Here is a 57,671-nt window from a genome sequence, read left to right on the forward strand (position 1 = left end):
GCGCCCGAACCCCCCCCCCCCCCAGATTCTGAGGGGAACTTATGTTCGCAACGGTGTAGGCGGTACCAGCAGAGGTCACGGCAGCCGGAATCTCAAGCGCGCCTTCGGGAACAACGCTGAATCCAACAAGGGTCGCGGTAGGTGTGCCCTCGTCCGTGCTCAGCTGGAAGCTCATGTTGTTGTAGGTGATGACGGTGACCGCATTGTTGGCCACGTTCACTTCTGCGCGGATGCGCTCGGGAACCTGGGTGGCCTCGGTCTCAGCCGCAGCAGTTGAGCCCGCGGTGAGGTCGTGCTCTTCGTTGACCACAGCGGGAGCAGATGCCGCCGCAGAGGTCTCAGCGGATGTCGACGCGTCACTTGAGTTTGCAGCGCTTTCCTCCGACGCCGCGCTTGCCGCTTCGTCGGTTTGCACCACCTGCGCGTCTTCGGCAGCAGCGGTATCAGCGTTCGCCGCAAATGCCGCAGATGGCACGAGCGTAAACGCAAGCATGCTTGATAAAGCGATAGATAGAGCCCGTGCGGGCAAAGAGTTCTTATTCATATCTGTCCCTTTTCACGCTGCCCATTGACCCGCGTTTCCCGATGCTGGTCTTCCCAAATGGGCTGGCGCTTCGTCCTACGTACCCCGATACACATTCCCTTAGCAAAGCCAAGGTGTTTCATGTTATACATGGGCGATTCTGCTGACCGCAAGGGGCGCGGGCCAGACTTCACATTTTCAACAAAGTGATACAAATGGGAACAGGTGTTCTTTTTTTAGGGGCGCCGCACGGGGCTTCGCACGCAAAAACGGCACGGGCCGCCTGGTGCTCCCGTGCCGTTCGTTCGTTGCTAAAACAGGGTCTCTTACTGGGCGTTGTCCTTCGTGGGCTCGCCAAACTCGTCCGCGTTCTTGCGCTCCGCTTCTTCGCCGCGGTCGATAGTGTCGATCTGTTGGCCATCCTTCTCGTCGATCATGATGCGCTCCTTACCTTGATGTTGATCCTATATGCTGTCGTCAAGATATTTCACATCTATCTCGGCGTCGGCGTACTCGGTGGCGTTGCGCAGGCGGCTCATGAAGTTCGGCGCCTCCCCAATGTAGCTTGGGTTGGTGTCGAATACCGGCGGCTGGCCGTCGGCCTGCGTGTACAAAAATCCGATCGCATACCCCTGCGAAGCGCCCGGCACTCCGCCCTCTGCGATCAGCGCGTCCTTCACGCCGCTATCCGTTTCGATGTAGCCGTCGTAGCAGAGCGCGTATGCGTTGGCGCCGCGTGCGCCCTCAACCGTATGCTGCGCCAAGTTGAAGCATTCCTGCGCGCTTTCGCCCGGATGCGTTTCCAAAAACACGTTGTCGCGCACCACCAGCGTGGTGAACGGGATGATCTCTTCGTTAGCGGCCATGCGCTGCTTGCCTTCGTCAAGCGCGTATAGCAGCACGCGCTCCAGGATTTCCGGCATCTGCGGCACTTCCTGCGCCGAGCTCTTCACCTCGCGATCGCTCATGCGGTCTCCTTTCGTGGTAGCTCCGTGGTGGCGCGGGTGCGCCGTTTCGTAGTGGCGCGGGCGCGCGGCCACGACCTGCGGCCACGCTAACGCTGCGCGCCAGTGCGTTTGCAGATAGTTTAGTGGAAGAGACGCCCGAGCAGGGCTTCCGCCATTGATTTGTTTTTAAATGGCGAAGGTGCGGCAGCGTGGGCGGCCGTCGCGCGGGGTTCTTTTCCCGTCTTGGGCGAACACCTCTCCTCCCAGCTCCACGCCCATTTGAGAACCTGACAACCTCAGATCCTGGCAAGATCCATTGAGTAGTACATCCGATGGCCCTGCCTTCTTTTTGTCAGAAGACCCTGCTTCTCGTAAAACGCCAACCGTTTATGCACCGTAGGAGACGACATTCGCACGGCCCCCGTGAGTTCATCCATAGGTATTCCCAGATCGGCGAAAAGCGCTGCCTGGATCAACACGTTCCCGATGGCCAATCTGCCCTTTTCTTCGTTCACGCCCGGTATGGCAGAAAGCTTTGCGTTGGCCTGTTCGAGCAAGAGCGCCCGTTCAGAAAGAGAGTCCAACATGCTTTTCATGGCATCCACAACGATCTGTGAGAACCTGATGACAAACGGCGTCAAATCACCCCGATTCAGCTGATGCTCGCAAACGGAGTACGCCTTATAGTATTTCTGGATGTCCTGTTTTACAGCATGCGACAACCTAAGCCCCACAATCGGACAGAAATCGTGAGCCATAAGATAGCTGCTGATGAACCGATTTGTCCTCCCGTTCCCGTCGTAGAACGGATGGATATACCCGAACAAGAAATGGAATACCGATATCCTAACGAGAAGCTCAGTACTCTGATCGTTCAGCACAGCAAGCGCATGATCCAAATACTCTATGATGCGCGCTTCGGGCATGATTCCCTGATGGATGGGTTGCCCAGAAGCATCCAATACGCTTACTTCGTTGGCGCGAAATATCTCCCCATCTGGCGCATTGCTCGGCTTTTGAGATGCTACCTCGTCTAGAACAAGGTCGTCGCATATGGATCTGATGTCTCCGCAGCTGTTCAGCGGAATGTCTTTCCTCTTGGATAAAGCAACGTACTTCTCAACGATGCCCTGGAACCGGCCTCTTTTGTCCCGCTTTTTAAGCCCTTCTAGCACCTCTCCTATCTCGCGCCGCGACGAATTGACCCCTTCTATCTCGTTGGTCAGAACGATTTCGTCGATCAGGCTTGATTTCATATACTGCTCAACCGCGATAGGAGGGAGAACGCCCATCAACGCTCTGATCTCCTTGTCTAGCCGCTCAGTTTGCAAGATCAGCTTGTATACCTCGGCATTCATGCAATAAAACGCAGGATGATCTCCTATGTTTATATCCAACACAACCGTATCTTGCGAAGCCAAGCGATCCTTATAGAGAGCATCAGACCGAGCTGCGGATATATGGAATTCTTTGCGAAGTTCCTTATCAGCATTCATGCGATCACCTAAATAATGGATATTTTTTAATCGGAAATGCACATTATCATATTTTTCAGTTAAAAAATGCTTACTTTTTAACTGAAAATAGGCAAGTTTCTCATTTTGCTCAAAGATTTAAGCGTAGCATCACCCGCAATAAATCAATGCTATTCAATAAACCCGTCAGTTCATTGATGGGTTTTGTAAAAAACTGCAAAACCCGTCAGTTCATTGAACGGTTTTTGCATCCTTTCTCTTAAAAAATGGGCGTTATTTAAGAGAAACAGCGCGAAATGCCTCTTTTCTCGAAAGTTTTTAAGAGAAATGCTGCGTGAGAGCCCGGCTGGCCCCACCACCGCCATACCGCGGAACCATGGTTATTTGCAGCCGCGAAAACCATCTCTTGTGCTGCGAAATCAACGCTTGGGTCGGAAATTGCCCAGTAAGTCGTAGATCTTCCAGAAGACGGTAGAACGGGTAACGCTCGTGGTGTCGGGCTGCACGGTGGCACGCTGCGCAGGTTCCGCATAGTGCGGGTTATGCTTCTTGAACACGGCCGCACAAATGCGCGTGATGACGAGCCCCACCAATCCCACACCGGCGAAACTGGCAGCCAGCTCAAGCACCGCTTGGTTGCCGTCGATGACCGCGTACAGCGATACCAGCGCAAATGCAACTGCGATCACGCTGCATAGCACTGTGAACACACGAATGAGCACTTCCTTCGCGCGGGCTGGCGTGCGCAGGTACGCCACCACGAAATAGATGATGACCGCCAGCACCGCCAACGCAATGATCAGCGGCACACTGCGCGAGAGGCGTGCGATCAGGCCGATCATACGAGGGTCGCTTTCAGGCGGCTGAGCGTGGTGGGGCGCGACCACCACCCTTGGGCGCACGCGGCAGCCGAGATGCCGCTGGCCTGCGCGAAGCTGTCTGCAATGGCGAAGGTGCACGAACCGCTTCCGCAGAGCAGCACCCGAGCGGCTGGGTCGGCAACGCCCGCAGCCGCTAGCTGGTCGGCCAACCAGGCGCGCACGACCGCCAACTGCGGCACGAGGCTCTCGGCGGCGGGTGTCAGATTATTGAACAGCGGCACCTGTGCGGCATCTGCAGCATCCTCCGCTTGTGCGAGCAGATCGGCAGGCACCGAAGTCGGGTTCTCATCGAAGCGCGCGTATGCCTGCGCCGTGGACACGCCCTCGGGCGTGCGCACCAGCACCACCGGCAGTTTGGCGGGATCAAGGTGCGTTTTCAGGCGTTCGCCCGTGCCCTCCATCAGCGTACAACCGCCTTCGAGGAAGAACGCCACGTCCGCGCCTAGTCCAGCCGCCACCTCGCGAAGCGTAGGGCAATCGGGCGCCACGCCCCAGAACCGCGCCATGGCAAGCAGCGTTGCGGCCGCATCTGCAGAGCCGCCGCCCAAGCCCGCCTGCGTTGGAATGTTCTTCTCTATGTGTATCACGATGTGCTCGTCTGCGTGATAGCCGACGCAGTGCGCAAGCGCATCGATCGCGCGCACAACGAGGTTTTGCGCTGCCGGAACATCAAGCGACCGCACCGTGGCCTGCGTTTTATCCGCCGAAAACACGGTAACGAGCAGATTCTTCGCTGGCCCAACAAGCGCAGTCTGCGGGGGAAGCGAGCACGCCGCATGCGCGGGCGCGTCTGCTTTTGCTGCATCCGTCTTACTGACTTTCGCTTTACTGACTTTCGCCTCACCGACTTCTGCTTCATCAGCTTCTGCTGCTAGCGCATCCGCTTCCGCTGCATCTACCCCACTGGCATCCACTTCCGCATCTGCTTCCGCTGCGCACGCCTCAACTGCTTGCACCTTTTCACGCACCTGAGCCACCTGCGCATCAGCTGCTTGCCGCTTGAAATGCAGAGTATCGTGTAGCGCCAGAGCGTGGAACACGCTTACCAGCGTGTGGTACCCATCCGGGCGCTTCGTACCAACGCCCAAAAATAAGTTCACCTTCGCCGGTGCCACCGCTTTGAGCGCACCGGGCCCTAGCAACTCGTCTGCCGAAAGCTGCGCATTGCGCGCCTCGGCCATCATATCTACGTTCAGCATATCCATGGCTTCATTGTACTTTCAACATGCCGTGCTTGATGCGGGTTTTGCTCAGATTCAAGACAATGTCAGATAGCCTGCCGCCCAGCTGCGGAACATTCTTTCGGCGTACGATCGGCAGGCACCTTGCCCCATAGCCAAATCGCCAGCTAGCAGGATCCCAGCTGGCAAAACATGCTGCACCATACATCCCTGTCATCACGGCGCCCACCAAATGCCGCTCCGGCGCCCGTACGCCACGGCTCAGCGGCGGCTGCGGAAAAACGCCTGCAAGAGCGCGGTGCTTTCGTCGGCCAGCACGCCAGAGGTCACCTCGAAACGATGGTTGAGTCGCTCGTCTGCATGCACCTGGTAAAGCGTGCCCAGCGCGCCAGCCTTTTGATCGGGCGCTCCGTATACGCAACGGCTAATGCGCGCCTGGTGCATCAGTCCAGCACACATGATGCACGGTTCCAGCGTCACATACACGGTGCAATCCGTCAGACGCCACGCGTCCAGCTCGCGCGCAGCAGCCTCCATCGCCAGATGCTCGGCATGCGCTGCCGGGTTGCGCAGCGTCTCGCGCAGATTGTGAGCGCGCGCGACCACCCGCGGCTCCGCCAGCGAGCGCCGAGTGCCCCGGTCGATCGGCTCATGCACCACCACCGCACCGATAGGCACCTCACCTGCGGCCGCGGCCACCTGCGCCTCTGCCAGTGCCATGCGCATGAAGGATTCATCGTGTTCGTGCTGTTGCGCGTGCACCATCGCAGGTTCGCACTGTTGCGTATGTGCCGTCACGGATTCGCACTGTTGAGCGTGCGTCGTCACAGATTTTCGCTGGTGCGCGTGAGCTGTCGTAGGTTCACACCGTTGCGTATGCGCCGTCACAGGTTCGCACGCAGCCATTCGACGATATCGCCGCTCTCATACATCGGCTTGCCGTCAATAAAAAGGCACGGCACTTGATTCGTGCCTCCCACCTCAATCAGCGTTTGCAGCGCCGTCGGATCGGCACTTACATCGTGCATGGTTATCTGATCGCCCACGCCCATCTCCGTGATGACATCCATCACCCGATGACAAAAGGGGCACGTTGGCTTCATGTAAAGGTCTAGCTTCATCTCGATTCCTTTCTTTCTGCGTCGTCTTCGTCACTATAGTGCATCATGCTGGGCGCTGCCCGAAAAAGGGAATGGCGGTTGGAGGACGCGCGTCGCCGAACACGAAACTGAGGGCGGCGACCGGATAATGTGGGCGCATCCTAATGTGAGCGCATCCGGCACTTGCGCGAGATCACAGCACCTATCGCAATAGCTGACCCCATTTTTGCCTGAGCGTTTCTTTTAAGAAGGGTCATTCTTTTTGGCCTGAACCGGGGGGCCGGACCTCCACCCCAATAGTGGGACTGAAGACAAACGTTTCCGATCTCTTTTTTGGAATTTTGATTTTTACCCCGTTTTTGCTCCTTTTTGGGAATTTCAGCCGCTAATGCGAGTCAAACGACCTGCTCTCGACATGGTGGAGGGTATACCGGAAAAGTCTCAAACGCCTGAACAGGGAAAATGCAACAGCGCTGAAAAGCGCGCAACAAAAATGGCGTATCGCGGCTCGCATTAGCGGCTGAAATTCCCAAAAAGAGGGCAAAACATCCAAAAAAGAGTCAGCCACACCCAAATTGCCTACAAAGAATCGATGCGCATCCAGATAGTCTACGAAAGATCAATACATGAGCAGAGATCTAAAGGATCAACGCGCATGTAAATAGTCAAAAAAGATCAGTGCCCGAGCGAATAGTCCAGAGGGGATCATCGCACGCACAGATAGTTCAAGAAGAGCCAGCATGCACGCAGACATAAACGGCAGCAACAGGAGGGCAACAGGAAAGGTGATTAGATGATAGAGAAGTAGGGATTCGATACGTGTTTGCCTTGCCAATCCGCGGAGACCTCGCGCGCTATGCGCGGCCCTGAAGTGCCCGCTGAACATTTCAGCTTTCGCAGGGTTTAAATCCCTACTTCTCATAGGAAAACACTTGAATTGGAAACCGTGTGAAATACAGAAGATCGTAAGTGGCGGAGGAGTAGGGACTGCTATTTTGAAAAGGCTAGAGCATGCATCTCCAACCTTTTCATCTTCGGTTCATTGCTGGCGTATTTTGAGTTATTGGTAACAGTATTGACAACGCGCGGAGGTTGTAATGGAGGGCAATTAGCTATGGCGGTTTATCTTACTGGCGATATTCACGGTATGCTTGACGATCGTTTTGAGGTTTGGAGTTTTCCTGAGGGTGAGGAACTCACTCATGACGACTATCTGATAATCCTTGGGGATTTCAGCATGCCCTACGATATGCTGGAAGGTGACTCTGATTTGCGGGAGCTGAATGCGAAGCCGTGGACTACCCTATTCATAGACGGTAATCACGAGCAGCACGATTATCTGGCCTCGTTGTCTGAATCGGAGTGGCATGGCGGCATTGTACATCGCTATCCTGGATATAGGAACATTATTCACTTGATGCGTGGTGAGGTTTACGAGATTGACGGTCATTCCTTCTTCTGTTTAGGTGGCGATCAAAGCATAGACAAGGTCATCCAGCAAGAGTGGGAAACATGGTATCCCGAAGAAACGCCCGATGAATCTGAATTCGCCAATGCGGAGCAAAACCTCGCACGGTGTGGTTGGGATGTCGATTTTGTTCTTACGCATACGTGCGCTAACCGTATGCTTGGAGTTGCTATAGGAGGCAATGGCTTTGCGAATACCGAGATCATCACCGATGAACTAACCAACTTTTTGGATGATTTGGAAGACAGATTGCAATACAGGCATTGGTTTTTTGGGCATCTACATAGTGATTGCGATTTGGATGACTGCCATACACTTCTCTTCCAAAGCATCGTTGATTTGAGTGACTATGTTTAATTTTGACTCAGGATTAGTTTTATTGGATGGCATTGGCGGCAGTTAACAAATCGTATACCATTAGATATACGAAAGAGGTGATACGATGTCTAAGCAGAAGAAAGAAAGTAGACCTTCCGTGCGCTTGTCTGAGTCTTGTGAGGAGTTATTGAGTATGGCTATTGCCAAAAGCGATGACAATTTGACTCGTCCAGCAGCAATATATGAAGCGTCTCGAACAGTAAACCGTTTTGAAAAAGAGCGTGGGAGAATAGATTGGTTTGAAGTTAATGGGATGCTGAAGGAGGGTATTGATTTCGATGGTGTCAAGGTGAGCGATGTTGGAAAGGGGAGAACTCGTCCACGACCTTTGCGCTTAGGTCCGAAATCTAAGGCAATGATCGAGAAGATTCAGCATCAGACTGCTGTAGATACACGCTTTAACTGGTCACCCAATCGCAAGTCGCGCGGAGTGACTACTAGTCGTGCTATTACGCTTGCTATGGTGATATACAATCTTGATGTTGATGGGAATTCGCATAAGGTTCCGTTTGTTCTCGACTAAATTTTTTTTTGCTCAAAAAATGTATACCGTAAGATATACGTTAGATCATCTTCAGCAATTGCTGTATGAATTTTTTGAAGACGAACTATTTCGAAGGAAGGGATCGTAATGAAATTAGAGAACAGAAATTATCTTGAACTTGTCTTTCCCTCATATTCATCCCCGAATTTTTCTATTGATGAACGACAAGATCCTGATGCAATCTGCAAACAACTCTATGACGATATGTGGGAAGTCTTTTTTCAAGACAGGACACTGCCTAATGGCTCAAAGCCAATCAGGCGAAGCTTAAGATTCAGAGAGGGGGTTTCCAAAGACGAACAACCTTGGGAGCAGTGGGAACTTCAGATATCGTGCGATGGGATGCTCTACGGTTTGGGGGTTGACTTCATTGGTCCCTCTACGTACTGGGCGCAAAAAGCGGGGGTTAGCGATCAGGATATCAAAGATTCTTTGAGTGTCACAAGAAGGCTAGCGGGACATCTGATCTGGCCGAGATGGATCAGAAAAGAGGATGGAACCTTCAATCAAGATGATCGTTGCGGAAAGCATATCTCTATTTACCGATCAATAAATAAGGCGCGCGGTGGCGAAAAAGGTCTTTACGACCGAATCGATTATACGCTTCATTCGGTTCAAAACTGGTACCACAACAGAGAATCAAAGCTTTCGAAGACGTTAGACAAAAACAAAGAGTGGCTGATTCTATTTGAAGATTTTGATGGCTTTTGCGACTTTTTCTTTCTCCGATCATTTCTCGACAGCAATGCTTCCCAGAGAAATTTCATTCGAGATTTCTCAAAGCAGAATGCACAATTACTCCCGGATAACGTTTTAGCGAGCGAAGATATAGGGATTCCATCCAATGCAGATGATTACCTACGGTTCATGAAGCGACATGAAGAGGCAATTGTAGCGCGCGGTAAAATGATGTTTGCTGTCTAGAGTAATCTTGAAAGATGGCGGAGGAGTAGGGATTCGAACCCTAGATGCCCTTTTGGGGCATACTCACTTAGCAGGCGAGCACCTTCGGCCTCTCGGTCACTCCTCCGCGTGCAAGTTTGAATCTTACCCGAGTGCCGCCCACGGGTCAATGAACCCAGCGGCACGTTTATAATGGACCAACAATAAATCCGCAGATAGGACGTTTGTTGGCGAAGCGCCTGCACATACGCTTTCTTACCAGATCCGCCGCCGCGATGATTCTCGCGTGTCTCACCGCCGCTGCCTTGGCAATCACTGCACTAGCTGCCGCCATGCCCGCAGTGCTCCCGACAACAGCTGCCGCGGCGATGTTCGATGCCCCCTTCGCCAGTCCCAGTCTGAACGAACGTGCGCAAGTGCAAACAACCGGCGCACTTCACGTTGTGGAGCAGCGCACTTTTGTTTTCGAGCAGCCCACCGACGTGCTCCGCTGGTCTTTCACCGGCCTTCCTGGCAACAGCGAAATCGAGGTATCTAGCGTGCGTCTCGCACCGGTGGATGAAAACGGCGCCGTGGTTGGCGACTGGCAGACGCTGCAACGCGCATCGCTGAACACCGAGTGGCGCGATTCTCTGGAAGGCTCGGGCGGTGCTAGCAAAGACCTGTTCTCCTCCATGGCCAACGACGACGCCCTGGCCATCCCGAAGCAGGGCACGTGGTCACTGGATGCTTGGCGGCGCACGCTCTATGCGTTCTTTGACGCGCCAGCCGACCGCGTCATGTTTGAAGTGGACTGGTCGGCCACCGATGCAGTAGCGGCCTACGACGATGTGGCCGAGCTGTACTGGGACTATGTGCCAGCGCGCAGCGACATGGCTACCTACGACGTCACCGCCTCGGTGCAGCTGCCCGTGCCCGAAGGCGCCCTCGTCGTACCCGACGAAACGGTGCTGGCATGGGGTCACGGCGCGCCTGGCCAGGCGGATGTGACTGCAGATGGCACGGTGACCTATCAGGTGCCCGAAGTGCGCGCGGGCCAATATGCGCAAGCGCACATCCTCTTTCCTACGACCTGGCTGACCAATCTCTCAAAAGAGGCGCGCACCACATACAGCGGCGTACGCACGGACAACGCGAAAGCCGAAGAGGAAGCCTGGACCGACACCTACAGCAATCAGCTGGTAAACCGCTTCATGGTTGACGCGGTGGTAGCGCTACTGTGCGCGGTGCTCCTGGCTGTTGCGGTGATCCTTTACGTGACGCACGGGCGCGAACGGCGCGACGATCTGCTGCTCCTCACACCGAACGAGCGGCGCCAACTGCTGGAAGACCCGCAGTTGATCGCACGATTCAAAGCGTGGAACCACGTGGCGAAGGACGAACCTGACCCTCAAGCGCTGACGCGGCGAACGAACGACGCTGGGCTCTTCGACCCGGTCAGTTTCCGGCTGCAAAAGGCGCTCTTCATTGCGGCGGTGGTGCTCGTGGGCGCCGCTGTGCTGGCGCTGGTTGCCCTCGGCAGCGCTCTGGCAGCGGGCATGCTCCTTGTTACCGGCATCTGCATCGCCGTCATCGCGAACTACATGCCGCGCCGCAGCGCCAAAGGTCTTGCGCTGGCGGTCGTGTTGGCCGAGCAGCCGCACACGGCCGAGACCGGCCACGCCGCCGCCTCTCCCCGCTCGTAAGGTCGCCGATCCATGTCGCGCCTGCATCCTCTGCCGCCTGCCGTCTACAAGCTGATGTGCGCCGCAGCCGCGCTCATCTGGGGCAGCTCGTTCGTGGTCATGAAGGACACTATGGACGCCTTCGAGCCATCGTGGCTGATCGGCCTGCGCTTTCTTGCCACCGCGCTCATTCTCACCGTCGTGTTCGCGAAACGCGTGCGGCGCGCCCTTGACCCGGGCACTCTGCGTGCCGGGGCCATCCTCGGCGTGCTCATCTTCGCCGCCTATTGGACGCAAACCGTAGGACTGAATTTCACCACCCCAGGCAAAAACGCCTTTCTCACCGATATCTATTGCGTGCTCGTGCCGTTCATGTTCTGGTTCGCCACGCGACGGCGCCCCACCCGTTACAACCTGATCGCCGCGGTGCTCTGCATCACTGGCGTGGGATTCGTCTCGCTTTCGGGTGACCAGTTCGCCGTCGGCTTCGGCGACCTCATGACCATTGTGGGCGGCTTCTTCTTCGGCGCGCACATCGTGGCCACCGCAGTGCTGGCGCGCGAACGCGACGCAGTGGTGCTGACCGTGTACCAGTTCTGGGTCAGCGGAGCGCTCGGCGTGCTGGTGGGCGCCTTCACCGAACCAGCGCCTGAACTGGCCGCCATCCCGTTGCCCTACTACGCGAACATGGCTTACCTCGTGATCATGTGCACCTGCGTTGCCATGGTGTGTCAAAACGTTGCCTTGAAGTATGTGCATCCCGCGCAAGCCGCACTGCTGCTCTCGCTGGAATCCATCTTTGGCGTGGCGTTCAGCGTCGTGCTGTATGGCGAAGCCCTCACCGTGCCGCTCGTAGCGGGATTCGTGCTCATTTTCGCCGCCATCGTGCTCTCCGAGGCGTTCCCGCTGCGAAAACCCCCTGAGAAAATCGACGCTTCGATTGCAGATGACCTCTCTGTTCAGGAATAACGGGTAGAATTGACGGCGACACAGACGCGCAGCGCGCGCAAAACAACGCAAGGAGACCGGATGGCGCACACGGGAGACCAAACCGAACGCAACAACATCGTGCTGATCGGCATGCCCGGCGTGGGCAAATCAACCATCGGCGTGGTGCTGGCGAAGATGATGAACTACGACTTCGTCGACGTTGACCTGCTCATTCAGCAGCGCATGGACAAGACGCTGCAGCGGCTGATCGACACGCTGGGGCCGGATGGGTTCATCGAGGTGGAGGGCAACGTGCTGTCTGACCTGGCTTTCGACCACACCATCATCTCCACCGGCGGCTCAGCCATCTATTCACACGAGGGCATGGAGCACCTGGGCAGAATCGGGCACGTGGTGTACCTCAAAATCGGCCTTGACGAGCTGCATGTGCGGCTGCCCGAGTTCGCCGAGCGCGGCGTGGTCATGCGCGAAGCTAACTGCACCAGCCTGGCGGACCTCTATCAAGAGCGCGTGCCGCTTTACGAGCGCTATGCGGAAATCACCGTGGCTGTGGATGGTATTTCAATAACCGAAGCCGCCGAAAAGGTGCGGGCGGCCTTGAAGAACGAGGACGAGAAGGAGAGATCATGATCTGTAAGAAATGCGGAAAAGAGAATCCGGAAGGCAATGCCGTATGCTTCTCGTGCGGCGAGCCGCTGACGGGCACCGCAACCGAGGATCAGGTGACCGCTGAACAAGTGGTTGCCGCAGTGCAAGCGCAAACCACCGCGCAACCGGCGGGCCAACCTAGCGCAGGCGCGCAGACCACCGCGCAACCCGGCCAAGTCGGCACAACAGCCGCAACAGCCGCCCCCTCCTACACGACCGCGCAAGCGCAAACCACCACAACAACGCCCACCGCGTCTACCGCGCCCGCAGCTCCTGCACAAACGGTCTATGCAAAAGGCTGCATCGGCTGTGCCTGGGACGACATCAAGCAATCCGACGGATGGGTCAGCCGCACGCTGTTGCTCGGCCTGGTCAACCTCGTACCTATTCTGAACTGGTTCGTAACCGGATACTGCATGCGCTGGGCGCGGCAGTTGCCCATGGGCCGCATCGAATCCATGCCCAAGCAGATCTTCGTGAACCGCGGATTCATCAATGGCGCGTTCTACTTCGTGCTCGCGCTCGTGGTCTCCTTGGTTTCCGGCGTGGTTGGCGGGATCATCGGATGGGTGCCGATTCTCGGCTGGCTCGCAGCCATCGCCGTCAGCGTGTTCATGTGCATGTTCCTTAACGTGGCCGTTATGCGCACCGCGCTGGCTGATCGCCTTGGTGCCGGATTCGACATTGGCGCTATTTGGCAGACGCTCAAGAAGAACCCCGGGTCGCTGCTCTGCATCACCATCGTGCCCGGCATCATCATCGGCATCGTCATAGGCGTCATCGCCTTCATCATCTTCGCCATTGCAGGCGTGGCCATGAGCGGCAACATCTATGACCTGATCATGCTGTCGAACTACTACGATGGGTACGCCCCGTACGGTTATTCTGGCCATCATTCTGGATACGGGTATGGCGGCGACGTGAGCAGCCTGTCGGCCTTCATGGCCCTGATGGGCATCTTCACCGCAATGGCCCCGGCGTTCTTGCTGGTCTGCGTCATCGCGTGCTTCGCCGGAGCATTCCAATCATTGCTGGTGTATCGGGCACTGGGGCATTGGACCGCGCGCTTCGCGAGCGAATGGATGAGCGACCCCACGGTGACCTCCACCATGAACCTCTATCCTGATCCGCAGCCAGCACAGCCCATGCATCCGTAAGCGGTCACAGCTGCACGCAGGCAGACGTGCTAGAATCAACGGACGTGCCCCTGTAGCTCAATGGATAGAGCACTGGTCTCCTAAACCGGGTGTGCAGGTTCGATTCCTGTCAGGGGCACCATTTCATTGCTGCGCCTGCACCCTGCAGCAAGAGCAGGAGAAGCGCAGCGTCTCCGCGCAGATCATCAGATCGTCGTACGCTCAAAGATACCCAAGGCGCCCGCTCACTCCGAGCGGGCGTACAATTCAAGGCCTCGTTCCAGCTTGCTCACGAAACGCTGCCCGATATCGCTCAGCTGCGCATTCGTGCGACGCACGTATCCCAGATGAAGCCGCACCTCGGTATCCAGCGCCACCGTCGTCAAGCTGCTGCCATCGGCGATGCCCACCAGAATACCGCTCGTCACGGTATAGCCGTTCAGCGCCGTAGCCAGTTCGGAAAGCGACGCACGGTCGGTGCACTTGACCACCTTGCTGCGCGGCACGCACGCCAGTGCTTCTTCGGCGAACGCCGGAGCGGCGTCGTCTCCCTGATCGAAACAGATGTAGGGCCAACCCACCAAATCATCAATGCGCAAGCGCTCGGCATTCGAGAGCGGATGGCTCACCGGCAGCGCGATGCGCGGGGCGCTCTCCGCCAGCTTCACGAACTCAAGCCCCGCCGCAGCAATGGCCGCATCAAGTTCGGCCGCAGTATCGCTCGTTTGCACGATCACGCCCAGTTCGCTTGAACCCTCAGCCACATCTTCGAGCACGCCCGCTGTCGTGCGGTCCCGCAGCGCATAGACGTACTCATCGCCGCCAAGCGACAGCACCGTGTGCGCGAACGCCTGCACGCTGAACAAATAGTGCTGTTGAGAAACCGAGAATGTAACGGTCATGGTTCTTCCTATCTCCTTGTCAAAACGGTAGCCAGTACGCCCATCCGCACACCGTGTGCGCACAGATCAGCGCTCCGCACGACACACCGCGCAGGTGCAGCGCGCTGCTCTAGGCACCGTTCCTTTCATCCACGAATCGCGATGCCTTGTGTTCGCTCGACGTGCCCAGTTTTCCGGCATCATACACCAGCACCTTCGCCGGACGCACGCCGGTGTGCGCCTTCAACGCCGCCTCCACGCGCCGCGCCACCTCGTCGAATGCCTCATCAGACCCCTGAGCGCGCTCCACCGACACTTCGTATTTGGTGGTGAAGTCCTCGTCGAACACGCGAATGCTGTACTCGCCGGTCAGCCCACGTTCGGCGCGCACTACGTATTCCACGTCGCTGGGGAACACGTTCACCGCACCCACGATGAACATCTCGTCCTTGCGGCCGGTGATATGGATACGGGCCAACGTGCGCCCGCAACTGCACGGTTCGGTGCTCACATACCCGATATCGCCCGTGCGGAAGCGGATCATCGGGCGCGCCTTCTTGCAAAGCGTGGTGTACACCAGCTCGCCCAGCTGCCCCGGCTCTAGCACGTCGCCAGTCTGAGGGTCCACCGTCTCCACGAGAATCTGGTCCTCCACGATGTGCAAGCCATCATGCGCCTCGCACGCCGCCGCGCACGCGCCATAGATGTCGGACAAACCGAAGAAATCGACCACCTTCGCGCCCCACAGCCCTTCAATGGCCTCCCGCGTGCTCTTGATGGAACCGCCCGGCTCGCCCGCCACGATGATCGTATGGATGTTGAAATCGGTGCGCGGGTCGAAACCCTTTTCCTTCGCCTTCTCGCCCAACTGCCAGGCATACGACGGACTCGTCCAGATCACCGTGGGCTGATATTGCTTGAGCACGAAGAGCAGACGGTCGCTGGGCACCGCGCCAACCCAAATGGCCAGCGCACCCAGGCGCTGTGCCCCGATCACGTCCGGGCCGCCCACGTACAGCGCGAAGTTCAGACCGTGCACGTACCGGTCGTTCGGCCGCATGCCCGCCTGCCAGAACAGACGCGCCTCGGTGTCCTGCCACAGGTCGAAATCCTCCTGCGTGAACGGGCTCACGGTGGGCACGCCCGTAGACCCCGAGCTGGTGGCCATGAACACCACGTCCTCTTCGGGCACGCTGCACATCTCACCGAAGAAGCTGCCCACGTGCTGGGTGTCACGCTCAGTCTTCTTGTCGATGAACGGAAACGCCTCAAGGTCCGCGAGCGTCTTGATGTCCTCCGGTTTCACGCCCGCCTCGTCGAAGGATCGCTTGTAGTACACGGTATTCTCATAGGCGTAGCGCACCATCTCTTGCAAGCGCTCAAGCTGCATCGCCTCCAGCTCGGGCCGCGGCATGCATTCGATTTCGGGATCGTAGTATTTCTGATCGTACGGTATGTCTCTTCTCGCCATGTTCACTCCCATTCATAGTGCGCGCCGGTTGAGCGCGGCGTTTGATATGAAACCAGAAGGGCGCGCGTGCAGCAATACATTCGGCTGCGCGAAGTTACGATGGCGCGCTATCCGAAAATACGATGGCCGCCCGCGCGCTCGCGCACCATCCGCACTCATACGCCCACGCGCGCTCGCGCTCGCACCCACAACCGCCCACCGCTACAACGCACCCGCTGACAACGGCCGCTTCCTCCGCCACAGCCCGCTCAGGCCGCCGAATGTTGCTTTCCCGTTAACAATGAAGCTGCACCGAGCGCACGCTGCGTATAATGACCCCACTACAAAGCGCTACCCGTTGAAACGCCTTGGATCGCACGAAACAGGGCGCGAAGGGACCTCTGGAGAATCCCGGCCAGACCGGGTGCCGAAGGGGCAAGGCGGCATGCCCGCTGAAACTCTCAGGCAAAAGGACAGAGCAGCGATGCGGCATATTGCCTCTCGCGCGCATTCTCGTCGCTCCTTGTTCCCTTACCAGAAGCCAGCAAGCGCCTGCATGGGAAAGACCGTTCGTAAAGGAGTGAACGTGGAAGCATTCGATAACATCTTGGCGGTGATAGACGACTTCATCTGGGGCGTACCCCTGATGGTGCTGATCTTGTTCGGCGGCTTGCTGCTGTCGTGTCGCCTGAAAGGCCTACAGATCACGCAACTGCCGCGCGCGCTGCGCTACATGACCACCAACGAGAAAGGCGGCAAGGGCGAGGTCTCCAGTTTCGCCGCGCTGTGCACTGCACTGTCAGCTACCATCGGCACGGGCAACATCGTGGGCGTGGCCACCGCTATCGTGGCTGGCGGCCCCGGGGCGCTCTTCTGGATGTGGCTGGCCGCGCTGTTCGGCATGGCAACCAAGTACTCCGAAGGCCTGCTGGCCATCAAGTACCGCAGCATCCGCAAAGACGGCCACGTGCTGGGCGGCCCGTTCTACTACATAGAGCGCGGCATGGGCCCGCGATGGAAATGGCTGGCGAAGCTGTTCGCGTTCTTCGGCCTGTGCGCGGGCCTGATGGGCATCGGCACCATCACGCAGGTGAACTCCATTACCGGTGCCATCACCAACTTCTTCGATCCAGAACAGGCGGCCACGGTCAGCCTGTTCGGCATGGAATACAGCTGGGCCATCGTCATCAGCAGCTTGGTGCTGGCGCTGCTGGTGGGGCTGGTGCTCGTGGGCGGCTTGCGCCGTATCGCCAGCGTGTCCGAGAAGGTCATCCCCACCATGGTCATCATCTATGTGGCGTTCAGCGTGTTCCTGATCGGCTGCAACATCACCGCGCTACCCGCGGCGCTGGTCACCATCGTGCAGAGCGCGTTCGGGTTGCAAGCGGCGGCGGGCGGTATGCTCGGCGCTATCATCATCGCCATGCAGAAGGGCATCGCGCGCGGCATCTTCTCCAACGAGGCTGGTCTGGGCTCGGCGCCCATCGCGGCGGCGGCGGCGCGCACCAACGAGCCGGTGCGGCAGGGCCTCATCAGCATGACGGGCACGTTCCTTGACACCATCATCGTGTGCTCCATGACTGGTCTTGCCATCGTGATGTCAGGCGCCTACCTGACGCCGGGACTTGAGGGTGCTGGCGTTACCATCGCCGCATTCCAGACGGGTCTGCCGTTCGTGCACAGCCAGGTGGTCAGCTTCATCATGATGTTGTGCCTGGCGCTGTTCGGTTTCACCACCATCCTGGGTTGGGATTACTACGGCGAGCGCTGCCTGGAGTATTTCAGCAACGGCTCCATGAAGGCCGTGAGAGTCTACCGGTGGCTCTACATTGCTGCCGTGTTCATTGGCCCCTACCTGACCGTGTCTGCCGTGTGGACCATCGCCGACATCTTCAACGCATGCATGGCCATTCCGAACATGATCGCGCTGATCGTGCTGTCAGGCGTGGTGGTGCGCGAAACGAAGAGCTACTTCAGCCGTCTGCGCGCAGCGAACGGGGTGGAAGCCAACATGGCGCCGCGGCCCGACGACACGGCTGATTGGAAAACGCCGCGCGAGGATACGCTGTCGCGGGTTTCGCTGGTGGATGATCCGGAAATGGAGCTTGACCTAGAGCCCACCGCTTAAGGGTGGCCGCCGAAGATCATCGCAGAAGATAAACAAGAATGGCGGAGAGGCAGGGATTCGAACCCTGGATACCGCTCAACACGGCATAACGGTTTTCGAGACCGCCGCATTCAACCGCTCTGCCACCTCTCCGCAGTCCGTCCTATTATAGCGGTCGCACCGTCTGTGCGCGAGTGCGCGATCACCTGATTTGTGTCAAAGGGGAAAATGGCGGAGAGGCAGGGATTTGAACCCTGGATACCCTTTTGGGGCATACACGATTTCCAATCGTGCTCCTTCGGCCAGCTCGGACACCTCTCCGCGAGCTAACGCTGCTGTGCAGCAGCTAGATAGTATAGCGCAACACGGGCGGCTTCGGTGCGGCTTTACGCATTTATTACACCTGGACGGCATGGCGCCCCCGTCCCTCGCAGCGGTCTACACTGGCCGAAGAACCAAGCGAAAGGAACTCCCATGTTCACGATAGGGTGCCATCTCTCAACCGAAGGCGGCTATGAGGCCATGGCTCATGAAGCTGAGTCCATACACGCCAACACCTTCCAATTCTTCACGCGCAACCCGCGTGGCGGTCACGCACGGGCGATCGACCCGGCTGACCTTGCGGCGTTTCAGGCGTATGCGCCCACCGTGGGCATCGAGGAGATCATGGGCTATGCGTCCTACACCATGAATCTGGCGGGTCCCGACCAGAGCAAGCGCGATTTCGCACTGGCAGAGTTCGCCGAGGATATTGCGCGCATGGAAGAGACGCCGCATAATCTCTACGCGCTCCACTGCGGAAACGCCGAAAGCCAGGCAGCCGACCACGCATGCAGCCTGCTCGCCGATGCCATGAACGCCACGCTGCAACCGAGCCAGACAACGCGCGTAGCGTTGGTCACCATGAGCGGCCGCGGTACCGAAATAGGCAGCACGTTCGCGCAGCTCGCGCGGGTGCTCAATGGGATAACGCTGCGCGAGCGCGTAGGCATCTGCCTTGATACCTGCAACCTCTGGAACGCCGGGTACGACCTGGTGAATGACCTGGATGGCGTGCTCAAGGAATTCGATGCCACCGTGGGGCTTGATCGGGTGTATGCAGTGCACCTCACCGATGCGAAGTACGGTAAAGGGTCACACGAAGGACGCCATGCCAACATTGGCGAAGGCACTATCGGTTTTGATGCCTTGACAGCGGTGACGAACCATCCTGCGCTTGCAAGCAAGCCGTTCTACCTTGAAGAGCCGCACGCGCGCCTTGCTGAGTACATGAAGAACATTGACCGATTCCGCGCTGCATACGAAATGCGTCAGTAGTCGGCTCGCAGCGCATAGTAGCCACCCCGACGCTCCACGGTAGCCGGAATGTCGAACAGCGCCGCCATATGCTCGGCGGTAAGGATCTGCTCCTTGCAGCCATCCGCGATGATGTGCGCGTCTTTCACCAGCACGACACGTGGAATCTCGGGGATCACATCCTCCAAATAATGGGTCACGAGCACCAAAGCCTTGCCCACCTGCGCAAGATGGCGCATGGTGTGGCGCAGCCAGAACATGCCTTGTGGGTCCAACCCGGTGCACGGCTCGTCGAACACGAGCACGCTCGGATCGTTCACGAGCGCCCGGGCTACCAGCACGCGGCGAGCCTGCCCGCTTGAGAGCGTGGTCGCATCGCGCGAGGCCAGATCGGCAATGCCCAATTCCTCAAGCACCTCCATGACGCGCATCTGCTGGGCGCCAGTAACCCTAAACCGCTTGGGAACCCCTAAAGACCCGAACAGACCACCCGCAACAATATCTTGGACCGGCACATGCACGTGCATCTGCGATTGCTGAGTGGCAGAAACATACCCCACAGCCTGGCGAACTTCATCCAGCATGATACGGTCGTTGCCACGGAAGCGCACCGGAGGAATGTCGCGATGCAGCGGCTGTATCTCGCGCGTGAGAAGACCCATCAAGGTAGACTTTCCGGCACCGTTCGGACCGAGCAGCGCCACTGATTCTCCCTCAGCGAGCGAAAACTGCTCTATATGCAAGATGCAGCGGCCCGCTCGGCGGACCACTGCATCGTTCAACTCAAAAAACGGAGCGTTATGAGCAGACTGCATCATCAGCCTTGGGATGCGTCCGCTTCGCCTTCGTCTTTAGCAGCTGCGTCGGTTGCACCGGCATCAGTCGCACCCGCGTCTTCCGCACCGGCCTCGCCCTCTACCGGCTCAGCATCAGTGGCGCCACCTTCCGCATCGGCTGCTGCGGCGTCCACATCGTCGGCCACGCCTTCCACGTTATCAACCAATTCCTCGTTGGCTGCCTCGTCCTCGGCGTTCTCTTCCTCTTCCGTTTCGTAGGCGCTCATATCAACGTTGTACGGCACGTTCTCCGGCATATCGTTGATAACAACCTCGCTGGCTTCCTGCTTCTCGTCCAGCCAGCTTTCCATGCGCTCGCTGGTTTGGGTCGAAGATGCCTCGGTGCGAATGTCGTCCATGATGTCAGAGGGCACCTGGTCAACGCTGGTAATGGTTGCGGGCACCTCGGCAATGTCAGTGCACTTGATGATGTGATAGCCATACTGCGACGGCACCAGTTCGGTCATCTCGCCCACCTGCAAACCGTCCAGAGCGTTCTGATATTCCTCTACGAAGGTGGTCATGCCATCCCAACCCACATCGCCGCCCTCTTGGGCCGAGCCGGTGTCGGTGGAGTTCTCCTTCGCAGCCTCGGCGAAATCGAGCTCGCCCGATTTCAGCTTGTCGAGCACTTCCTGGGCCTTCTCCTGATCATCTTCCTCGAACAGGATGTGGCTGCTGCGACGCATGGTGGTGCCCGCGGCATCGGCCAGCTTGGTCTGCGCTTGCTCGATCAGCGTGGCGTCCTCAACGTTGGCCTCTTCGGTGAACTTATCCTCGAGCTTCTGGTAGGCGATGCTGTAGGAGAGCTGATCTCGGTACGCCTGCTCGTCGGCATAGTTCGAGCCCTCCAGCGCTTCTTGCCACGCTTCGTCGCTGGAATAGTTCGCGCGAACCTTATCTACCTGCTCCTGAATCTCTTCATCGGTAGCGGCGCAATCCTCATCGCCCGCGAACTGCTTCACCAGTTCGCGATCGATCAGAACCTCCAACGCATCGTCGCGCTGCTTGCTCGGCGTTGAGCTCATATTGTGCAGATACTCCGCCCACGCATCATCGTCTTCCGCTTCGGCGTTGATGCGCTGGGTGTTGATCTGGCGCGTGATGGTGTCCTCAGGTATCTCGGCGCCATTGACCGTGGCCGCCACGCCGCCGGTCAACCCGGTATCAGGCGTCAGGCCTTTGCTGCCCGTACTGCATCCTGCGACACCCACGGCGCACACTGCTGCCAGCGCCACTGCTGCTGTGCAAGTGAAAATCTTCTTCATCTCAGCCTTCCGATGGTCTGCAATTCGTGTAACCGGCCCATTTTCGCACACCGTTGCGGCGGGCGCACGCTAGCGGTGCGCAGAAACGGGCAAATCCAGAGAATAATCTAAAAGCTTCGTCTCGAGCGCGCGCTAGCGTTTGGCCGCCTTCTTCCGGTCAGTTGCGGAGAGCAAGCGCTTGCGCAGACGGATGCTCTGTGGTGTGACCTCCACCAACTCGTCATCCTCGATGTATTCCAGCGCCTCTTCCAACGTGAAGGTGATCGGCGGGGTCAGCTGAATGGCCTTATCGGCAGAGCTCGAACGCTGATTGCCCAGGTTCTTCGACTTCTCAACGTTGACCACCATATCACCTTCTTTGGCGGACTCGCCCACGATCATGCCCTCGTAGCACTCGTCACCCGGACCCACGAACAGGCGCCCGCGCTCTTGCAGGGTGTCCAGCGCATACGCCACGGCTTTGCCGGTTGACATGGCGATCATGCCGCCGTTCTTGCGGCCGACCATCTCGCCCGAATACGGGCCGTATTCCTTGAAGTGGTGGAACAGCACCGCTTCGCCGTGCGTTGCGTTCAAGATGCGCGTTTTCAAGCCCATGGTGCCGCGGGTGGGGATGCGGAAGGTCAGATGCGTCATCGATTCATCAGAGGCCATATCTTCCATGATGCCACCGGCGGTACCCATGACCTCGATGGCCTTGCCCGCATAATCGTTGGGCACGTCCACGGTCGCTTCTTCGATGGGTTCCAGCTTCTGGCCGTCTTCGACCTTATAGACCACGCGCGGGCGGCCCACCTGGAACTCGAAGCCTTCGCGGCGCATGGTCTCCATCAGCACCGACAGATGCAGCACGCCGCGGCCCGCCACTTCGATGCCGCTTTTGTCCTCAAGCTCATTGATGCGCATGGAGATGTTGCTCTCCTTCTCGCGCAGCAGGCGCTCTTTCAGCTGACGGGCGCCCACGATGTCGCCCTCGCGACCAACGAGCGGACTCGTGGATGCCTCGAATACGATGGCCATGGTGGGCTCTTCCACCGCAATGGGATCGAGCGTCTGCGGGTTTTCTGGGTCGGTGATGATGTCGCCGATGTCGGCGTCCTCGATGCCGATGACCGCCACGATATCGCCCGCAGTTGCCTCGGGCACCTCGGCTTTGCCCAGGTTCTCGAAGGTGTACACCTTGCGAATCTGCGCGGTGCGCGCATCTCCGTCCGCCTTCACCACCAGCACCTGCTCCTTTTCGTGGATGGTGCCGCTGTGCAGACGGCCCACGCCGATGCGCCCTTCGTAGCTGCTGTGATCCACCGTGCTCACCTGAAGCGCGAGCGGAGCGGTGGGGTCCACGTCGGGGCACGGCACTTCGGCCAGAATGGTATCCAGCAGCGGCACCATATCCATGGTGTCGTCGTCGGGGGCAAGGCGCGCATACCCGTTCACCGCCGAGGCGTACACCACCGGGAAGTCCAGCTGTTCGTCGGTGGCGCCCAGTTCCACCATCAGATCGAATACCTTATCCACCGCGCCCTCGGGGTCGGCATTGGGGCGGTCTATCTTGTTCACCACCACGACAATGCGCAAGCCGCGTTCAAGCGCATGAGAGAGCACGAAACGCGTCTGGGGCTTGGGTCCCTCGTAGGCATCCACGATCAGCAGCGCGCCGTCGGCCATGTTCAGCACGCGCTCCACCTCGCCGCCGAAATCGGCATGGCCCGGTGTGTCGATGATGTTGATCTTCACATCCTTGTACATGATGGAGATGTTCTTCGACAAAATGGTGATACCGCGCTCGCGCTCTTGATCGTTGCTGTCCAGCACGCGCTCTTCCACCTGCTGATTGTCGCGGAACACATGCGAAGCCCACAGCAAGCGGTCGACCAACGTGGTCTTGCCGTGGTCAACATGGGCAATGATGGCAACGTTTCGTATGTTCTCTTGTTTCATGCTCGTTTTCCGTTCGCTTCTTCCAATGCAACGAGCGCCTGCACAAGGCGCAATGGTGCATCTTATCCCTTATGGCAGTCCCAGCGCGCCAAACCACAGCATGTCGAACGCCGAATGCGCACAAATCGGCCACCAAATGCTGCCCGTGCGCCGGTAAAGCGCGATCATGCCCAAGCTGAACGCGAAGGCGATCGGTGCTTTCCACGGCTGCGCCAGGTGGCATAACGCGAAGATGAGCGCGGTAGCAAGAGCACCGAGCAGCTGCGTGCGGGGTGGCGCACATCGCAACCCGGACGCACATCGCATGCGGGCCCTGAGAGGGCGCGCTTCCGGGAAGGTCTGAGGCGCGGCGCGGGACGGTTCCGGGTGTTCTTCGGCGCAGGTACGCGAGGTTGCAAGCAGGAAGACGGCGCACGGAAACAGCAGCCACGTGAATATGAGCTCTTCGCCAAGGCCCGTCAAAGCGCAGTCGAAGGCAAACGATGGGCCGTTTGCCGCCGCACCAAAGCAGAGCACGGCGATTAACGCAAGCACGCCCATTATTGCTGTGAGAAATCCTCGGGCGACAACCCCTCAAGAAACGTACGGAACTCTTGCAGTTCCACCTCTTTCGCCTTGTCGTCTTTGAAGAGATAGGGAAACGATGCCTGTTGGAGCACCTGGTCCTCGATCATGAAGGGGCTATCCTCACGAATGGCTAGACTGAGCGCATCAGTGGGGCGCGCGTCAAGCGCGATCAAGCGGCCTCCTTGCCGCAGCACCAACTTGGCGAAGAAGGTCTGACCCTCCACGCGATCGATCACGACATGATCAACGCACGCATCGAGATTCGTGATCGCATCGATGAAGAGATCATGGGTCATCGGGCGCGGCAGTTTGGCGTGCTCCAAAGCAATACCCAACTGCATGGCTTCGTTCGCGCCGATCCACACCGGCACGATGCGAGATTTGCCAGGCTGTTGGTCCTCAATAGGCTCCAACACCAAAACGGCCGGCTGCTCGGGGCCGGTGAAGATGAGGGTTAACACGCGCAGTGGCACCATGATCGTTCCTTCGTACGTTGAGCTCTGTTTTTGTTGAATTCTGCCTTTGCTGGGCTTTGCTTCTGTTGAACTCTACCTTTACTTTGTTGAACTCTTCCTTTATTGAGTTTTGCTTCTGTTGGGTTTTACCTTTGTTAGGTTTTGCTTCTATTGAGCTCTATCTTTATTGAGCTCTATCTTTGAACTTGACCTCTTATCTTGTTCCGTGCGGATTCAGGTTCTCCCCTTGCCTTTGCCCGTTCATGTTCGGGCTTCGTTCTTGTCTCTTCTCGTTTGGCTTTAGTTTTTGCCCTTGCCTTGTCCCATTCGGCTCTTTCTGTAAAAAACGGCCGCCAGCATGCACCGACGACCGTATCATTCATGGTGGAGCATAGGGGGATCGAACCCCTGACCTCAGGCTTGCAAAGCCCGCGCTCTCCCAGCTGAGCTAATGCCCCATATGGGTGACGACCGTTTTTCGCGAACGCCCGTCGTCTGCATGTTTCCTTGCGAATGTTTCACGTGAAACATTTTAATAAACGCTCCACCGGCTAACTCGGCTCACGGTGGAGCGTTTATCGCAAAATGGTGGGCCCGAATGGATTTGAACCAGCGACCTCACGCTTATCAGGCGTGCGCTCTAACCAACTGAGCTACGGGCCCTTGAAAAATGCCTGATAATCCTAACGCAGATTGAGTTGCGCGGTCAAGGAAAATTCACAAGAGAATTACGATTGCGACCCAAATCACAAACAAATGGAGCGGATAGTACGCATAAAAGAACCACTTCATAGGTCTGCCGCGGCGTCCCCGGTACCCGCAAAGCAGAAGAGTAGCAATGGTATAGCCCACCAACGCATACCCCAGAACATGCAGGTTAGAGAATCGTATCGCGGAAAAGCAGGTGACAGCCATGGGTATGGCCATGGTTCCGATAATCGCGGGTACATCTGAGGGCTTTCCCGCAGAGCCGCGCTTCACGCCGCGCAGCGTCGCGAACAGATAGATGATCACCAAACCAGTCGTGCCCCAATCAACCACGCCTTGCAGCAATACGGTTCCGGCGAGCGCCGCGATCAGCCCCACGCCGGAATTGAATCGGTCACACAGCCACAGAATGCCCAGGCCGATCAGCAACGTGAACAGTACATTCAGCGGCCATTGGAATACCAAGTAATACGGGATCTGCGAAACAACGGCGAACCCGGCAAGCCTGAGCGCGTATTTTCGCAGGTCAGAGGTGTGTGCATATCCCTCCACCAAGAGAAACGCCATGATGGGGAAGGTGACGCCGCCCACTGCGTACAAGGCGAAATCGAGCGGCTCGGGCAAAAGCGCGCCGAACACATTCGCCACATGGTTGCACGTCATAGCAACGATGGCGGCTATCTTCAGCTGGAAACCGGTTATCTCAAAAGAATGTTTCACGTGAAACATTATAGAGCGCGAAAAGTTGAGAGAATTCGCGGCGTCGGCTGCTCTGCGCATGGCTATGCAAGCTGCGTCTGTGCTCTGCAAACTGCGCTATGCACATTGTTTCACGTGAAACAATGTCGCTTGCGGCAGTGTGCACCCATGAACGTCTCAAGCGCCCGCGAACGTCTCGGATATGAGAAACTCACCCCGCAGATACGAGCGAGGTGAGCTTCCCCAGTACCATCAAGTGCGTTGAGCCTCCGCTGAACCGAGCGACCTCGTTCATCCTCAGCCCACCGCACCGCTATTCGATCTCTTCGATCCCGGCTAGGCTCGCATCCTCGTTCACGCTGTCGGTGCGCTTCGTCTTCTTGCCCGCGCGCTCACTGATAGCAACAGCCGTCACGCGGTCGCCGTCGGCGATGTTCATGCATCGCACGCCCTGCGCCTGGCGGCCCAGTTCGCTAATGCCCTTCACCGGAGTGCGCACGATGACGCCTTCCTCGGAGATGATCATGATCTCGTCGCCTGCCTCCACGATCTTCATGGACACCAACAGGCCCTTCTTCTGGGTCATGGTGATCGTATAGACACCCTGGCCACCGCGATGGTGTTCGCTGTACTCGGACACTGCGGTGCGCTTGCCGTAACCCTTCTCGGTGATCACGAACAGGTCAGTGCTCGGGCGTGCTATCTCCATCCCGAGCACCCGCGCGTCGGCTGGCACATTCATGCCGCGCACGCCGGTGGCGCTGCGGCCCATGGCGCGCACTTCGCTTTCGTCCCACAGAATCGCCTTGCCAGCGCTGGACACCATGATGACCTTCTCGCCCTTGGCCACGCGCTTCACGCTGATCAGCTGGTCGTCGTCATTCAAGTTGATGGCGATCAGGCCGTCGCGGCGCGTCCGGTCATACAGATCCATGGCAGTTTTCTTCACCGTGCCGTTTTGAGTGGCGAACATCAGGAATTCGTCGTTCGGGAACTCCTTCGTGGAAATGACCGCGCTGATGGTCTCGCCCTTCTCAAGCGGCAACAGGTTCACGATAGCGGTGCCGCGCGCATGACGGCTGGCCTCGGGAATGTCGTACACATGTAGGCGATACACTTTGCCCTTCGTGGAGAAGAACAACATGTAGCTGTGGTTCGTGGCAACGAACAGGTGCTCAACGTAATCCGAGTCTTTCAGATTGACGCCCTGCATGCCCTTGCCGCCACGTTTCTGCTGTCGATACGCCGTCACCGGCATGCGCTTGATATAGCCAGCGCGCGTCATGGTAACCACCATGTTATCGTCGGGAACCAGGTCCTCCACTTCAATATCGCGTGCCTCGCCGGTGATGCGCGTGCGGCGGGCCGTGGTGAAACGCTTGCGAATTTCCAGCAGTTCGTCCTTGATCACGCCGCGCAGCAAGCGCTCGTCATCAAGCAGGCTCTTGAGATACGCGATGCGCTCGCGCAGCTCGGCCAGTTCATTCTCGATCTTCTCGCGCTCAAGGCCGGTCAAACGACGCAGGCGCATCTCGAGGATGGCGTCGGTCTGGCGTTTGCTCAGCCCGAAGCGTTCGCGCAGGCGCTCGCTCGCTTCTTTGTCCGTCTGGCTGCTGCGAATGATCTGGATGACCTCGTCGATATTCTCCAGCGCGACGATCAGGCCTTCGAGGATATGCGCGCGCTCTTCCGCCTTCGTCAGCTCGTAGCGCGTCCGCCGCGTTACTACGTCGATCTGATGCTGGATGTAGTAGTGCAGCATCTCTTTCAACGAGAGCACGCGCGGCGTGTCATCCACCAGCGCCAGCATGTTGATGCCGAATCCCACTTGCAGCTGCGTATGCTTGAACAGCTTGTTCAGCACCACCTGCGGAATAGCGTTCGATTTCAAGTCGATGATGATGTCGATGCCATGGCGGTCGGCCGCATCATGAATATTGCTGATCTCGGGCAGCTTCTTTTCGCGCACCAGTTCGCCCAGCTTCTCGAGCAGGCGCTTGCGGTTCACCTGGTATGGAATCTCCTTCACGATGATGGAGCTGCGGCCCGACTTCTTCTCTTCAAACGTGCATTTGGCGCGAATCGTGATGTTGCCGTGGCCAGTCTCGTAGGCATCCACAATGCCCTTCTTGCCCATGATCAGGCCGCCGGTGGGGAAATCGGGGCCGGGCAATACGATCATCAGCTCTTCAGTGGTCACATCTGGGTTGTCGATCATCAAGATGGTGGCATCAATGGTCTCGCCGAGGTTGTGCGGCGGAATGTTGGTGGCCATACCCACCGCGATGCCATTGCTGCCGTTGACCAGCAAGTTAGGGAAGCGCGCCGGAAGCACCTTGGGCTCTTGGAGGCTTTCGTCGTAGTTGGGCTGGAAATCAACCGTTTCCTTGTCCAGATCGCGCAGGATCTCCATCGCGGGCTTATCCAGGCGCGCCTCGGTGTAACGCATGGCGGCCGCAGAGTCGCCGTCAATGCTGCCGAAATTCCCGTGGCCATCAACCAGAGGAAGACGCATGCTGAACGGCTGCGCCAAGCGCACCATGGTGTCGTACACGGCCGAGTCGCCGTGTGGATGATACTTACCAATCACATCACCTACGGTACGTGCCGACTTCATATGCGGTTTGGTGGGCAAATAGCCCGACTCGTTCATCGCGTACAGAATGCGGCGATGCACCGGCTTCAAACCATCGCGCACATCGGGCAGCGCACGCGCCACGATAACGCTCATGGAATACTCCAGGAACGACTGCTGCATTTCGCGGCCCAGTTCGGCGGTTTGCACGTCAGTGCCCGCGCTGGCAGCGGTCATGTCCGCTGTCTCGGCGGCTTCTTCGGCCGCGGTCAGACCCTCGTCGTCGTATTCGCCCGCATCGTCTACCGTCACGCCTTCATCAACGGAAAGCTCCAGGTCGTCAATCGCTTCGTTGTCCGTATTGGCATCTCTATCGTCTGCCACGTCGTCGTCAAAGCGATCGTATTCTTCGTTTATGTTGTCGTTGTCAACCATGTATCACCTTTCAGATGTTTCACGTGAAACATTTCAGCTTTTCTCGTTCTGGGTGCGGATCCGTTAGATATCCAGGTAGCGAACGTCCTTCGCGTGGCGCTGGATGAACTCCTTGCGCGGCTCCACTTGCTCGCCCATCAGTTCGCTCACCACGCGCTCGGCCGCAGCGGCATCCTCGATATTCACTTGCAGCAGCGTGCGGTTTTGCGGCTCCATGGTGGTTTCCCAGAGTTGTTCAGGGTCCATCTCTCCCAGACCCTTATAGCGCTGCACATCGAACTTATCAGGGTCGGGCAACGAAGCCAGGTATGCTTTCAACTCGTCTTCTTTGAAGATGTACTTCTCGATCTTCACATTACGGCTGTTCTTCTTCTTCAAACCATAGAGCGGCGGGCAAGCAATGTAGATGTAGCCGCGACTGATCAGCTCGGGCATGTAGCGATAGAAGAACGTCAGCAGCAAACAGCGAATGTGCGCGCCGTCAACGTCAGCATCGGTCATGATGATGATGCGATGATAGCGGGCCTTTTCGGCATCGAAGTCGTCGCCGATGTTGGTGCCGATAGCGGTGATCAGGCTGCTGATGGTGTCCGAGTTGAGCGACCGATGCAACCCGGCGCGCTCCACATTCAAGATCTTACCGCGCAGCGGCAGAATAGCCTGGAACTTGCGGTCGCGCGCTTGCTTAGCTGAACCACCTGCGGAGTCGCCCTCTACAATGAAGATTTCAGAGAGCGCCGCTTCCTTACTGGAACAGTCAGCCAGCTTGCCGGGCAAGGCAAAGCTATCGAGCACGCCTTTGCGCCGTGTAGCCTCGCGCGCCTTGCGTGCCGCTTCGCGCGCTTTCAACGCCTGGCTGGCCTTTGAAACGATGCGCTTCGCAGGAGCCGGATTCTCTTCCAGGTATTCGGCCAGCCCTTGGGCCACCGCGTTTTGCACCAGCGGGCGAATCTCGGTGTTGCCCAGCTTCGTCTTGGTCTGCCCCTCGAACTGCGGGTCGTGCAACTTCACGCTGATGATTGCCGCCAGGCCTTCGCGCGTGTCATCGCCAGAGAGGTTGTTGTCCTTCTCCTTCAGCAGACCCTTCGCACGCGCGTAGTCGTTCAGGGTGCGCGTGACGGCCTGCTTGAAGCCGTCCATGTGCGTGCCACCCTCGTGCGTGTTGATGTTGTTGGCGAAAGCCATGATGGAGGTGCTGTAGCTGCTGGACCACTGCATCACGATTTCCACCTCACCATCAGCGTTCTCTGCGGCGAAGTAAATGGGCTTGTTCAGGGTTTCTTTGCCCTCGTTCAGGTACTTCACGAAGTCAACGATGCCGCCGTCTGCCTTGAATACCTCGGTGCGCTCGCGGCCGTCACGCTCGTCGTGCAAAATGATCTTGAGCCCCTTGTTCAAAAAGGCCATCTCGCGGAAACGGTTGGCGAGCGTGTCGAAATCGAACACAGTGGTTTCCGTGAATATCTCAGGATCGGGCCAGAACGTGGTCTTCGTGCCCGTGCCCTTCGCCGAGCCTATCTCATGAAGCTTCGTGGCTGTTTTGCCGTGATCAAAATCAATGGCGTACTCTTTACCATCGCGCTTGACGCACACTTCAACCTTGGTGGAAAGCGCATTGACCACCGACACGCCCACGCCGTGCAGGCCGCCTGACACCTTGTACCCTTCGCCGCCGAACTTACCGCCAGCATGCAAGATGGTCAGTACCACCTCAACCGTGGGAATCTTCTCTTTCGGATGTTTCTCAACGGGAATGCCACGCCCGTTGTCCGCAACGGTGATGGAGTTGTCTTGGTGGATCCACACTTCTATGGTATCGCAGTAGCCCGCCAACGCCTCGTCAACGGAATTATCAACCACCTCATAGACAAGATGGTGAAGCCCGCGCGGACCGGTGGAGCCGATGTACATGCCCGGGCGCTTGCGCACCGCCTCAAGGCCTTCGAGCACCTGAATATCGGACGCGCCATAATTCTCTGGTTTTGCTGCCATTAACACGCTCCTGTATTGATATGGGATTTTCGGCGCTATAAGCGTCAAGAAGCAATTTTACCATACAAATAGTCGTTTTTTGGCAAACCATGGCCTTAAAGAGCACAAATACACGCTTTCTCAGGCGCTTTCAAAGGGAAGCTGTACTATTTGTGCTTCTTGAATCATCTCACGATCGAAATAATCTAAGTTCGCCGTGGTGATAAACGCTTGAATATCGTGCTGGAGATACCTCACGAACGCCGCGCGGCGATGGGCGTCAAGCTCGCTCATCACGTCGTCCAGCAAAAGCACCGGAAAGGTGCCGAGCACATCGTTGATGGTGTCTGCCTCGGCCAGCTTCCACGCCAGCACGGCACTGCGCTGTTGCCCTTGGCTTGCGAATCGAGTCGCATCCATTCCCTCGATCTGAAACGTGATGCGATCGTGGCTGGGGCCTACCAGCGTGCGATGCGCTGCAAGCTCATCGGCACGGTGAGCCTCAACTGCCGCAGCTAGTGCCTGCGAATCTACCATCGCAGCCTCAGAGCGTTTTCGGGGAGGCGCTTGATCGGTCGAAGCAGGTGTCGTCGTTTGCCCCGATGCCTCATAGTAGCCATGCAGCGTTTCTCCATCCGCAATGTGGGTATAATGCGCTGATATCTGCGGTTCAAGGCGCGCGAACAAAGCTCGCCGATAGTTTTGCAGCTGAACCGCCACCTTCACATAGAGCTCGTTCACCGCATCCAGCATGCTGGCTTCTCCCTCTTTGAGAAGCCTGTTCTTATGGCGAAGTATCTTCTCGAAATCGCGCAGGATAACCTGATAGTTCTTGTTGAGCTGCACACCAAGGGCATCAAGTGCATCCCGACGATGCGCGGGCGATCCTTTGACCAGGTCAAGATCGTCCGGCGTGAAGGCGACCGACGGCATGATACCGCGCATGTCAGCCACCCGCTTCGCTTTCCCGTTCAATGCATACGTGCGGGTGGTCTCATTGATGGCGAGCGACATCTCAAGGTGCCGCACCTCATCGGCTACCGTGAGCACCGCGCGTGCGGTGGTGGCGCCGTGTCGAATCAGATCCGCCGAGCGGGCATGTCGAAAACTCTGTCCCGCCGTCAGTAGTTGCACCGCTTCTACTACATTGGTCTTCCCCGCAGCATTCGGCCCAACGAAAATGGTTAGACGCCCGGTAATAGCTACGTCTGCCTGGCAACAATTCCGAATATCATTAAGGTGTATATGAGTGATTCTGAGCATAGCTTAGGAGAAATCTTCTGTTTCACATGAAACACCTGCGCCCACAAGCAGGGCTCACACACCCTAGAGCCGCACCGGCATGATCAGGTACAGATAATTCTCCGGTTCAGCTGCGCGCAGAATCCCGGGCTTCATATCGGACTGCACTTCCAGGCTGACCTTTTCACCACTGATAGCTGCAAGGCCATCCATCACATACAGGCTATTGAATGCGATCTGCACGTCCTCGCCCTCTATCGCACAGGGTAGCGTCTCTTGCGCGGTGCCCACATCGGGGCTGCTCACGGTGATCTGCGTGGTCTGCGAAGCCGCATTCAGATCGAAGCGCATCGGCGCGGTGGAGCTGGAAAGAAGACTCGCGCGCTTGACGCTCGCCGCAAGCGCCGACACCTCAAGTTCCGCGCGGCTTGCATACGTATCTGGTAAGAGCTGCTTGTAATTCGGGTAATTCCCCTCGATGCGGCGGTTGATGAATACCACCGGGCCGCACGTGGCAACGATCTGATTCTCCGCGATGGCAAGGCGCACCATATCTTCAGTCTTGGGAAGGCTGGCGATCTCGTTCATGAAAGACCCTAGGATAACCGCCTCGAAATCCTCTGCTATCGCCTCAGGAAGCGCAGTCTCGCACACCGCAAGGCGGTAGGAGTCGGTTGCCACCATGCGGAGCACGCCCTCTTCAAGGGTGATGAGGATGCCGGTTAAAATGGCGCGGCTTTCATCACGCGAGACCACACGCGCCACACGCTTGACCATATCGGCGAAAGCGGGAAAGGGTATTTCGATCGTTTGGTCGGTTTCAACGTGCGGAAACCCAGGGAAATCCTCTGCGTTAAGGGTGCGAACGCTGAACGAAGACGTGTCGCAGGTGATATGCGCCTCACCCTCCGCTGCTTGCACGGTCACTGCAGCATCGGCAAGGTTCTTCACGATGTCGCTCAAGAGCTTGCCTGGCACCACCGTTCGACCAGGTTCGTCAACCAGCGCGGCAACCGTATACTGCACTGAGTACTCGAGGTCAGTCGATTGGAGGATGACTTCATCGCCACGCGCGTCAAGCATGATGCCCGAGAGAACCGGCAGCGTAGAGCGGGTGGACACACCTTTGAGAACAGTATTGAGCGCAATTTGAAGTTCGGTTTTGTTGATCGTGAATCGCATGAGGCTCCCTCTATTGATATGTGTAGGTCATTATAGCGTGCGAGCATGTTCCTGTGGCTGTTCGTGTCGTTGTTTGTGTGGTTGTTCGTGACAGCCTGTAATGGTGCTAGTTGCCTGCACGTTAGTAGCAGTACAGGCATTTACGTGGCCATTATTTCTTATGGCTGAGCAGATCAGTTGTACACCTGAGAGTGCCTCTCGTTTTCTGATCGCCTATTTAATTTTCTGACCTTTTTCATCAGCTTTCAGAAACAATAGAAACTCTCTTTCAGTGACTTGAATTTTTTAAGAAATTAAGAAAAACAGTGAAAAACTGATCTGAAAAGATGGTTTTGGAAGCATCTTTCTGTGCCCTATTGTTCATAATGTTGAAAAGCACATCTTCGATCTGCAAAAATGTTCAAAACTCACAAATGAATGGGTTCTACCTTGTGTTTTAACGCGATTTTGCATGTGAATATCTTTCTGTATGACCTCGTTTGCGTTCTTGTTTTTCCATACTGAACTGGGGTTTTATCTTGCTTGAGGTAAAAATAGAACATTCTTACGAAAGTGCCTTCAAAAATGTCGCTTTGAAAACATTTTTACTCGTTCCAAAAAGCTATTGAACGGGGAAAACCTTTTCTTAAAGAAAATCAAGTCAGAACCGCCGATTTCTTTAACATTGGTTTTCATTTTTTATCGTCTGTTTTTCAACTATTCATTCAGTTTTGAACATTTTCTGAATAAAAAGTTCAAAACTAGAAGAGGTAAGTGTCTTTTTCAGTGCTTTTTCGGCTTTATCGTGTAAAACGTGTCATACTTCTTTTTCTAAGAAAAAGTCACACAGAGCGAAGGGGGCGCGGTGGATTATTCATTCGTAACGAGCACAGCGCGTATCGCTTTGTATGATGATATGCTGAGCAGCCCGCGTATTATAGAAGTCCCCCCTGCTGAAACGATGGATTTCATCGGCGCACTTTCGTCTGAGATTTACAACCAAGCGCGCGAGATGGGTGGGGGTATTCCCTTCTCAGCTATCCGACAAGTCACCGAGAATTTCATTCACGCAGACTTTCGCGAGATCGTGGTCTCCATCATGGACGAGGGCAACACAATCCGCTTCACCGATCAGGGACCTGGTATTCCTGATAAGGAACGCGCGCAACTACCCGGGTTTAGTTCAGCGAATGAGCATATGAAGCGCTATATTGATGGGGTTGGATCAGGGCTTCCGATTGTTCGGGAATACCTTGATGTGAAACAAGGAACGCTCACTTTAGACGATAACCTTAATGGGGGGTCTGTGGTCACATTAAGCCTGGTACCCCATGATCACACCACCTCTAATGCTCGGTTGGAGGCGGGGGCATCTGTATCTCAGCCGTTTGCCCCGCAGGCGCTTTCCCCTCAGGCTCTTGCTTCTCATGCTGGCCCACTAGAAGCGCATACCTATCCTCCCGAGTTGGTGCTCTCGTCCCTTTCGCGCCGCTCGAGACAGATCCTTGCGCTCTTCACCACTCAAGATATGATGGGCGTGCAGGATATCTCCGAGATGACCGATATCCCACTCTCCAGCACTCACGCTGAACTTCGCAAACTCGAAGAGGCGGGATTGATTGAGAAGCTCGGAAAAAAACGGGTCACCACACCATTAGGACAACAGATCGTGAGTTCACTGTAAAAGGCGGTTCCTTATATATGTTGGTTATATACTGGTGTTATTTAGGCTGTATGCTATTCTGACGATATAGTGAAGGATTCAAGAAGGCGGCTATGAAAAGCGATTCTCTTAATCAGAAATGGCTCGATATCTGTAGTCGTGTAACATCGTATCCTGATGTTGACGGATCCCAGTTCAACGCGCTGATCAGCCGACTTCACCCCCAAGCGATCAGCGATGGGTTCTTGATGTTAACAGCTGAGAATAGTTTCTTGAAGTCGTGGGCAGAGCGAAGCTTCGTAAACGCTATCCAGCGGGCGCTGCACGACCTTTACGGCATGCCCTACGTGGTTGTTGTTGAAGTTGACGAGGAAGTGAATGAATCGGACGCGCTTTCGACGGAAGGTCCCGCGAATAATGCTCTACTAGGCACCGACCAAGGAACGCTTCACTGTGTGCCCGCACATACTTCCCCATCAGGCGCGGCGCCTTTGTATGAGGATGAGGCTTCGATAAGGGATGCCGCGGTAACCGCTGCTACGATACCCGCTTCTTCCTCAACTCCTTCAAGTGGTGCTATATCAGCTCCAACCTCTCCCCTCGTATCCGCCACAACAGAGAACAGCTCTTTTGAGTCATCTATCACAGCACGCGATTCTTCTATATCGTCTTCTCTTAGCACGTCACATCAAGAGCGTTCTGAGTCTCAACATGACCAGATTCTTTCAAATATCACGTTTGAGAACTTCGTCATTGGGGAATCGAACCGCATGGCGTACAGCATGGCGGTTCAAGTAGCTGAGATGCCGGGAAGCACAGCATTGAACCCGTTGTTTATTTACGGGAAGAGTGGCCTGGGAAAGACGCATCTTATGCGCGCCATTCAAAACTATGTTCGCGAAACGCGCCCTGATTTGCGCACGATCTACGTGGATAGCGAAGAGCTGATCAGTGGTTACACCGATGCAGTAGCCGAACACGATCGTGAGAAATCAAGTTATAAGAATTTTAAAACGTATTACGAAGCTGCTGACGTGCTCTTAGTTGATGACATCCAATTCTTACAAGGTAAAAAACAGACGCTCGATATCGTATTTCAGATATTCAATAAGCTCATCAACCAGGGTAAGCAGATCGTGCTGAGCGCCGACCGAGCGCCTAAGAATATCGACATCGACGAGCGTTACAGTAGCCGCTTCGTGCAAGGCGGAACCATTGATATCCAGCCGCCCGAAGTTGAAACGAAGCTTGCTATTGTTAAAAGCTACATTAATGAATATCGCGCGACACCGGGTAATGAAGACCTTCTCATTCCGGAAGAAGTGCAATTCTATATCGCAGAAAACAGCGGTTCTAATATCCGTGAGCTCAAGGGTGCGCTCACCATCGTCATCTACCATATCAATTTCCTGAACAAGGACACAGTTTCTATCGGAGATGTGAGCCAGCTTCTAGAAAACCATTTCTCGAATGATATTCGCAAGAATCTGACGGTTGAAGATATACAAAAAGAAGTCGAGCAGTTCTATAAGGTGAAGCACGCTGATATTGTCGGCCCGTCTCGCGATAGGAATGTGACCTATCCTCGCCAAATTGCGATCTATCTGTGCCGACAGTTGCTTGATCTTCCGTTCAATGACATCGGAAAAAAATTCAATCGAAATCACACCACTATCATGCACTCGGTTTCAAAAGTTGAAGACCAGCTTCTGTCGAATCGAAACGTACAAGAAGAGATCGAGGCGCTCAAACAGATCATTAAAGAGCTTTAGTGTCTCAAGATGAGAAGCGACTGCGCACGATTGTTTCACGTGAAACCTTTCCTGATTTTATGCGCTCTCTATACACTTTTTCTCTCCAAAATCTATGGCGCTATGGTGCATTTTCCATAATTCCCTCTGAAACCCTGTTAATAGCCCAGACACGTTTTCAACGTCTCTCAGCGGAGAAAAATACGGCACCACGCTGGCTTTTTCCCATTTTTCTTGATTTCAACCGTCGTTATTATCATTATTATTTTTTAAAACCACTCTCCCTTATTCATCCTCGAACACTGCTCTCTCAAGCCGTTCATAAATTCTATTTGACAGAAAGACCAGCTAGGATATACTTTTCGAACTGCGCATTTTTTCTCTGAGAAGAGTAGAAAAGGAACCAAAAGATGAAGCGTACCTATCAACCGAACAAGCGTAAACGCGCAAAATGCCATGGTTTTCGTGCCCGCATGTCCACTAAGGGTGGCCGTGCTGTTTTGTCACGGCGTCGTGCGAAGGGTCGTAAGCGTCTCTGCGTGTAACACAGTTGGAAACTATTAAATCCAGCGCTGAGATTTCTTCGCTCTTTAAGAGAGGTGTTCGTTCGTCGAATAGATTCATAACGCTGATAGCGGTGAGAAAGATCGACGATTATAACCCTTTAGAACACGGCCCCTGTGGCCGTGTTGCATTTATCGCAGGGAAGAAAAATGGCAATGCATGTTGGCGAAACGCAGCGAAGCGACGCATGCGTGAGATAGCACGTCAGATTGGTGCCCCTTGGGTCGGCTATGATGTGCTGTTTATTGCAAAACGCGGTATTACCAGCGTTTCTTATAGTAAAGTGCTAGAAGCAACGAAGGACACCATGAGCCGTGCGGATTTAGGAAAGCTATCCGGTGAGTAGACTGCATACCATACTTAAGAAAGTGCCTGTCATGGTTGCGGTTGGGCTGATCACTTTTTATAAGGCCGCTATTTCTCCGTTGCTGCCTAGTTCTTGTCGGTTTGTTCCAAGCTGTTCAGAGTACGGGTTGATCGCTTTTCAACGCTTTGGATTTCGCCGCGGCTTTGTTTTGACCGCTAAAAGGATATGCAGGTGTCGTCCGGGTGGCCCTCATGGTTATGACCCGGTTCCAGATATACCCGAGAATATGAAGGGATCAGCCGGTCATGTGGGATATGTTTAAAGACTGGATTTTCCAAGCTATCCAGTTCTTCTATAACGTTTGCGGGGATTGGGGCCTCGCGATCATCATTATCACCATCATCTTCCGTATCTTGGTGGCTCCGCTTATGCATAAGCAGGCGAAGTCGAATTATCAGATGCAGAAGATTCAGCCTCAGATTCAAAAGCTGCAAGAGAAATATGCTGGCGATCAAACTCGAATGAGCCAGGAGATGCAGAAGCTCTATGCGGAAGCGAAGTTCAATCCTCTTGCAGGTTGTCTTCCCATGTTGCTTCAAATGCCCATCTTCATTGCTTTGTTCCAAGTTCTTCGGGAAATGGGCGATAGGGTAGAAGTTCAGAATTTTTCGTTCTATAACATTGTGCCAAACTTGGTTCAAACTCCATCGGGCGCTCTTGAACAGGGAATTGGAACATTTGTTCCCTATTTGATTCTTATGATCGTTTTTGCGGGCGCCACATTCTTTCCTATGATTCAACAGCAGCTTAAGAATAAGGATAATAAGCAGCGTAACCAAACGCTCATTATGGGCATCGTAATGACCTTATTCATGCTGTGGATCTCATGGGGATCCCCAGCAGGTGTTTTGTTGTTCTGGGGTGTTTCCTCGTTGATCGGTATTGCTCAGAATCAATTTACGCTTTCCCGGTGTCGGCGTGCTGATGCTGCTGCTGAGGCAGCAGCGCAGCTTGAGGTGAAGCCGGTTGAGGTGGAGGTTGTACGCAAGGAGAAAAAGCAGCGCCCGCATAAGAAGCGCTAGTTTTCCGCCTTCCTATTGTTTCACGTGAAACAATGAGGTGGATACACGCGCTGAGAAGAATGTTTCATGTGAAGCATTCTGCCATAGATAAGGAGTTTAATTATGGCCGAGCACGATATTCAAGAATCTATGAGCGAAACTGTGGAGCAATCACAAACAGATTCTCTTCCCAAGAAAGAGATGAGCGACGTTTCTGAGGAAGAACTGGATGCCATTGCGGATAAATCAATTCAGATTATTCAAGATATTCTCAAGCATTTTAATGTTGGTGAGGTTGTTATAGACGAGTATGAGGGAGATGAAGGAGAGCTCATTCTTGATATTACTGGCGACGATCTTGCTGTTATGATTGGGCGACATGGGAATACCCTCGATGCACTGCAAACACTCTTCAATTCCATCATTATTAAAGAGATCGGCTTCAGGTATCCTGTTGTGATTGATGTTGAAGGATACAAGAGCCGTCAGCGTCAGAAACTAGAATCTATTGCACATTCCTCTGCGAATCGAGCCGCGAATCAGAATCGTCGTATTAGTTTGCATCCTATGACTCCCTACGAGCGGCGGATTATTCATATTACTTTGAAAGATGATGGTCGTGTTGAGACGATCTCTGAAGGGGAAGGAAACGGGCGCCATGTTGTAGTGGTGCCGCTTTCGTGATCTGTAATGAATATACGATTCAGTTAATTAAGTTATCAACCAACCGACTGTCTTATTAGCTAATCTCTTAATGGAGAGCCATTAACTACTCAGCTAGTTAATGGCTTTACTCTTTATATATCTCGATAGTTACTAAAATAGTAAAGCAGAATCTTTAGCATTTTAGGGCTTGAAGAGGAAGCTAATGATAAGCACTTAGCTATTTTTTTGGGTGACTGTTATATTTAGTAAAAAGCTAACAGTTAATCTCTTGGGTTGCTGTTTACGTCCCTAGAATGTTTCACGTGAAACATTCTATAGGGTGCGTGTACAATCAAAAATGTTTCACGTGAAACATTTTCTGTAACAATAGAATCTTATAACCTCAATTGTTTCACGTGAAACAATTATGAACATAATGGCTTCTTTTGCGCCAAACCTATTCTTCTAGGGAGTTTAATACGAGGATCTGACTGTTTTTCAAATACAATGCATTCCCGATATGTCTCTTTATCGCTTAAAAAGTAGTTCCTTCTTGAAATCAAATACATACCTGTTGTCTTTTGGATTGCCTTACCATCGTCTAGTTCGTGCTTATCAAGATGAGCTTTTAAACAAATAAGATGTCCACCTTTTTGCAATAAAGGCGCTGCTAATTCCATAAGTGAAGGAATTTTAGAAAGAGCTCGTGCACTTATAACAGCAAAGGAGGAAGGATGCTCTACTGCAACTTCCTCAACTCGTTTACCACATGTTTTGATATGAGAAAGGTTCATATCATCCAGAACGTTCTGAACAGCTTTCATCTTTTTCTGAACAGAATCAATTAACCATGTTTCTCGATTACTCTCAAGAGCGATAGGTACTCCTGGGAAACCTCCCCCTGAGCCAATATCTCCATAACGACCTGACGGCGCATTATGAATCTCCGGGAGAATTGCCAGTGAATCTTCTATATGAAGAAGGAGAGCCTTATTTCGGTCTGTAATGTTCGTCAAATTGATTTGCTGATTGACTTCAAGAATACGGTCTAGATATTCGACGCATTTTTGATTCATGTAGCACCTCAATTGTTTCACGTGAAACATTCAGTAATGAAGCAAGTATAAACGGTATAAGGAAGATGTGGGAATCATATAAGAATCATCTCTCTTATGTAACAGAAAGAAGTCAGAAAGAGATCAGACTAATGATGATCTAGTACGTGGGTTATGAGTTAGAGAAGTCAGGCTGCATTGATAGCATAGAAGAACCAAGGATAAAGAGAAAGGGACGATATATGGGAAGATTTTTACTGGCTTCTCGCGCTCAAGAAATGCGACAAAACATGACAATATATGAGAGAAAACTCTGGTACAAGTTTTTAGCTGAATATAACCCTCCGTTTCGTACGCAGAAGGTAGTAGGTAACTACATACTAGATTTTTACTGTCATAAAGTAAGGCTTTGTGTAGAGGTTGATGGAGACACCCATTTTAACCCTCGTGCGCAAAGATATGATCTAATAAGAACAACATACCTTGAGATGGAAGAGATTAAGGTTCTTCGATTTACTAATACAGAAGTAAAAGAATCGTTTGAGTCAGTATGTGAAACTATTCATAACGAAGTGGAGCAACGGCGAAATGACGCACTCTCCAGTCTTTTTCTTAAACTCAAGCAAAAGAGCTAGAATGTTTCACGTGAAACATTCTATAGAGTGCGTGTACAATCAGAAATGTTTCACGTGAAACATTTCCTGTAACAATAGAATCTTATAACCCAAATTGTTTCATGTGAAACAATTTCATATAAATTACCATGCTATACTCGGAAGAAGTCCCAGCGAAAGGGGAATATATGGGCCTGCTTGATAGCCATAAACGTGACATCAATGGAGAAGGTGCTGTAAGTTCAGACCCAACGGATATAAACAATATCGAAGATATACAGGTTGTTATCCGTGATGTCACGCCTGATTTAAGTAATGCTAGTTCTCGGCATCTTAAGCATTACTCAGAGAAAAAGACGGTCGATAAAGTGATCGGCCAAACGAAGATCATTGCGATTATTAACCAAAAAGGTGGGGTTGGAAAGTCAACAACCGCAGTAAACCTAGCTGCCGCACTTGGTGAAATGGGTAAGCAGGTACTTTTGGTTGACCTTGATCCCCAAGGGAACTCTTCTAGTGGTCTAGGGATAGAGAAATCCTTGGTAGAGCACTGTATTTATGATGTGATTCTCGCTGATTGTCCTATTGAGGATGTGATCATTCCAGACGTGTGTCAAGGATTAGATGTAGTACCAGCCACTATCAATCTTGCTGGTGCTGAGGTGGAGTTAGTTTCAGAAATAGCTCGCGAAAATCGCCTCAAGGATGCTGTAGGCACAATGCGAGGACGGTATGATTTCATTCTCGTCGATTGTCCTCCTTCGTTAGGTCTCCTTACAGTCAATGCGCTTGTTGCGGCTGATAAACTCTTGATACCGATCCAGTGTGAGTTCTATGCACTGGAAGGTGTGACAAAACTTCTTGAATCAATGAAACGTGTCAAATCTCGCCTTAATCCCACTCTTGATATCTATGGGGTGCTTCTCACGATGTATGACAACCGCACCACACTCTCAAAGCAAGTTGTGGATGAGGTGAAAGGGTATTTTGGAAAAGTTGTATTCAATACTCTTATTCCCCGGACAGTAAAACTATCTGAAGCTCCCTCGTTTGGGCAGCCGATAACAGAATATGATCCGCGGGGTAAGGGTTCTATTGCCTATATTGAACTTGCGAAGGAAGTGATCGAACGTGGCTAAAACAAATAGAGGCGGTCTTGGGCGTGGTCTGAGTTCTCTAATGGGCGGACCAGTAGAAGCAGCGCCAGAGCGGACTACTAATCGTGAACAAGTAGAATATGAGGAAGACCTTGATTATACGAATGTTTCACGTGAAACATCTACACATACACCATCGATAAGCGAAAAGAGAGCCTCCTCTGATGATATAGCCGCCAAGCAGCCAACTATGCCACCAGCATCGCTTACTCCTAGTATGAACGAGATACCGATTGATTTGGTAGTTCCGAATCCAGATCAGCCACGTACTAATTTCAAAGAAGATGAGCTTGAAGAACTTGCGCGTTCGATTGAACAGGATGGACTGCTTCAGCCTATTCTCGTGCGCCCTATAGCGGGTGGACAATTTCAAATCATTGCAGGTGAGCGCCGTTGGCAGGCATCAAAACGGGCTGGTCTTGACAAAGTTCCTGTGAGGATTAAAGAAGTCGATGATGATCGCGCTCTTGAATTAGCGCTTGTCGAAAACGTGCAGCGATCTGATCTTAATCCAATCGAAGAGGCGTATGGTTATAAACGTCTGATGGATCGAAAAAAGATGACACAGGCGGATATTGCTCAAGCTATGTCGAAAGGTCGTTCTACGGTTGCAAATGCGCTTCGTTTGCTCGATCTTCCAGAAGAGGCGCAACAAATGCTTTTTGAAGAAAAAATCAGCGCTGGTCATGCTCGCGCGATTCTTTCTATCCAATCTGCAGAAGGTAGAGAAAAGCTAACAGAGAAACTGCAGGACAAGAAGCTCTCAGTGCGCGAAACGGAGTCGCTTGCACGATTGATGACCATGAAACCAGGAGACAGAGTTGCAAAAGAGCAGGTTCCGCAAACATTCAAGCAAGTTGCAAAAGCGCTTAAAGATGTGCTTAAAACGCCGGTAAAAGTAAAAACAACAAACGGGAAGAATAAGATAGAGATAGAGTTCAGCGATGAAGAGGATCTGAGAAGGGTTTTTGAAGAATTGCTTGCCTCAGTTTCTTAAAGCATTCTCAGTCTCTATATTCAAAATGTTTCACGTGAAACATTTTTCAATTGACCACAGGCGCCGGCAATGTCGGCGCCTTTTGAATGACGAAGCGTTGTTGAGATATTATTCGCGTTCAATCGTTGAAGCCATACTTTTATTCGGTCCATCGAAGAGCCTTGAAGCGCAGCACCTGTTTCATTAAAAGGAATCAGATTGATATGACATAAGAGCCCCTTACAGTATTCAATAAGAGCCAGGAGGTCTTCTTCAGTATCGTTAATATCTTGCAGGAGTAAGTATTCAAAAGTTATACGTCTGCGAGTCTTGGAGATATATTCCTCGATCACTGATCTCAATTGATCGAGGGGCTGTGAAGCGAGCGCTGGCATAATATAGTTACGCTTTACTTGGACAGCAGAATGTAAAGAAACAGCGAGCGTAAACTGCTCAGGCTCTTGAGTGAATTGCTGGATCCCTTGCAGAATTCCGCACGTGGAAACCGTGATATGTCGCGCGCCAATTTGAAAGCCCTTGTCCGTATTAAATCGCCGCAGGGCCATCATCAGATTCTCATAGTTCAGGAATGGCTCACCTTGTCCCATCGCGACAAGATTGCTCACTCGTTGGCCAAAATCCTGTTGAACAGTGACTACCTGATCGACTATTTCTTGCGCGCTAAGATTTCGAGATAAACCCTCTTGCCCGGTTGCGCAGAAGACGCAGCCCATCCCACATCCAACCTGAGTAGAAAAACAAACCGTTAAACGCTGCATGTCATTTGAAGGAGTAGACGGCATAAAATCGTCTAAGAATGTTTCACGTGAAACATTCGGAACTGATTTATCCGCTGGAGGTGGAGAAGGAATCCCTACAGATTCAACAAGTTCGTTATCAGAGAGCTCTAAGAGGTACTTGCGCGTTCCATCAGAAGAAGTTTGCTTCTCTTTTAAAGTAGTCCTTGAGAGGGGAAAGGCTATTGAGAGTTGCTGTCGAAGCGCCTTAGGTAGATTAGTCATCTGATCATACGAAATGGCGTTATGAGTATGAAGCCACTCAAAAAGCTGCTGGGCCCGGAATCGAGGTAGTCCCAATTCACCAAAAAGCGACTGTAGCTCGTCGATACTGTATGAATAGATATCCTTGTTCATACCGCGATTATAGTTTGCCTAGAAACGCTTGGCAAAATGTTTCACGTGAAACATTTGACCCCTATTCAGAAGACAATCGCCTCACAGCAGCTTCCGAAGCCTTCTCAAATACTATAAACCGACAGCGGAGCACACCTCTAAGGGTGTCGAAGATGTGGTTTGCATAGTGCAGCACGAACAATATAGCGCATCAAGAGCAAATACGGATAGGCGGGTCATAACTCCACGAGAAGGGGAGGTGGGAAAGAGAGATCGCTGTACGAGAAGTGATAGATACTGAATACTAATCAACTCAAGATATAGAAACGAAGAGATGCTATACTGCGCAACAATGCAGCTGCCAATAATTGTCCTAGAAAGTAGAACAAATGTTTGATATAATGGAGTTAACAAAGCAAAAGGTCGCGCTTCTTTCGGGAGGAACAAGCAGCGAAAGAGAAATCTCTCTCGCTTCGGGCGCAGGTGCGGAAGCGGCTCTGAAAGAAGCGGGCTTTTCTGTTGAAAGGCTTGATCCGGCGGTCGCTTCTGATTTGAAGAGGCTGATAGATGGTGAGTTTGACGTCGCATTCCTTTGCACTCACGGTCGGGGTGGGGAAGATGGGTCGTTACAGGGGTTTCTTGAAACGATCGACGTGCCTTATACCGGGTCAGGAGTGTTTGGCAGTGCGGTGAGCATGGACAAAACGAAAGCGAAAATTCTGTATGAAACCGCAGGCATTCTCACTCCCTCGTCGGTCATAGTGAGGAAGAACGAGTGGAATGCTGAAACGGATGGTACAGGGTCCCACGCTATCATTGAGCATATTCTTGAGAAGCTCGGCCACAAATGCGCCATCAAGGCCGCATCAGAAGGAAGTTCGGTAGGCATTTATATCGAAGAAGGTAAAGATGCCATCGAGCAAGCCATACAGGCCGCCTTTGAATACGATGACAATGTGCTGATTGAGCAATACATCGCTGGCATCGAGTTGACTGTTGTAGTGCTGGGAGAGGGGCAATTTCGGGCGCTGCCCATCATTGAGATCGTTCCCAAGAACGCATCGTATGACTTTGAAAGCAAGTATGCTCCTGGCGGGTCAGAGCATATTTGCCCCGCACGGATTGATGATGTTGTTGCACAACGCATTCAAGCATGGGCTATCAAGGCTCACGAAGTGCTGGAATGCAGCGGTGTGTCCCGCACGGACTTCATTCTCGACCCACAAGGGAATGCGTGGGCGCTTGAGACGAATACCTTGCCAGGCATGACGGAAACGTCGCTTCTGCCTGACGCTGCCCGCGCAGCTGGGGAAACCTTTCCAGAAGTGTGCACAGGACTCGTTGTTGATGCGCTCAAGAAGGCGGGTATTACAGCATTGTAGGCGCAGAAAACGGCCTGCGTGCACTATGCGCGCTGTGCGTTCAAGCGCTCCACACTGGGAATCCCATCAGAAGAAACAGGACTTCAAACCGAAGATGATAGCGGCTACCAAAACCAGCAGGAAGATCCAACTCACGATATAGCAACCTTTATTACCTGCCCGCCCTTGGCTGATCAGCTTATCGTTTAAGGTGCGGCGGCTCTTGATAATGGCCGTCCCTTTCGCCTTCTCCGGCAGAGGAAGCGTTTGTTCAGGAAACCACGTGCCATCACTTGCAATGATTCGGGTGATGGCATCTGGGCCAAGGTCAACTGGTGTACGCTGCCCGCGCCCCATACGGTCGGCCACGTTGTGCACGAAAGCGGAGAAACAGTCCTCATAGGCGGGGCTATAGCAAATGAGGGCGACTTCTCCCCAATAGTATCCGTCGTCCGGGCTATCCGTGAAAGCAAGAAAAGACAGCACCGCGCAAAGCTGCATGCCTTTTGCCTTCTCAAGGCTCATCTGTCGCGACATCGCAGCGTCAAGATATCCAACACACTCTCCAAGCGGATTGATGAGCCAAGCGCGGTGTTCGTCACCAGTCATCTCGCAATCAATGGTCATGCAGTCGCCGATCATACTGTCGGCGCTCAGAAGCTTCGCGGCTTCTTTCTTCGACACCGTTTTGAAGTCGGCATATTGGCCGTAATAGAGGTCCACCAACATCTCCTTGCTGAGCCTTACATAACATGTGCTGCGTGTGTTTCACGTGAAACATACACGGAAAACGCGAGCGCAGAAAACTATCATACGGACTAACACGCAGAAAGCAATCACAGGAACTGCCGCAGAGAATAAAAAAGCGCCATTATTACGGAAAGCAAAAGAGGTACCCCCTACAATAAGAGCCACTGGAACAGGAACTGCAATAAGACCTTGCGCGGCATGCTGCATAGTAGAAGGGCGATGGCTGCCGGGAGGGTGGTAACTGGCAGAAAAGCTGATAGGCTAGAGAGAAACAGAGGGCTGATAGGGAAGGCCGATGACTGACGATATAAGGAAATACACCACCGAGGGCACCCCGGAGCGGATACTTGAACGCTACCGCAGTTTGCCTGCACGGGCAGCGCAGACTGACTTCGGCGATTTCGACCGCAATATCGTCGTGCTGGACACTGAGACAACGGGCATCTCGGTGCGCAAAGACGAGCTCACCCAGATAGCTGCGGCGCGGCTCGAGCAAGGGCGCATTATTGATTGGTTTGTCACCTTCGTGAACCCCGGGCGCCCGATCCCTGACGATGTGGCCCATCTGACGAACATCCACGACGAGGACGTTGCTGATGCTCCCGACCCGACCACGGCGCTTGAGCAGCTGGTCGCATTCGTGGGGGATGCGAAGATCGTCGCGCACAATGCAGCGTTCGACCGTAATTTCACCACGAAGCACCCCGCGGGGTACCCTCTTCTGGAAAACCTCTGGATCGACTCGCTCGAGCTTGCGCGCATCGCACTTCCGCGCATGCGCTCGCATCGGCTGATCGACTTGGTACGCGCCTTTGATGCGCCGCTTTCGACCCACCGCGCCGACGAGGACGTTTCAGCAACCTGCGCGCTGTATCGGCTGCTCCTTGCAGGTGTTGACGCGATGCCTGCGCCGCTGGTTCGCGAAATAGCACGCCTTGCGCCGCCTTCGGAGTGGTCAACAGGGGCCATATTCCGTTCGTTTTCAGACGAAGACAAGACGGAAGCCCAAAATGCAACCAATCACAGAGCCAGCGCACAAGAACACGACGAGCAAGAAACGAGCGTACAAGGACACGGCGCACAACTAGAAAGCGCACAAGATTACGACGCACACGACCATGACAAACAAAAAGACCGCACGCAGGAAAATGGTGCACGAGAGAACGGTAGACAGGAAAAGGACGCACAAGAGAGCGACAAACACAGCGAGGACAAACACGAACGCAGCAAGCACGAACATGGTGCACAAGAAAACACCGGGATCAAAGAGGATACTCAAAACGAGGGCGGGTGGGAAGCACCCCCGACGCAGCCTTTCAATTTGAAAATGGAACGTGCTCAGGTAGCCAAAACGGTGGGTAAGCCGAAACGCGACGCGGCGAAGATGATATCTGCCGAACTGGCTGCGCGCTCTGGTCTGCGCGTAAGCGAACAGCGCACAATGGCCACCGCGATCGCATCGACGCCATACGATGACGATACCTGGATAGAAGAAGACGATTTCGGCAGCGTGATCGGCGCAGGCACCGCAGTGGCTTACGAAAAGGAACAACAGAACGGCCAACATGACGAAGAAACGCCGCGCTCTGTGCGTGAAAAAGATGCTCCCGCTCAGGCCGACGCCGTGGTGCAGGGCATGTGCTCCGCCGCCGACCCGTCCAGCGCATCTCTCTGCGACCAGTCTGCCGACGGGTATGCGATCCTAGAATTCCCCACCAAAGAAGAGATAGAAGCGGCGTTCCAGGCAGACGGCCTGATCGGCGCCCTCTATGAGGACTATCAGCAACGAGACGAGCAAGCGCGCATGGCGCTGGCCGTGCGCGACGCTTTTGCTTCGTCAGACAACCTCGTGGTCGAGGCGGGCACGGGCGTGGGGAAATCCATGGCGTATCTGGTGCCGGCTGCGCTCACCGCGGTGCGCAACGATATCAACGTGGGCATCGCCACGAAAACGAACGCGCTGCTCGATCAGCTGATCTATCACGAATTGCCCGCACTCGCGTGCGCTCTTGAGCACACGAGCGGCCGCACGCTCACCTACGCGTCGCTCAAAGGGTTCACTCATTACCCGTGTTTGCGAAAAATCCAGCGCCTCATCCGCGACGGCGCCCGCATGGTCACCGTGCAAGGCGAAGAGCAAACCCAGGCGCCCGCTCTTGCCGCGCTGCTGTCATTCGTCCAACAAACCGACTACGACGATATGGACAGCCTCAAAATAGACTATCGCCTGGTGCCGCGGCGCGCCGTGACCAGCACCAGCCACGAATGCATGCGCCGCAAATGCCCCTTCTTCGGCGCATCGTGCTTCGTTCATGGCCAACGCCGCCGCGCCGAGGCCGCTGACGTGGTAGTGACCAACCACAGTCTGCTCTTTTGCGACATAGCGGCGGACAACGGCCTGTTGCCGCCCATTCGCTACTGGGTGCTGGACGAGGCTCACAGCGCCGAAGCAGAAGCACGCCGGGCGCTTTCGCTCGAACTCTCGCTCGACGCCATGAACCAGCTTGCCGAGCGGGTCACTTCAGATGGCACGCGCAACATCTTCGTGCGCGCCGAGCGCAATGTGACCGGTCCCGCAGCCACCGACGAGAACGGTGACCCACTATCCGCCACCGCCGAGGCTGATTTCGGCACCTTGTTCTTCGGGCTCTGCGCCCGTGCGAAGGCTGCTGGCGTCGCATTCAGCGAAGCGGAAGGGGAGTTCGCCAGCCACGTTCCCGACCTGCTCTTCTTCGACACGCAAAAGAAGAGCAGCTACGAATTCACCGACCTGTGGATCAACGACGAGATGCGCCGCTCGACCATATTTGGCGCACTAGCCGACCATGCTCGCACCCTCATTGCAGCAAGCGAAAAGCTGGTGAACGTGTGCCAAGAGTTGGTGGGATATCTGGAAGGCGCGCAGGGCGCGGGCACCATCCAGCGCGAAATCGCCACCATGGCCTTCGAGCTCAAAGACATCATCACGGCGGCCGACACCATCTTCGTGCAAGCGCCGCCCACCTACGTGTATTCGGCAACGCTGCCCCGTAAAGCCGACCGTGGCGGCGCCAGGATCTGCGCGCAGTTGTACAACGTGGGCGCGCGCCTGGACGAAACGCTCTACACGAACACGCATTCCGTGGTGTTCGCTTCGGCCACGCTGACCGTGGCGGGCAGCTTCAAGCCCTTCGAGGAAGCCATGGGTTTGAACGCCTCGCCGCAGTCCCACGCGACAACGCTGGAATTGGGCTCGCCCTTCGACTTCGACGCAAATATGACCATCTATGTGCCCAACGACCTACCCGAGCCGAACACCACCGGCTATCTTGAAGCGATTCAGCAGCTGCTGCGCGAGACGCATCTGGCGCAAGGCGGCAGCATGCTGACCCTGTTCACCAACCGCAAGGAAATGGACGCCTGTTTCGCCGAAGTGGCACCCGCGCTCAAAGCGGCCGACCTGCGCGTGGTCTGTCAGCGCTGGGGCGTGTCGGTGAAAGGGCTGCGCGATGACTTCCTGGCCGACCGCGCGCTCTCGCTGTTCGCCTTGAAAAGCTTCTGGGAAGGGTTCGACGCGCCGGGCAGCACGCTGCGCGGCGTGGTGCTGCCGAAGCTGCCCTTCGCCAAACCGAGCGACCCGCTCTCGTGCGAACGCGCCGCTCGCGATGATGCCGCCTGGCGCAAATGGGTGCTGCCGCAAAGCGTGGTAGAGGTGAAACAGGCTGTGGGGCGCCTGTTGCGCAAGGCCGACGACTGCGGCATCGTGGTGCTGGCCGACAGTCGCCTGTTGTCGAAAAGCTATGGCCGCACGTTCTTGCGCTCGCTACCAAGTCGCGACGTGCGCATCGTGTCCACGCAGCAGATGATCGACGAGATAGCGAAGGCCAGCGCTCCCTCTGACGCGAAGAGTCAAGAAGATGCTGGGCAGGCATAAGCATCCTGACCCGGGCGATCCGGGCCATATCGTTCCCTATACCAAGGGTACCTCAAACGAAATATCGTTCAGCGTGCTGCACAACATGCGCAACGCCGCTGCCGAAGAGGGCACTACCAGCCGCCCTGCCTGGGAGTTTCCCCACGAAGAAGTGCGCCAACGCCGCCGTGCGCGCCGCCGCGGCAAGCGCCTCATGGTGGCAGGCATGGTGGTAGCAGTGCTCGGTGTGGTGGCACTGGGGGCCACGGCGGTGGTCATCAACGTGCAGAACCAGATGGATCACGTGGCGCGCATGAAGGGTGTTTTGCAGGGGGTCGTTGACCAAAGCTCCGCGCTCCAGCCCTACAATGACATGCTCACCGCCGCGCTGGCGCAGCCGCCCGCAACGATGTCCTTCGCTGATATGAAAGCGGTTTCCGAGAAGATATCCCCGACCCTTCCGAACATCGCTGATGACCTGCGCCAGCTCAAGAGCCAGCTGGAAGAGGTGCAGCAGCATCTCCAGGTGCCCGCCGACCGCGAAGCTGCCAACCAGGGCATCACCGTGATAAACGCCCAGTTGAATCTGATGGATATGGGCGAGGCTGCCATATCATGGGCGCTCCCGGCGCATGAAGCGTACGAGCAGGCAACCGAAGCGATGGAGCATATTCTGCGGGCGAACACGCTTGCCGAAGAGGCCACCGCTCAGATAGCAACGCTGAACGCCGACAACGCCCGCGCGTCACAGACAAAATCGGAAGAGGCGCAAAAGGAACTGACCACCGCGCGCGACGAGCTCCAAGCGGTGCAAACGTGCATGCAGCAGTTGGAGGCCCGCGCAGCCGATCCCAGCGAGGCCGACACTGCGACCTTCGAGGCTGCAGATGCGGCAATGCGAACCTACCTGGAATATGCGCAGCTGCGCCTTGACGCGCAGGCCGCCGCAGTGCAATCCATGCAGGCTTATCTTGACCGCGACCGCACTACGCTCCAACAGTCCAACGATCGCTATAACCAGTTGGAACAGCAAGCGGCAGATATCATCAGCAATGCGGCCGCTACGCCTACCTTGCCTACCGAAGCGCTGGCAAGCGTGTTCACCACCGTAAGCACCTCCGAAGCCGACCAATGGTCCGCCGAATCCGCGCGCATGGCCCAAGCGCTCGCTGCTGTGCGCGCCTACCTGTCCTAACGTGGGCAATCGCATCTCTTTGGCGTATACTTCATTATAACTATGCCCAGCTTGGGGCAGCGCGAACCAACGAAAGGCGCTATCAATGGCAGATGTTCAAGAGTACGCCGCCCGCTTATCGCAGGCTATCGGTCCTCGGCCCGCCGGTACCGAAGAGGAGCAGCAGGCGTCGTTCGTCATAGAAGAGGTGCTCCAGCAGGAAGCAACGCTGGAGGTGAGTTCCGAAGAGTTCAACTGCAATCCCAACTACGAACTGCCTCGCATCATCTGCTGCATCATCACGCTGGTGCTGGCGCTGCTGTCGTTGTTCTTGCCGTTGATGGTGGTGCCGTCTTTCGTGGTATGCCTGATCGCGGCAGCGGTGTACGTGCTGGAAGTGCTGGGTATCTCGCCTTTGGGTCGTACCTCGAAGCGCGGCGTCAGCCAAAACGTCATCGGTAAGTACATTCCCGCTTCATCGGGCGACCAAGCGCCGGTTGCTCGTCGTCGCAAAGTGATCATCGTTGCGCGCTATGACACCGGGCGGGTGCGCCGCGAACTGTCAGGCCCCCTGTTCGGCGCGCTCAACATCATTCACTGGATGGAACTGGGCGGTATGGTGCTGATTCCCATCGTGCTGCTGCTGCGTGCCCTGACCGATGCCAATGACAGCCTGCTGATCTTCTTCAACGTGCTGCTCGGCATTGGCATGGTGTTAGTGGCGCTGGCGGTCATCTCGTTCATCATGCATCAAACCGCCGCGTACAACGAAGGGGCAAACTGCAACGCTGCTGGCGTGGCCGTGATGCTCGACGTTGCGAAGCGTGTGGGTCTGGGTCTGTATGACATGGACGAGGAAGAAGACGTGGTCATGCATGGCGAAGAGGCTGCGCGCGAAGCCGGCGTGCTGCTCGACGATGTGGCGGTGGAATACGCGAGCAGCGCGGGTGCAGCAGAATCAGACGCCTCGCCCGCAAGCACATCAGCCATGGCCCCCCTCGATCTGTCGGCAGAGATCTCCGCAGCACAAGCAGCCCGCTCGGCTGCCCCTGCTGCTGCGGTTTCTGAAACCATTTCAGTCGCATCCGATGCGGCCGCCGCAGCTCAGCTCACGCCAGTCGCTGCCGCTACGGCCGCGTCAGCTCCCGCGCTTGCGCCTGTCGCGGCGCCCGGGGCTGGCCCGATGACTCAGCCCGCGCCAACCGTCTCGCCCACAGCTGCGCAAGCAGATGCCAACGTGCCCGACTGGTTCAAGCGCGCCCAAGCGAAGGCGAACCGCGCTTCATCTGATTCCACACCGGCGCAACGGTCGCGTTTCGCTGATGCTATTGATAGCGCAACGGCGGCGCGCGAGGCCGAAGCCGCCCGCGCCGAAGCACAGCGCACCTCGGCCATGGATGCGCGTTTAGCCGAGGTGCACGCCAGCATCATGAATAGCCCCGATGCGGCCAAGGCTCACTCGGCCGCGCAAGAGGCAGCTGCGCAGGCGCAAGCTCAAGCACAGGCGCAAGCTCAAGCGGCGCAGCAGCAGGCACGAGCTGCGGCCGCAGCCGAAGCTCAGCCGCATCAACAAAACGGCGTGGATGGATTCTTGGCTTCCACTACCGAAGCGCCCGACTACCAAACAGCCAGCGCGATTGATACGGATGCCCCGGTCACCAGCGAGACGAAGCAGACCGGTGCCGTGGCCGACCGCCTTCTGTCTCAACCGCTTCCTGCGGTAGATGCAGAGGCGAAGAAGCAGGCCGCCCAGGCAACTCCCGCAGCCGATGCTGCTGCGAAGAAAGCGACTCCCGCCGCCAAGCGAGCAGGCAAAGCCGCCCCGCATAAAGAAGCGAAGGCCGAGCCGCGCCGCAAGCGCACCATCGATCTGCCCAGTTTGACCGGCGCCATCGCTGCGGTGAACAGCCAATCTATTCCGCTTGATCAGGACGAGGCCGAAGACGAGTCCGTCTTGAAGGTGATGACCGCTGACGACGCGCCCGCTCCCGTGCGCGAAGAGCGCCAGAATTTCGCCTCCAGCATACCGGCGCTTGACAAGAAGCCCACGCGCGCGCATCACGCGGCAGCTGACGAAGAGCAAACCGACATGGTGAGCGTGGCCGGTTCGTTCAGCGTGGGAGGCGCTACGGGCGCGTTCGCTCCGGTAGGCGACGAGCTGCTGGCCGATGTGGATCCCGACGATATGTATGTGGACGACGTTGATGACTCCGATTACGACGAAGGGTTCACGGCTACGGGCGCGATGACCAGCCCCAGCTTTGTGGAAATGCCGAAGAGCCGTGGCGGGGTGCTGGGGCGCTTCCGTCGCAAGAAGCATGAAGATGAGACCAGCTTCGCCGAAGCCATTGGCGTGGACGCTTCCTTCGACGCGCGCAAGGTAGGCCGCGACCGCGGTGGATGGGAGAGCTTCCGAACCACAAGCGACAGCTGGGATGAGGACGATTGGAATGGCGGCGCGTTCAGCCGCGAGCGTTTGGGCGCGCTGGCTTCGAAGATCAAGCCGGGGCAACAGGAAGGCGAGCAGAGCCGAAGCGGGAGGCGTGGCCGCCGCGGCGAGAACGCTGAGGGCGAGACGACGCCGCGCACGCGTTTTGCGGGTACCTCGCTCGATGATGATCTGGGGCATGCCGAGGGCACCGAGAGTTCGCGCAACCTGCATCCGTTCGCAGACGTTCCGCTCAAGGGTATTGCTGACGACCGCGAAGCCATTCGCGAGTTCCATGGTGGGCCCATCAATATGGAAGTCTGGTTCGTTGCGCTGGGCGCCGAGCTTGCCGACAATGCTGGCATGAAGGCGCTGCTGGCCGAGCACGCAGCCGAGTTGCGCGGCTCTATGGTGATCGATCTTGACGGGTTGGGCGCGGGCGATCTGTCGCTGATCGAGCGCGAAGGCATGTACCGGCCGGTCAAGATGTCCTCACGCATGAAGCGCTATGTGCGCAAAGCGGCCGATTCACTAGGTCTCAGCGTGGGCAAAGGCGAGATGCTCTGGTGCAATACGGCGGCGTATCTGGCCGGTCGCCAAGGGTATCAAACGCTGCACCTTGCGGGCATGATGAATGGAAAGCCTGCGTACTGTGCGCAGGCCGATGATGTGTATGATAATTTGGATGAAGTGACGTTGCAAGACAACGCCGATTTCCTGATGGATCTGATCCGCGTCATCTGATCTGACGCGGATCAGCACTACCTCAATTTCAATCCACCCACTCGATGGAAGTGATGATCGGCTGGGCTGCCTCGTCGCTAATGGCGCCCATCTGCGGCTCGTCAACATTGGCTGCATAATCGGCCACGATCGCGTCAATGATGGCCATACCAGCCTCATCGATGGTGCCGAACGCGGCGTACTTGCCATCAAGGCTGGCACCTACCTGGTCGTTTGTGCCCAGCGTCACGAAAAACGTGCTGGTTGCGGAGTTCGGCAGATTGGTGCGCGCCATGGCAACCGTTCCGCGATCGAACTGGTCGGCCAGCGGGTTCTCGCTGCCGTTGTCGCTGAACTCGCCGGTGATGGTTTCCAGCTGCGGGTCGTTGCCAGCAGCGTTGTTGCCCAGCGTGCCGCCCTGCAAACAGAAGTCCTCAACGATGCGATAGAACGTCTTGCCGTCGTAGTATCCCTGATTCACTAGATCAGCGAAGTTGGTCACCGTGATAGGCGCCGCATCGGCATCCAGCTCAAGCGTGATGGGTTCGTAGCCTTCCACCGTCATCACAGCATGATGCTTGCCGGTGAGCAACTCGTCCTCGCTGAACTGCTTGGTGCCGCTTTCCGCCTTCACCGACGCCGAGACGCTGCTCGATGCAGCTGATGCTGCCGAGCTCGCAGATGGCTGTCCGCTGCAGCCAGCCAGTGCCAGCGCACCCACGCACAGGCTGCCGACGAGCACCACCGTTGCTGTCCGCTTGATCGATGATAGTTTCATCCACTACTCCCTTTCTTGTCCGCTTGTCGCCGGTCCACTCAAGAATCGGCGCAAGTTCCGTTTCAACTGCGCGATATTGATGGGCTTCGACATGAAGCCATCCATGCCTGCATCCATGGCTTTCTGCCGGTCCTCGTTGAACGCGTTGGCCGTCATGGCTACGATGGGTGTATGTGGGCGACCCTCCGTCTGCTCCACCCGAATGATCTCCGCTGCGGCTTCCAGGCCACCCATGCGGGGCATCTGGAAGTCCATGAAGATCATCCCGTAGCGGCCTGTCTCAGCGTCCGTGAAAGCGGTCACCGCATCAAGGCCATCCTCTGCCGTCTCAACATCGACGCCGAGCGATTGTATCAGCTCAATGGCTATCTCCCGGTTCAGCGCATCGTCCTCCACAAGCAGAACACGCCCCGTCAGCGGGGCGTCATCGGCTGGCACGCTGGTAGTGTTCGGCTTTTCGGCTTCTGCGCTGGCAAGCGGCAGCAGCACCGTGAATTTCGACCCGCGTCCCGGCTGGCTCTTCACCGATATGGTGCCATCCATCAGGTCAACCACGTTCTTCGTGATGGTCATGCCCAGCCCCGCACCCTCAGTGAAAGGCGTGGTTTCGTTGCGTTCGCGCTCGAAGGGCTGGAAGATATTCTCAAGGAAGTCCTGCTCCATGCCAATGCCGTTATCCTCGACCACGAGTCGGTAGATGTTCACAGCACCAGTATCTGCATCGTTGCCCTCGTGTGCGTTGGAACGATCGGCATCCGCCTCGTCCGCATCTTGCGACCCGGTAGCACTAGCACTGTCTGCCACACGCGCGGGCGCTGCGGCAGCATCGCCCGCCTCTTCGGTCAGCGTAATGCGCACCCAACCGCCGTTGTGCGTGTACTTCACGGCGTTGCTCGCTAAGTTCAGCATCATCTGTTGCAGGCGCAGCGCATCCCCGCGCACGATAGGATGGGCAAGCGGCCCCACTTTGGTTTCCAGGTCGATCCCCTTCTTGCGTGCCTGTTCCTGCATGATGCCTGCGAAGTCGTCCATCAGCGTAGGCAGTTCGATGATGTCTTCATTGAGCGCGATGCGCCCGCTCTCTATCTCGCTCATATCCAGCACGTCGTTCACCAAGCTGAGCAGGTGCTTCGACGAGGTGGTGATGCGCGCCAAGCAATGCTCGACCCGCGCGCGGTCGTCCAAGTTGTTGCTGGCAATGGCGGTCAGCCCCACGATGGCGTTCATGGGCGTGCGAATGTCGTGACTCATGCTCGAGAGGAAGGTGGATTTCGCGCGGCTGGCGCTTTGAGCCAGATCGAGCGCATGCTCCAGATCGGCGGTCAGTTGCTCTTCGCGCCGGGTCTTGCGGTTCAGAATGGCCAGGTACACGAACAGCGATATAGCCACCGCGATGATGAGGATCCACGCTATGAAGATGGTTTGGCGACATGCGGCGTTCACGGTCTCATACACGTTGTCCACCGCATCGGTTGCCTGTGCGAGCACCTCCAAGTCCACATCGAGCAACTGCGACACCACGGGGTATATCTCGTCGTTCACGTAGCGCCCAACCTGCGAAGGCGACGTGCCCGGCGCGCGTACCATCTCGGCAAGCGTTGCCAAATGCACGTTCAGATCGGCATACCCATCGCGAAGCGCCCGCACATCCTCAGGGTCCACTGCGGTGCTACCCTCGATGGTTTCTATCAGACCCCAGATCTCGGCCTCGGAGTCTTGGCTGATGCTCAACATGCCATCGGCGCCGTCCGGCGAGTTCATGTAGACCGACTGCGCCGCCATGGTGCGCAGCTGCACCAGCCGCGTTTCCAGATGTCCGGCCGCCACCGACGCTGGGTATTGATCCACCTTCACCATCTCGACCTTGCTGAGTATGGTGGTGGTGTTCCCGATGGTGGTGAGGAAGAAGATGATCAGAAGCGCGCACACCACACCCGCGGTCACGCGCGAGAGCACCGCTGATTGCAGAATCTGCCGTTTCGTCTGCTCCGATGATGCCTCGGTCACGCCTATCCTTTCGCCCGCTTTGTCGTCCGTGGCCTCTATTGGGAAAAGTATAGCCGTTTTGGTATACTGCATTTGCTTCAAGGGTTTCCTTGATATGCGCCAACGTGGCTCAGTTGGTAGAGCAACGCACTCGTAATGCGTAGGTCAGCGGTTCGAGTCCGCTCGTTGGCTCCAGAACATGCGCAGGCCGCCGGATTCCGGCGGCCTGTTTGGCTTAGGTCTCAAAAAGTGTGTCTGGGGC

The 57,671-nt window shown here is 55.6% G+C and carries 48 protein-coding genes, 7 tRNA genes and 1 riboswitch; of the genes, 26 read left to right on the forward strand and 29 right to left on the reverse strand.

Annotated elements, in window-relative coordinates:
• The 7 genes from NFR19_RS06290 to NFR19_RS06320 form a co-directional block, all read right to left on the reverse strand.
• Positions 1-544, reverse strand: a 544-nt coding sequence (locus NFR19_RS06290) for a hypothetical protein (RefSeq protein WP_251212943.1), incomplete at its 3' end; no start/stop codon positions are given.
• A gap of 443 nt (positions 545-987) precedes the next feature.
• On the reverse strand, positions 988-1,491 hold the full coding sequence (locus NFR19_RS06295; protein ID WP_251212944.1) for a hypothetical protein: 504 nt from the start codon (positions 1,489-1,491) through the stop codon (positions 988-990).
• Positions 1,492-1,766: 275 nt separating this feature from the next.
• Positions 1,767-2,891: a Fic family protein gene (locus NFR19_RS06300; RefSeq protein WP_251212945.1), complete on the reverse strand. Its 1,125-nt coding sequence runs from the start codon at positions 2,889-2,891 to the stop codon at positions 1,767-1,769.
• A gap of 473 nt (positions 2,892-3,364) precedes the next feature.
• Positions 3,365-3,787, reverse strand: a complete 423-nt coding sequence (locus NFR19_RS06305; RefSeq protein ID WP_251212946.1) for a guanylate cyclase — start codon at positions 3,785-3,787, stop codon at positions 3,365-3,367.
• Positions 3,784-5,031: a 4-(cytidine 5'-diphospho)-2-C-methyl-D-erythritol kinase gene (locus tag NFR19_RS06310; RefSeq protein WP_251212947.1), complete on the reverse strand. Its 1,248-nt coding sequence runs from the start codon at positions 5,029-5,031 to the stop codon at positions 3,784-3,786. The genes NFR19_RS06305 and NFR19_RS06310 overlap by 4 nt, the downstream gene beginning before the upstream one ends.
• 237 nt (positions 5,032-5,268) lie before the next feature.
• Positions 5,269-5,772: a nucleoside deaminase gene (locus NFR19_RS06315; RefSeq protein ID WP_285813463.1), complete on the reverse strand. Its 504-nt coding sequence runs from the start codon at positions 5,770-5,772 to the stop codon at positions 5,269-5,271.
• A gap of 119 nt (positions 5,773-5,891) precedes the next feature.
• Entirely contained in the window at positions 5,892-6,128 is a 237-nt protein-coding gene (locus NFR19_RS06320) for a glutaredoxin family protein (protein ID WP_251212949.1), read from the reverse strand.
• A gap of 1,093 nt (positions 6,129-7,221) precedes the next feature.
• Here NFR19_RS06320 and NFR19_RS06325 point away from each other — a divergent pair.
• From NFR19_RS06325 to NFR19_RS06335, 3 genes are all read left to right on the forward strand, one after another.
• Positions 7,222-7,932, forward strand: a complete 711-nt coding sequence (locus NFR19_RS06325; protein ID WP_251212950.1) for a metallophosphoesterase family protein — start codon at positions 7,222-7,224, stop codon at positions 7,930-7,932.
• An 85-nt stretch (positions 7,933-8,017) separates the two neighbouring features.
• Positions 8,018-8,476: a hypothetical protein gene (locus NFR19_RS06330; protein WP_251212951.1), complete on the forward strand. Its 459-nt coding sequence runs from the start codon at positions 8,018-8,020 to the stop codon at positions 8,474-8,476.
• Between the two features lie 108 nt (positions 8,477-8,584).
• Positions 8,585-9,421 (forward strand): DUF6994 family protein, encoded by an 837-nt coding sequence (locus NFR19_RS06335; RefSeq protein WP_251212952.1) that lies wholly within the window; start codon positions 8,585-8,587, stop codon positions 9,419-9,421.
• A gap of 15 nt (positions 9,422-9,436) precedes the next feature.
• On the opposite strand, the gene NFR19_RS06340 is transcribed toward NFR19_RS06335, so the two are convergent.
• Positions 9,437-9,527, reverse strand: a tRNA-Ser gene (locus NFR19_RS06340).
• A 205-nt stretch (positions 9,528-9,732) separates the two neighbouring features.
• Here NFR19_RS06340 and NFR19_RS06345 point away from each other — a divergent pair.
• The 5 genes from NFR19_RS06345 (at position 9,733) to NFR19_RS06365 (ending at position 13,941) form a co-directional block, all read left to right on the forward strand.
• Complete coding sequence (locus tag NFR19_RS06345) at positions 9,733-11,085, forward strand: DUF2207 domain-containing protein (protein ID WP_251212953.1); 1,353 nt, start codon at positions 9,733-9,735, stop codon at positions 11,083-11,085.
• A gap of 12 nt (positions 11,086-11,097) precedes the next feature.
• Entirely contained in the window at positions 11,098-12,033 is a 936-nt protein-coding gene (locus tag NFR19_RS06350) for a DMT family transporter (RefSeq protein WP_251212954.1), read from the forward strand.
• 60 nt (positions 12,034-12,093) lie between these two features.
• Entirely contained in the window at positions 12,094-12,645 is a 552-nt protein-coding gene (locus NFR19_RS06355) for a shikimate kinase (RefSeq protein WP_251212955.1), read from the forward strand.
• Complete coding sequence (locus NFR19_RS06360) at positions 12,642-13,820, forward strand: DUF4013 domain-containing protein (protein ID WP_251212956.1); 1,179 nt, start codon at positions 12,642-12,644, stop codon at positions 13,818-13,820. Before NFR19_RS06355 ends, NFR19_RS06360 begins: the two co-directional genes overlap by 4 nt.
• 46 nt (positions 13,821-13,866) lie before the next feature.
• Positions 13,867-13,941, forward strand: a tRNA-Arg gene (locus NFR19_RS06365).
• A gap of 103 nt (positions 13,942-14,044) precedes the next feature.
• On the opposite strand, the gene NFR19_RS06370 is transcribed toward NFR19_RS06365, so the two are convergent.
• On the reverse strand, positions 14,045-14,701 hold the full coding sequence (locus NFR19_RS06370; protein WP_251212957.1) for a LysR substrate-binding domain-containing protein: 657 nt from the start codon (positions 14,699-14,701) through the stop codon (positions 14,045-14,047).
• Positions 14,702-14,810: 109 nt separating this feature from the next.
• Positions 14,811-16,151: a phenylacetate--CoA ligase family protein gene (locus NFR19_RS06375; protein WP_251212958.1), complete on the reverse strand. Its 1,341-nt coding sequence runs from the start codon at positions 16,149-16,151 to the stop codon at positions 14,811-14,813.
• Positions 16,152-16,521: 370 nt separating this feature from the next.
• A riboswitch (glycine riboswitch) is annotated at positions 16,522-16,617 on the forward strand.
• A 99-nt stretch (positions 16,618-16,716) separates the two neighbouring features.
• Between NFR19_RS06375 and NFR19_RS06380 the strand changes: the two genes are divergently transcribed.
• On the forward strand, positions 16,717-18,258 hold the full coding sequence (locus NFR19_RS06380) for an alanine/glycine:cation symporter family protein (RefSeq protein WP_285813461.1): 1,542 nt from the start codon (positions 16,717-16,719) through the stop codon (positions 18,256-18,258).
• A 39-nt stretch (positions 18,259-18,297) separates the two neighbouring features.
• Here NFR19_RS06380 and NFR19_RS06385 read toward each other — a convergent pair.
• A tRNA-Ser gene (locus tag NFR19_RS06385) sits at positions 18,298-18,390 on the reverse strand.
• A gap of 76 nt (positions 18,391-18,466) precedes the next feature.
• Positions 18,467-18,558, reverse strand: a tRNA-Ser gene (locus NFR19_RS06390).
• A gap of 153 nt (positions 18,559-18,711) precedes the next feature.
• On the opposite strand from NFR19_RS06390, the gene NFR19_RS06395 reads away from it, so the two are divergent.
• On the forward strand, positions 18,712-19,554 hold the full coding sequence (locus tag NFR19_RS06395; RefSeq protein ID WP_251212959.1) for a deoxyribonuclease IV: 843 nt from the start codon (positions 18,712-18,714) through the stop codon (positions 19,552-19,554).
• On the opposite strand, the gene NFR19_RS06400 is transcribed toward NFR19_RS06395, so the two are convergent.
• From NFR19_RS06400 to dnaN, 12 genes are all read right to left on the reverse strand, one after another.
• Positions 19,548-20,351 (reverse strand): ABC transporter ATP-binding protein, encoded by an 804-nt coding sequence (locus NFR19_RS06400; RefSeq protein ID WP_349665518.1) that lies wholly within the window; start codon positions 20,349-20,351, stop codon positions 19,548-19,550. The two genes, NFR19_RS06395 and NFR19_RS06400, sit on opposite strands and share 7 nt — an antisense overlap.
• A complete protein-coding gene (locus NFR19_RS06405) occupies positions 20,351-21,637 on the reverse strand; it encodes a peptidylprolyl isomerase (protein WP_251212961.1) in 1,287 nt (428 codons plus the stop codon). Before NFR19_RS06405 ends, NFR19_RS06400 begins: the two co-directional genes overlap by 1 nt.
• A gap of 132 nt (positions 21,638-21,769) precedes the next feature.
• Entirely contained in the window at positions 21,770-23,578 is a 1,809-nt protein-coding gene (typA, locus tag NFR19_RS06410; protein WP_251212962.1) for a translational GTPase TypA, read from the reverse strand.
• A gap of 69 nt (positions 23,579-23,647) precedes the next feature.
• Positions 23,648-24,112, reverse strand: coding sequence for a CPBP family intramembrane glutamic endopeptidase (locus tag NFR19_RS06415; protein WP_251212963.1), 465 nt, complete (start codon positions 24,110-24,112; stop codon positions 23,648-23,650).
• Between the two features lie 5 nt (positions 24,113-24,117).
• Positions 24,118-24,621, reverse strand: a complete 504-nt coding sequence (locus NFR19_RS06420) for a bifunctional nuclease family protein (RefSeq protein WP_251212964.1) — start codon at positions 24,619-24,621, stop codon at positions 24,118-24,120.
• 361 nt (positions 24,622-24,982) lie between these two features.
• A tRNA-Ala gene (locus tag NFR19_RS06425) sits at positions 24,983-25,058 on the reverse strand.
• A gap of 128 nt (positions 25,059-25,186) precedes the next feature.
• Positions 25,187-25,263, reverse strand: a tRNA-Ile gene (locus NFR19_RS06430).
• A 54-nt stretch (positions 25,264-25,317) separates the two neighbouring features.
• Positions 25,318-26,028 (reverse strand): TraX family protein, encoded by a 711-nt coding sequence (locus NFR19_RS06435; RefSeq protein WP_251212965.1) that lies wholly within the window; start codon positions 26,026-26,028, stop codon positions 25,318-25,320.
• Positions 26,029-26,320: 292 nt separating this feature from the next.
• Positions 26,321-28,819: a DNA gyrase subunit A gene (gene gyrA, locus NFR19_RS06440; protein WP_251212988.1), complete on the reverse strand. Its 2,499-nt coding sequence runs from the start codon at positions 28,817-28,819 to the stop codon at positions 26,321-26,323.
• 261 nt (positions 28,820-29,080) lie between these two features.
• Entirely contained in the window at positions 29,081-31,009 is a 1,929-nt protein-coding gene (gene gyrB, locus NFR19_RS06445; protein WP_251212966.1) for a DNA topoisomerase (ATP-hydrolyzing) subunit B, read from the reverse strand.
• Between the two features lie 120 nt (positions 31,010-31,129).
• The gene (gene recF, locus NFR19_RS06450) at positions 31,130-32,251 is read right to left on the reverse strand and encodes a DNA replication/repair protein RecF (protein ID WP_251212967.1); all 1,122 of its coding nucleotides are present in this window, start codon (positions 32,249-32,251) and stop codon (positions 31,130-31,132) included.
• A 63-nt stretch (positions 32,252-32,314) separates the two neighbouring features.
• Positions 32,315-33,412 carry a DNA polymerase III subunit beta gene (dnaN, locus tag NFR19_RS06455; protein WP_251212968.1) on the reverse strand — a complete coding sequence of 366 codons (1,098 nt, stop codon included), beginning with the start codon at positions 33,410-33,412 and terminating at the stop codon, positions 32,315-32,317.
• Between the two features lie 844 nt (positions 33,413-34,256).
• Here dnaN and NFR19_RS06460 point away from each other — a divergent pair.
• The 8 genes from NFR19_RS06460 to NFR19_RS06495 all read left to right on the forward strand — a co-directional run bounded on the left by NFR19_RS06460 (position 34,257) and on the right by NFR19_RS06495 (position 39,421).
• On the forward strand, positions 34,257-35,075 hold the full coding sequence (locus tag NFR19_RS06460) for an ATP-binding protein (protein WP_251212969.1): 819 nt from the start codon (positions 34,257-34,259) through the stop codon (positions 35,073-35,075).
• A gap of 92 nt (positions 35,076-35,167) precedes the next feature.
• Positions 35,168-36,826: a chromosomal replication initiator protein DnaA gene (gene dnaA / locus NFR19_RS06465; RefSeq protein ID WP_251212970.1), complete on the forward strand. Its 1,659-nt coding sequence runs from the start codon at positions 35,168-35,170 to the stop codon at positions 36,824-36,826.
• Positions 36,826-37,191: a hypothetical protein gene (locus tag NFR19_RS06470; protein WP_251212971.1), complete on the forward strand. Its 366-nt coding sequence runs from the start codon at positions 36,826-36,828 to the stop codon at positions 37,189-37,191. Before dnaA ends, NFR19_RS06470 begins: the two co-directional genes overlap by 1 nt.
• Before the next feature lie 24 nt (positions 37,192-37,215).
• Positions 37,216-37,350 carry a 50S ribosomal protein L34 gene (rpmH, locus tag NFR19_RS06475; RefSeq protein ID WP_165062734.1) on the forward strand — a complete coding sequence of 45 codons (135 nt, stop codon included), beginning with the start codon at positions 37,216-37,218 and terminating at the stop codon, positions 37,348-37,350.
• 5 nt (positions 37,351-37,355) lie between these two features.
• Positions 37,356-37,715: a ribonuclease P protein component gene (gene rnpA / locus NFR19_RS06480; RefSeq protein ID WP_251212972.1), complete on the forward strand. Its 360-nt coding sequence runs from the start codon at positions 37,356-37,358 to the stop codon at positions 37,713-37,715.
• A 31-nt stretch (positions 37,716-37,746) separates the two neighbouring features.
• Complete coding sequence (gene yidD / locus NFR19_RS06485) at positions 37,747-37,998, forward strand: membrane protein insertion efficiency factor YidD (protein ID WP_251212973.1); 252 nt, start codon at positions 37,747-37,749, stop codon at positions 37,996-37,998.
• The gene (locus tag NFR19_RS06490) at positions 37,982-38,758 is read left to right on the forward strand and encodes a YidC/Oxa1 family membrane protein insertase (protein WP_251212974.1); all 777 of its coding nucleotides are present in this window, start codon (positions 37,982-37,984) and stop codon (positions 38,756-38,758) included. Before yidD ends, NFR19_RS06490 begins: the two co-directional genes overlap by 17 nt.
• 102 nt (positions 38,759-38,860) lie before the next feature.
• The gene (locus NFR19_RS06495) at positions 38,861-39,421 is read left to right on the forward strand and encodes a Jag family protein (protein WP_432762719.1); all 561 of its coding nucleotides are present in this window, start codon (positions 38,861-38,863) and stop codon (positions 39,419-39,421) included.
• Between the two features lie 386 nt (positions 39,422-39,807).
• Here the strand turns inward: NFR19_RS06495 and rsmG are convergent, their stop codons facing one another.
• Positions 39,808-40,458 carry a 16S rRNA (guanine(527)-N(7))-methyltransferase RsmG gene (rsmG, locus tag NFR19_RS06500; RefSeq protein WP_251212975.1) on the reverse strand — a complete coding sequence of 217 codons (651 nt, stop codon included), beginning with the start codon at positions 40,456-40,458 and terminating at the stop codon, positions 39,808-39,810.
• A gap of 221 nt (positions 40,459-40,679) precedes the next feature.
• On the opposite strand from rsmG, the gene NFR19_RS06505 reads away from it, so the two are divergent.
• From NFR19_RS06505 to NFR19_RS06515, 3 genes are all read left to right on the forward strand, one after another.
• The gene (locus NFR19_RS06505) at positions 40,680-41,072 is read left to right on the forward strand and encodes an endonuclease domain-containing protein (protein ID WP_251212976.1); all 393 of its coding nucleotides are present in this window, start codon (positions 40,680-40,682) and stop codon (positions 41,070-41,072) included.
• Positions 41,073-41,239: 167 nt separating this feature from the next.
• Complete coding sequence (locus NFR19_RS06510) at positions 41,240-42,190, forward strand: ParA family protein (protein WP_251212977.1); 951 nt, start codon at positions 41,240-41,242, stop codon at positions 42,188-42,190.
• Complete coding sequence (locus tag NFR19_RS06515) at positions 42,183-43,205, forward strand: ParB/RepB/Spo0J family partition protein (protein WP_251212978.1); 1,023 nt, start codon at positions 42,183-42,185, stop codon at positions 43,203-43,205. The genes NFR19_RS06510 and NFR19_RS06515 overlap by 8 nt, the downstream gene beginning before the upstream one ends.
• A gap of 20 nt (positions 43,206-43,225) precedes the next feature.
• Here the strand turns inward: NFR19_RS06515 and rlmN are convergent, their stop codons facing one another.
• Positions 43,226-44,338, reverse strand: coding sequence for a dual-specificity RNA methyltransferase RlmN (gene rlmN, locus NFR19_RS06520; RefSeq protein ID WP_251212979.1), 1,113 nt, complete (start codon positions 44,336-44,338; stop codon positions 43,226-43,228).
• Between the two features lie 380 nt (positions 44,339-44,718).
• Here rlmN and NFR19_RS06525 point away from each other — a divergent pair, with 380 nt between their 5' ends.
• Entirely contained in the window at positions 44,719-45,699 is a 981-nt protein-coding gene (locus NFR19_RS06525) for a D-alanine--D-alanine ligase family protein (protein WP_251212980.1), read from the forward strand.
• 66 nt (positions 45,700-45,765) lie between these two features.
• On the opposite strand, the gene NFR19_RS06530 is transcribed toward NFR19_RS06525, so the two are convergent.
• Positions 45,766-46,407 (reverse strand): hypothetical protein, encoded by a 642-nt coding sequence (locus NFR19_RS06530; protein WP_251212981.1) that lies wholly within the window; start codon positions 46,405-46,407, stop codon positions 45,766-45,768.
• A gap of 316 nt (positions 46,408-46,723) precedes the next feature.
• Between NFR19_RS06530 and NFR19_RS06535 the strand changes: the two genes are divergently transcribed.
• The 3 genes from NFR19_RS06535 (at position 46,724) to NFR19_RS06545 (ending at position 54,666) form a co-directional block, all read left to right on the forward strand.
• Entirely contained in the window at positions 46,724-50,341 is a 3,618-nt protein-coding gene (locus tag NFR19_RS06535) for a helicase C-terminal domain-containing protein (RefSeq protein WP_251212982.1), read from the forward strand.
• Entirely contained in the window at positions 50,325-51,515 is a 1,191-nt protein-coding gene (locus tag NFR19_RS06540; protein ID WP_251212983.1) for a hypothetical protein, read from the forward strand. Before NFR19_RS06535 ends, NFR19_RS06540 begins: the two co-directional genes overlap by 17 nt.
• An 85-nt stretch (positions 51,516-51,600) precedes the next feature.
• Positions 51,601-54,666, forward strand: coding sequence for a zinc-binding metallopeptidase family protein (locus tag NFR19_RS06545; RefSeq protein WP_251212984.1), 3,066 nt, complete (start codon positions 51,601-51,603; stop codon positions 54,664-54,666).
• A 28-nt stretch (positions 54,667-54,694) separates the two neighbouring features.
• On the opposite strand, the gene NFR19_RS06550 is transcribed toward NFR19_RS06545, so the two are convergent.
• The gene (locus NFR19_RS06550) at positions 54,695-55,423 is read right to left on the reverse strand and encodes a peptidylprolyl isomerase (RefSeq protein WP_251212985.1); all 729 of its coding nucleotides are present in this window, start codon (positions 55,421-55,423) and stop codon (positions 54,695-54,697) included.
• A gap of 3 nt (positions 55,424-55,426) precedes the next feature.
• Positions 55,427-57,430 (reverse strand): hybrid sensor histidine kinase/response regulator, encoded by a 2,004-nt coding sequence (locus NFR19_RS06555; RefSeq protein WP_251212986.1) that lies wholly within the window; start codon positions 57,428-57,430, stop codon positions 55,427-55,429.
• 98 nt (positions 57,431-57,528) lie between these two features.
• Between NFR19_RS06555 and NFR19_RS06560 the strand changes: the two genes are divergently transcribed.
• Positions 57,529-57,604 (forward strand) — tRNA-Thr (locus NFR19_RS06560).
• Positions 57,605-57,671: the final 67 nt, after the last annotated feature.

Origin of the sequence: Adlercreutzia murintestinalis, assembly GCF_943192905.1 — a bacterium.
Lineage (GTDB): Bacteria > Actinomycetota > Coriobacteriia > Coriobacteriales > Eggerthellaceae > Adlercreutzia_A > Adlercreutzia_A murintestinalis.

Bases quoted from the DNA above. Each gene is read 5' to 3' on its own strand.
- NFR19_RS06505 (WP_251212976.1), top strand. From the start codon at position 40,680: ATGGGAAGATTTTTACTGGCTTCTCGCGCTCAAGAAATGCGACAAAAC.
- NFR19_RS06495 (WP_432762719.1), top strand. From the start codon at position 38,861: ATGGCCGAGCACGATATTCAAGAATCTATGAGCGAAACTGTGGAGCAA.
- NFR19_RS06530 (WP_251212981.1), bottom strand. From the start codon at position 46,407: ATGTTGGTGGACCTCTATTACGGCCAATATGCCGACTTCAAAACGGTG.
- NFR19_RS06510 (WP_251212977.1), top strand. From the start codon at position 41,240: ATGGGCCTGCTTGATAGCCATAAACGTGACATCAATGGAGAAGGTGCT.
- NFR19_RS06405 (WP_251212961.1), bottom strand. From the start codon at position 21,637: ATGAAGAAGATTTTCACTTGCACAGCAGCAGTGGCGCTGGCAGCAGTG.
- NFR19_RS06550 (WP_251212985.1), bottom strand. From the start codon at position 55,423: ATGAAACTATCATCGATCAAGCGGACAGCAACGGTGGTGCTCGTCGGC.
- typA (WP_251212962.1), bottom strand. From the start codon at position 23,578: ATGAAACAAGAGAACATACGAAACGTTGCCATCATTGCCCATGTTGAC.
- NFR19_RS06325 (WP_251212950.1), top strand. From the start codon at position 7,222: ATGGCGGTTTATCTTACTGGCGATATTCACGGTATGCTTGACGATCGT.
- dnaA (WP_251212970.1), top strand. From the start codon at position 35,168: ATGAAAAGCGATTCTCTTAATCAGAAATGGCTCGATATCTGTAGTCGT.
- NFR19_RS06350 (WP_251212954.1), top strand. From the start codon at position 11,098: ATGTCGCGCCTGCATCCTCTGCCGCCTGCCGTCTACAAGCTGATGTGC.
- rsmG (WP_251212975.1), bottom strand. From the start codon at position 40,458: ATGAATCAAAAATGCGTCGAATATCTAGACCGTATTCTTGAAGTCAAT.
- NFR19_RS06360 (WP_251212956.1), top strand. From the start codon at position 12,642: ATGATCTGTAAGAAATGCGGAAAAGAGAATCCGGAAGGCAATGCCGTA.
- rpmH (WP_165062734.1), top strand. From the start codon at position 37,216: ATGAAGCGTACCTATCAACCGAACAAGCGTAAACGCGCAAAATGCCAT.
- NFR19_RS06535 (WP_251212982.1), top strand. From the start codon at position 46,724: ATGACTGACGATATAAGGAAATACACCACCGAGGGCACCCCGGAGCGG.
- NFR19_RS06345 (WP_251212953.1), top strand. From the start codon at position 9,733: ATGCCCGCAGTGCTCCCGACAACAGCTGCCGCGGCGATGTTCGATGCC.
- NFR19_RS06525 (WP_251212980.1), top strand. From the start codon at position 44,719: ATGGAGTTAACAAAGCAAAAGGTCGCGCTTCTTTCGGGAGGAACAAGC.
- gyrB (WP_251212966.1), bottom strand. From the start codon at position 31,009: ATGGCAGCAAAACCAGAGAATTATGGCGCGTCCGATATTCAGGTGCTC.
- NFR19_RS06335 (WP_251212952.1), top strand. From the start codon at position 8,585: ATGAAATTAGAGAACAGAAATTATCTTGAACTTGTCTTTCCCTCATAT.
- NFR19_RS06375 (WP_251212958.1), bottom strand. From the start codon at position 16,151: ATGGCGAGAAGAGACATACCGTACGATCAGAAATACTACGATCCCGAA.
- NFR19_RS06310 (WP_251212947.1), bottom strand. From the start codon at position 5,031: ATGGATATGCTGAACGTAGATATGATGGCCGAGGCGCGCAATGCGCAG.
- NFR19_RS06355 (WP_251212955.1), top strand. From the start codon at position 12,094: ATGGCGCACACGGGAGACCAAACCGAACGCAACAACATCGTGCTGATC.
- NFR19_RS06330 (WP_251212951.1), top strand. From the start codon at position 8,018: ATGTCTAAGCAGAAGAAAGAAAGTAGACCTTCCGTGCGCTTGTCTGAG.
- NFR19_RS06395 (WP_251212959.1), top strand. From the start codon at position 18,712: ATGTTCACGATAGGGTGCCATCTCTCAACCGAAGGCGGCTATGAGGCC.
- rlmN (WP_251212979.1), bottom strand. From the start codon at position 44,338: ATGAACAAGGATATCTATTCATACAGTATCGACGAGCTACAGTCGCTT.
- NFR19_RS06400 (WP_349665518.1), bottom strand. From the start codon at position 20,351: ATGATGCAGTCTGCTCATAACGCTCCGTTTTTTGAGTTGAACGATGCA.
- NFR19_RS06315 (WP_285813463.1), bottom strand. From the start codon at position 5,772: ATGGTGCACGCGCAACAGCACGAACACGATGAATCCTTCATGCGCATG.
- recF (WP_251212967.1), bottom strand. From the start codon at position 32,251: ATGCTCAGAATCACTCATATACACCTTAATGATATTCGGAATTGTTGC.
- NFR19_RS06305 (WP_251212946.1), bottom strand. From the start codon at position 3,787: ATGATCGGCCTGATCGCACGCCTCTCGCGCAGTGTGCCGCTGATCATT.
- NFR19_RS06295 (WP_251212944.1), bottom strand. From the start codon at position 1,491: ATGAGCGATCGCGAGGTGAAGAGCTCGGCGCAGGAAGTGCCGCAGATG.
- yidD (WP_251212973.1), top strand. From the start codon at position 37,747: ATGGTTGCGGTTGGGCTGATCACTTTTTATAAGGCCGCTATTTCTCCG.
- gyrA (WP_251212988.1), bottom strand. From the start codon at position 28,819: ATGACCGCTGCCAGCGCGGGCACTGACGTGCAAACCGCCGAACTGGGC.
- NFR19_RS06540 (WP_251212983.1), top strand. From the start codon at position 50,325: ATGCTGGGCAGGCATAAGCATCCTGACCCGGGCGATCCGGGCCATATC.
- NFR19_RS06370 (WP_251212957.1), bottom strand. From the start codon at position 14,701: ATGACCGTTACATTCTCGGTTTCTCAACAGCACTATTTGTTCAGCGTG.
- NFR19_RS06320 (WP_251212949.1), bottom strand. From the start codon at position 6,128: ATGAAGCTAGACCTTTACATGAAGCCAACGTGCCCCTTTTGTCATCGG.
- NFR19_RS06420 (WP_251212964.1), bottom strand. From the start codon at position 24,621: ATGGTGCCACTGCGCGTGTTAACCCTCATCTTCACCGGCCCCGAGCAG.
- dnaN (WP_251212968.1), bottom strand. From the start codon at position 33,412: ATGCGATTCACGATCAACAAAACCGAACTTCAAATTGCGCTCAATACT.
- NFR19_RS06490 (WP_251212974.1), top strand. From the start codon at position 37,982: ATGTGGGATATGTTTAAAGACTGGATTTTCCAAGCTATCCAGTTCTTC.
- NFR19_RS06545 (WP_251212984.1), top strand. From the start codon at position 51,601: ATGGCAGATGTTCAAGAGTACGCCGCCCGCTTATCGCAGGCTATCGGT.